The sequence below is a fragment of the Altererythrobacter sp. BO-6 genome, from assembly GCF_011047315.1.
In the GTDB taxonomy this organism is placed as follows: Bacteria; Pseudomonadota; Alphaproteobacteria; order Sphingomonadales; family Sphingomonadaceae; genus Erythrobacter.
The window spans coordinates 1,699,922-1,754,411 of sequence record NZ_CP049259.1 but is presented as its reverse complement, the minus strand read 5'-3'; the positions used below and the strand labels follow the sequence as shown (position 1 = coordinate 1,754,411).

The following is a 54,490-nucleotide window of genomic DNA, read 5'->3' as shown; positions in this document are numbered from 1 at the left end:
GAGCGCGACTATGTTCGCCTGTTCGTCGGCGAGCCGGCCGATGGGGGGCGAAGCTATCTGTTGCTGCAGACGATCGCCGGGCTGGAGCAGCGGCTCGATCCGGCCGAATTCATCCGCATCCATCGTTCGACCATTTTGCGCAGGGACCGTATCCGGGGCCTGAGACATGATGGCTTGGGGGTATGGTCGGCAGAACTCGATTGCGGCGAAGCGCTGCGAATCGGGCGCACCTATCTGCCCAAGGTCAAGGCGATGGCCGGTCGCTAGGGGCGGCGCGCCCGGCGCTGCCATGTAGCTGTGCGGTTTGATTTTTCTCGAAAGAATTGGCGGCCTGAGCCCCGGGACTGGAATGGGCTCAGGCCGCCAGGTTGCACCATGGGTGCAAGCGGGGTGTCGGGTTATCCGCCGAGCTGATTATCCGAAAGGATCCTGGCCATGGCCGCCTTGGTGCTTTTCTTCGCTTCCGCGAGGCAGCGCCGGACCTCGGTTGACATCATGCGGGTGCCGGTGCGCTTTGCATCTGCTTCGCAGACTTCTCGTGCCGCGCGGGCGAAGCGGACTTCAAGTTCCTTCTGTCCCTGCTTCGTCGACAGGTCGAGATCGCTGTAGGTAACGGTCTTCGAATTGCCTTGCGTTTCCTCGGCGGTGGCAGGGCCGGCGGCGATTGCAGCGCTCAAGGCGGCAGCTGCCAGAAAAGGTTTGAACATGATTTCCTCCAATTGCGGCGGGGCTTTAAAGGGGGGTAGGGGCCTCATCCGCAGGACTGGAGATAGGCCATCATGGCGCTCCGATCAGCCGATGGTCGATGATTGCCGAACGCTTTCCGACCGGTGCAGCGCATTCCTGACAGACAGTTGAGCATGCCCGACGAATTGCCGTTTCCAATCGACGGGCGATTACGCAATAATGTAATCATGGCGATCGCGGTCATCTTCCTGCTCGGGATCGGCAATTTCGCGCTTCACAAGGCGGTGCTGGAAAGCCGCCATTCGCTGCTCGGGCAAATGCCGTGGTTCGTGCACATGCTGGGCGGACGGCTGACGTTGCTTACGGAATTCCTCGTGCTGTTGGCGGCATTGCTGCTCGCAGCCAATGGCTGGCCAGGGCTCGCCTGGGCCTATCTCGCCTACACGGCACTGAATGGCCTCGCCGCCTGGCTGATCCTGAGCGGGCGGGTCTGACGGCGCTTCCTTCGGTGCGCGGATGTGCTAGGCGCGGGTCATGCCCGGCGACGCTTCGATCCTGTTCCATGTCAGCGACACGCATTTCGGTGTGGAGGACCGCGCGGCGATGGCGTGGTTCGAGGCTGGCGTTCACGCTGAGCAGCCGGATGCGATCGTCTGCACCGGCGACCTGACCCAGCGGGCAACGCACCGGCAATATGCGGATGCAGCGGACTGGTTCGCCGGCCTTGGCGTACCGATCATGCTGCAACCCGGCAATCACGACATGCCCTATTACAATTTATGGGAACGGTTCCGGCGGCCATACGCCCGCTTTGGCGTGCTGGAGGTAGCTGTCGGCGCAGAGATTGCACTCGAGCATGCGCTGATCGTGCCGTTCGACACCAATGTCCCCGCCCAGTTGCGCTGGCCCTGGTCTGACGGTGTCGTGACCCGGCGCAATCTCGACGCTGCACTGGCGCGGCTTGAGGCGTTGCGGGCCGATCCCCGCCCTAAGCTTGTCGCCTGCCACCATCCGCTGCTGGCCGAGCAGGATGGACACAAGAATCCGACCATTCGCGGGGATCAGGCCTTTGCCGAGCTCGCGGCGGCGGGCGCTAGCGCCGTCCTGTCAGGCCATGTCCATTTTCCGTTCGACCAGGTCCGGTCGCGCGACAATCGTGCGATGCGGATGGTCGGGGCGGGAACGCTGTCGACGCGGCTGCGCAAGGGTGCGCCACCATCCTACAATGTTATCCGGATCGATCGCGGTGGGTTGATCGAAGTCGAGCATCGCAACTTTCGCCGCGAGAATTGAGCGCAACGAAAAAGGGCGGCCCCGCGGGACCGCCCTTTCGCTGTTCCAAGAAGGAAACCGGTTAGCGCTTCGAGAACTGGAAGCTGCGGCGTGCCTTGGCCCGGCCGTACTTCTTGCGCTCAACCACGCGGCTGTCGCGGGTGAGGAAGCCAGCGGCCTTCACCGTCGAACGCAGCGCCGGTTCGTACTTGGTCAGCGCCTGGCTGATGCCGTGCTTCACCGCACCGGCCTGGCCCGAAAGGCCGCCGCCCTTGACGGTGGCGATGACGTCGTACTGGCCCTGGCGATCGGTGATCGAGAAGGGCTGGTCGATGATCAGGCGCAGCGTTGGACGTGCGAAATAGACTTCCTGGTCCTTGCCATTGACAGTGACCTTGCCGGTGCCGGGCTTCAGCCACACGCGAGCGGTGGCGTCTTTGCGGCGACCGGTAGCATAGGCGCGGCCCTGCGCATCGAGTTCCTGCTCGCGCAGCGGAACGTCAGCCTTGGCAGCGATCTCGACAGCATCGCCCTGAGGCGCGTTACCGGCGATTTCCTTCAGGTCAGCCAGGTCCGACACGGTTTCGTTGTTCTGTTCGTCAGCCATTATGCGGTGACCTTGTTCTTGCGATTCATGGAAGCAATATCGAGCACGGCGGGCTGCTGCCCGTCATGGGGGTGCTCGGTGCCGGCATAAAGGTGCAGCGCCTTCATCTGCGCCCGACCCAGCGGGCCACGCGGGATCATACGCTCAACCGCCTTTTCCAGCACGCGCTCGGGGAAGCGACCTTCCAGCACCTTGGCCGGAGTCGTTTCCTTGATGCCGCCAGGGTGGCCGGTGTGCTTGTAATAGACCTTGTCGCCCATCTTCTTGCCGGTGAATTTCACCTTGTCGGCATTGATGACGATGACATGGTCGCCGCAATCGACATGCGGGGTGTAGCTCGGCTTGTGCTTGCCGCGCAGGATATTGGCGATGATCGCTGCCACGCGGCCTACAACCAGGCCATCGGCATCGATCAGGTGCCATTTCTTTTCGACCTCTGCCGGCTTTACCGACCGGGTCTGCTTGCTAAGCGCCTTCATGGGTTCACATTCCTAAATTGACTAAGCCGCAGCCATATGCCGCGGCTTCGAATCACGCCGACGGGCTTGCCGCCATTGCGAGAACGACGCGCAAATGTCGCGTGAGGCCGCGCAAGTCAAGCAAAACCGCGGTTTGCGGCGGAGGTAAAATAATACCGTGCTGCCGTCAAAGGTCAGGCTTGGCGCATTGTCCAGCTCTCTGCAGAGTGCCGCTCGCTACCGGCCAGCCGGGTGATCACCGTCCGGTCGAGGGCTTCAAGCCAGCCCCCGGTCGAGTCTGCCGACGCACGATAAAGCAGCTCGAACTCGCCTTGCGAACCATCAGGCAGAGCGACCGGTTGGACTTCACGGAAATCGGCCGGCACGGGGAAAAACAGGTCTGGCGGCAAGCGGTCCAACATTGAGCCGCCGACCGACTGGATCTGGCCAAGCTGCCGCAAGGCCTGCTCACGTTCTGCGCCGGCATGCGTTGCACCCGCGATCAGCTTTTCTGCCGCACGCACAGCTTGCGCGACGTCAGACTGGGGTTCGGCGGGACCAATGCCGGCAATTCGGCCGTTGCCGGTAAGCCCTATCGGGAACATACCGCTAGTGTCGCGCGCCCGTTCCACTTCGGCAATCGCGGCGATCTCAGGCGGCGCATCGACCGTAGCGCTCAGCTGTCTGCCAGTGACGAGCACGCCGCCCGCTTGCTCGAGAAAGCTGACCGTCCACTCGCGTTGAACGACAATATCAACGCCATCGCGCAGACCGCGCCTTAGCGTACGCTTCAGGATCATGGGCGCGCCGGGGAGCGACAATTGCCCATTCGCTGCCTTAGCCCAGCCGGCACCGGCCAGGCCTGCCAGCGTCACTATCGATATCGAACCCAGAACGGAGCGGCGCGACCACGTCCCCATTACCTATCCCCCTGCCCCAAAAGGCCGAGCCATGCGCGCGTAGCATCGGGAACCGCATCGCAGCGCCAACCCATAATCGCAGGAGTATCATAGGGATGCAGCACCGCCAAGCGCGCGACCGCGCGATCGAGCAAAGCCGCGTCGGTCTTGAACAGCACGCCAATTTCGTGCGCGCTCTCGCGATTTCCCTGCCACTGAAAAACGGATTCGATCGCGCCCAGCAAATTTGCGCAAGCGACCAGCTCTTCGTCGAGCAGGCTGTTGGCGATCCGGCGCGCGCTATCCCGATCCGGGAAGGGGCACCAGATCAGCGCGCTCATGTCGCCGAACCCTTGCGCATTCCGTCGGCATGCATACCCCAGGCAAGGCTCGCTACGAGCAGCGCCCCGGTCAACTGGTGCGCCACCGCCACCCACAGCGAGACTTCGGTCAGGACAGTGGCGATGCCGAGCAGGACCATCACGCCAAACGCGCTATGGATCGCAACCGATGCGGCCCGGTCAAACTTGCGCACGCGCCGCGCCAGCCAGACCAGCGCCGCCACCACCACCCACGCCCACCACCGGTGCAGGAACTGCAGCAGGAAAGGATCATGTGTCAGCGCCCACAGCCAGCCACGCGAGAGATCGGGCTGGGGCAGGAAGCGCCCGTTCATCAGCGGCCAGTCATAGGCGGCGTGGCCCGCGTTAAGACCTGCCACCCAGGCACCGAGCAGTAATTGCACGAACAGCACTACCGCAACGACCAACGCTGGCCCGGTAAGTCTCGCTGGTTGTGCTGCAGGATCTTGTGCCAGCGCCCGGAGGTCGCGCGCGGTCCACACCAGTCCTCCCAACAGGAACAGCGCGGTTAGCAAATGTGCGGAGAGGCGGAAGTGGCTGACATCGGTCAAGTCCGTGCCCACTCCCGACGACACCATATACCAGCCCAGGGCACCCTGCCCGCCGATCAGCGCCAGCATGGCGAACAGGCGCAACTTATAGCCCCGCGGGATCGCGCCCTTGACCCAGAACCACGCGAGCGGAAGCGCATAGGCAAGCCCGATCAGTCGCCCCAAGTTGCGGTGGAACCACTCCCAGAAGAAAATGAACTTGAACGCGGCCAGGTCCATCCCGGCGGGCCCGCTTTCGAACCGGTATTCGGCGGTCTGCCGGTAGAGATCGAATTCCGCCTGCCATGCAGATTCCGTCAATGGCGGCAGGATTCCCGTAACCAGGTCCCACTGGGTGATCGACAGCCCGCTCTCGGTCAGCCGCGTAATGCCGCCGACCATCACGATCACCACCACCATCGCCGCGACTACATAAAGCCAGTTGGCGAGCGCCTGCGGTCGAGCCAGCGCTGCTTGCGGCGCCTTGTCGCGAGTCATTTTTCCAGCCATCGAAGCCATGCCGCGCATCTGCGCAGCGCCGGCAAAAAAGCGCAAGTCGTTTTGCCGCACCAGCGCTTGCAGCCCTTGCAAGATGATACACCATAACATACATGGCGTGCATACCATGACCGGCACAACCAACTCGATTCGCCAGCGGCTCGACCGCGCGGGCATCTGGCTCTCCAGCCTGTGCCTGCTGCATTGCCTGGCGACCATTATCCTGGTTTCAGGCCTTGGCCTGGGCAGCCAGCTGTTGCTCTCGCCCGAAATCCACCGTTACGGACTGGCCCTGGCCCTGCTCATTGCCGCCGTCGCGATCGGTTGGGGCGCGCTGCGCCATCGCCGCCCGGCGCCCTTTGTTACCGCCATGATGGGACTGACTTTCATGGGCGGCGGATTGGCTGTCCCGCACGGCTGGCACGAGGCGGTCCTGACCATCATTGGCGTCACGCTGGTTTCGATCGGTCATTTCCTCAACATGCGATCGCACTTGCCTGCCGCGCATTGAGCCTTATGTGGCGCATGTATGAGCGCCTCAAAGACCATTCTTCTCAACGGCGAAAGTCGCAAGACATCCGCTGACACTATCGCTGCCCTGGTCCGCGAGCTCGAGCTTGAGCCGACGAAAGTGGCTGTCGAACGCAACCGCGAAATCGTGCCGCGTTCGACGCTGGAGCAGGCTGCGCTCGCCGATGGCGATGTGCTGGAAATCGTCCATTTCGTTGGCGGCGGGGCGGGCGATGACACATGGACCGTCGCCGGTCGGACCTTCCGTTCGCGGCTGATCGTCGGCACCGGCAAGTACAAAGACTTTGCGCAGAACGCGGCTGCGGTCGAAGCGTCGGGTGCGGAAATCGTCACGGTCGCGGTGCGCCGGGTCAATGTCAGCGACCCCAAGGCGCCGATGTTGACGGATTATATCGACCCCAAGAAGATCACCTATCTGCCTAACACTGCTGGCTGTTTCACGGCCGACGATGCAATCCGCACTTTACGGCTGGCGCGCGAAGCGGGCGGCTGGGACTTGGTCAAGCTGGAGGTGTTGGGCGAAGCACGCACGCTTTATCCCGACATGCGGGAAACCTTGAAGGCAACGGAAACGCTGGCGAAGGAAGGTTTCCTGCCGATGGTCTATTGCGTGGATGATCCGATCGCCGCGAAGCAGCTGGAGGAGGCTGGCGCCGTTGCCGTCATGCCGCTGGGTGCGCCGATCGGCTCGGGGCTCGGCATCCAGAACCGCGTCACCATCCGCCTGATCGTCGAGGGTGCCAAGGTCCCGGTGCTGGTCGATGCCGGCGTGGGCACAGCATCGGATGCTGCGGTGGGCATGGAGCTTGGCTGCGACGGCATACTGATGAACACCGCCATTGCCGAGGCCAAGGACCCGATCCGGATGGCGCGGGCGATGAAGCTGGCGGTCGAGGCTGGGCGGGAGGCCTATCTTGCCGGGCGGATGGGACGGCGCATGTATGCCGATCCCAGCTCGCCACTGGCAGGACTGATCTGAGGCTTAGCTAACGGTAAATTAACCACATTGCGCGAACTTGCTCCTTGCAACAGGGAGCAAAGGCCATGGCAGTAGCTGGCACGGCATCGATGACGATCAACGAGATGCGCGAATTCGCGAGCTTCTCGGCTGCGGAGCAACGCTATATCAAACGCAGCCTCGATATCGGGCTGGGGCGGCAGGACGCCTTCAAGCTGTGGGCGCGCAGCGAAGGCGAAAATGCGGCAATCCGCAGCCAATATGTCGCCTACCAGGAATTGAAGGCATTGCGCGCGATGATCCCGCACAATGCTACCATCGCACAAATCGAAAGCTTCATCGGCAAGCTGGTGCGGGTGGCCGCATTCGATCTGTCGCAGGAACGGATCGGCAGCTTTTCGGCCTTCCGGTTCCTCTATGAACGCCTTCTGGGCGCCGATGTGCGCCCCTGGTTGCCTAGCGCATTCTGCGCCGCAGCAGCGCTGCCGCAGATCCGCCCCGAATGCCGCAAGGAATTGCTGCAATCGCTAAGCGAAGCTGCTGCGACCGCGCCCGGCTGGTCAGACCGCGAACCGGCTTTCTATCCGGAATATATCGAGGCAGCCGAAGCAGCCTGACTTGCCGCGCAGTTACTTCGCCGGATTGTGCCGCTCGACGAAGCCAACCGCCGCTTCTAGCATGGTCTTGCGGGTCTCTCCCAAGGACAGCCAGTGGTCCTCGCCCTTGAGTTCGAGGAATTCATAAGGCTTGCCGGCATCCTTGAGCGCATCGGCCATTTTCGCGCTTTGGTCATAGGCGACAACGGTGTCGTCGCGCCCGTGGATCAGCAGGATCGGCGCATCGGCCATTGCGGCATGTCGGCGCGGCGAAATGTCACCGTAGCGTGACTTCGGGCCAAGCTGGCGCTCAAGCGAGCGGGCCTGTACCTTGCTGCCGCCCCCCTCGCGCTTTTCAATTCGTGACATCAGGCTGACATCAGAGACGCCATTGACCGATACAGCACAGCGGTAAATGCCTTGCTGCAGGGTCACTCCGGCCAGCGCTGCATAGCCGCCATAGCTGGCCCCGACGATGCAGGCGCGCGATGGATCGACAATACCCTTGTCGGCCAGCGCCATCAGGCCGTCGGAAATATCGCTCTGCATCTTGCCGCCCCACTCGCCATATCCGGCCTGAATGAAGGCCTCATCGCGATTGGTGGAGCCCCTGAAGTTGGGCTGGAAGACGGCATAGCCGCGCGACGCAAATGCCTGCGCCCACCAGTCGAAAGTCTCGATATCGTGGCTGTGCGGCCCGCCATGGGGCAGCATCACGACCGGCAGGTTCTTGGCTTCACGCCCTGGCGGCAGCGTCAGGATCCCGTCCATTTCGAGGCCGTCTGCCGCCGTGTAGGCCACCGTCGAGACCGGCCCGACGTGTTTTGGCCCGATCAGTTCGCGCTCCCACCCGATCGGGTCAGCTTTCAACCGAGCCATATCGACACGGAAATAAGAGCCGCTATCCCCGTCACCATCGGTGCGGACGATCACGTGGCTGAAGCTTGGGGTCCAGTCGATCATGCGGTTGTTGAAAGCGGCAAAAGCAGTGCGGATCCCTTTGGCCGTCTTGGTCTTGTCCGCATCGAAGAAGATCGGCTCTCGTTCGTCGCTGTCCTTTACATAGCCAATCAGTTGACCATTCCGATCATCAACGAAGATTCGCTCAATCTCGACATCGCCATACACTTCGACTGGCGTTCCGCTGCCGTCGAGGGGAACCTCGTACCACCTGGTCTTTCCTTCCGTCTCGTCGCGGGCGCTATAGATCACTGTTGTGCCATCGCGGCCCAGGCAGACGAGATAAATGCCGCCGGTCGGGTTGTTGCCACTGGCGACCACGGCTCCGCGCCCCATTATCTCCCATTTGCCGGTCGTGAGCGAATAGTCGAGCTTCGCAGCTATTTCGCCCTGGCCGTCGATCAGCCAGTCGCGATCGAAATTCGGGCTTGGCGAATTGTCGATTTTGCGCGCCTTGTTGGTTGCGAGATCCACTGCATAGAGCGCCGGCCGGCCATGGTCGAACTCGTAATCCATCCCTCCCGGCCCGCTGCGCTTGAGTTCGATTGCTCCGAAATAGGCGTTTGGCTGTCCGTCGATCAGCCGGGTTCCGTGATAGCCGAATGTAGCCTTCACCAACCCCGACTTGTTCCCGAAAACAAGGTCCGGATCCTTGCCGTCGAGGGGGATAATGAGTGCCTGATAAAATTCGAACTTGTCCTGCGCGAAGTCATAACTGAGCTTTTCAGTCGTACTCCGCCGCAGAAGAAGCAGATTGTCGGAGACAAGTTCGAACTGACGGACCTTGATATCGTCGATCGGGATAGTCTTGAGCGGTTTGCGGTTCTGGTCAGCCACCACCAGCAGCCGCCTGCCATTGAAGCGACCCAACACGGCAATGCGCTCACCGCTGGGTGAGATTGCCATGTCCTCGATGTCCGGCAATTCGCCATAAGCGGACAGTGGAGGCGGTTCGTCCTGTGCATCAGCTGGCATGGCCAATGCAAAGATAGCCAGAAACAACGTCAGAAAATGACGGCGTGCGACCCCGATCATCTTGTAAACCCCTCTCAGATGGAAGGGATACTATCTATTGAAAAGTAGTGAGCAAGATTTTTCGAAGTCTGAAGCGAATTAACTTCTATAAAGTCCGTCGATCCGTTCGGCATAGCGCTCCTTGATCTTGTGCCGCCGAATCGACTGCTTTGGCGTCAGCTCTTCATTGTCGATCGAGAAAGGCTCGTCAGCAAAGGCGAACTGGCGGACTTTCTCGATCACCGAAAGGTCCTGGTTGACCCGGTCGATCGCCGCGCGCACGGCAGCCCTGAATGCGGGCAGGTCTTGCAGCGCCTTCATGTCGAATTTCTCGTCATTGGCACGCGCCCATTCCAGTGCCCATTCGGCATCGGGGACGACCAGCCCCACGACATAGGGCCGCTTGTCACCGCTCACCATCGCCTGCGCGATTTCAGGTTGCAGCGTCAGCATGCCTTCCAGCTTCTGCGGGGCGACATTGTCACCCTTGTCGTTGACGATCATGTCCTTCTTGCGGTCGGTGATGACGATCCGACCCGCCTCGTCGAGGTGGCCGATATCGCCGGTGTGGAGCCAACCATCGACGATCGTGCGCGCGGTCTCGGCCTCGTTGCGCCAATAGCCATGCATCACCAGCTCGCCGCGAACCAGGATTTCGCCATCCTCGGCGATCTTAACCTCGACCCCGCGCAGCGGCGGGCCGACTGTGTCCATCTTGAGGCCCGAGGCGGGCCGGTTGCAGCTGATCACCGGGCCGGCTTCGGTCTGGCCATAGCCTTGCAGCATGGTCAGCCCCATCGCTTCGAAGAAATTGCCGACTTCGGGGTTGAGCGGGGCGCCGCCCGAAACCATGGCCTTGATCCTTCCCCCAAAGCGCGCGCGGATTTTCGGTCGCAGCGTCTTTTCGAGGATGAAATCCATCGGCTTGTCGCGCTTGCGTTTGCGCCCCGTGCTGGCCTGGTCGGCGATGCCGAGCGCCCGGTCCATCAGGAAATTGGCGACTTTACCTTGCTTCTCGACCTGCTTCATGATCCGGCTGCGCAGCACTTCGAACAGGCGCGGCACCACCACCATGATGGTCGGGCGGGTTTCCTCGATATTGCTGGCGAGCTTTTCCAGGCCCTCGGAATAGAAGATTTCTGCGCCCACGCCGATCGGCAGGAACTGCCCGCCGGTGTGTTCATAGGCGTGGCTGAGCGGCAGGAACGAGAGGAAGCGCTCGTCCTTGATGCCGAAATCCTCGATCAGGATCTCCGCTGCACCGGCGGCATTGCACAGGATTGCGCCATGATGTTGCAGCACGCCGCGCGGCGCCCCGCCGGTGCCGCTGGTGTAGATGATGCAGGCGGTCCGGTCGCGCCCGATCCCGGCGATCCGCGCATCGACCGCTGCGCGTGCAGCGGCTGCATCTCCGGCCAGCATGTCGGACCAGTTGTGGAATTCGAAACCGCTCGCCTGGTGACGGTGAAGATCGTCGATGCCGATCACGTGTTCGGCAATGCCGGACGCCTGCAACGCGGCATGGAGCGGTTTCAGCAGCTTTTCATTCGACACGATCACCGCGCGGGCGCCCGAATTGTCGAGGATATGCAAGTGGTCGCGGGTGGTGTTGGTGATGTAGGCCGGCACGGTGACGCAGCCTGCCGCCATGATCGCAAGGTCGGCGATGCACCATTCCGGGCGGTTTTCGCTGACCAGGCAGACCCGGTCACCATCCTTCAGCCCCAGCTTGCGCAGGCTTTCAGCCAGCAGGCAGACCTGCTGCGCCACTTCGCCCCAGCTCTGGGTTACCCACTTGCCCCCTTCCTTCCGGCCCAGGAAAGGCGCATCGCCCTTCGCATCGGCGCGGGTCAGGAAAAGTTCGACGAGATTGTTGGCATTATCGATTTCGGCCAGCTGCACTGACATGCTCCTGCTCCCCGGGGAGTTTTCCTTCCCCCAATTTGGGTCGATGCTCTAAGGGGCCAATGCCCTAGCGGCAAGTGGGCTGCTGCTCAGGGAACGTCGAGCCCGGTCTCGATCCGCGGATCGCGCGCACTCTGCCAGGCCCCGCCTTTGTGCAGGATGGCATTGCCTTTGATCGGTGCCTCGCGGATCACGATATTGGCATGCCCGAGCGCCTTGAAAGCGTCCTGCGCCTGCTCCAGCCAGGTGCCCTGTTCCAGCAGCACGGCATCGCCAAAGGCCATCAGGAAGGGCAGGGCCAGCGCCTCGTCTGCGGAAAGTCCGAAATCGATCGCGCCGATGATTGCCCGCGTGGTGGTGACCGGGATGGTCGGGCCGCCTGCTGCACCGACCGCCATGAACGGTTTGCCGCCAGGATCCCAAACGACTGTCGGCGACATCGAGCTGCGCGGACGCTTGCCGCCTTCGACGCGATTGGCGACCAGCCTGCCGTCGACCCGCGGGGCCCGGCTGAAATCGGTCAGCTCGTTGTTGAGATAGAACCCGCCCGCCATCAGGCCGGAACCGAACGATCCTTCGATGGTGGAGGTGTAGCTCACAATGGTGCCGTCCGCATCGGCGGCTGCGAAATGCGACGTGCCATGTTCGGCAGGCTCATCGCCGTCAGCCAAGGCAAGATCGGCCCCTGCAGGCGCGCCGGCGGCGACCGTCGCGGCGCGACGGGCGGGGTCGATCAGCGCACTGCGCTGCGCGAGATAGTCTGGTGCAAGAAGGCCCGCGACAGGGACCGTCACGAAGTCCGGATCGGCCATGTAAAGCTCGCGATCGGCATAGGCCAGCCGCTGCGATTCGACGAACAGGTGCCAGGTGACGGGGTTGTCCTTGCCCAATGCCGTGAGATCGAACCGCTCCAGCTGGCCAAGCATCTGCAGCACTGCCACGCCGCCAGAGCTGGGCGGCCCCATGCTGCAGATCCGGTATCTGCGATAAGAGCCGCAGGCCGCCGGGCGCGGCTTGGCGTCATAATCCGCCAGGTCCTGTTCGGTCATCGCACCGTCCCGCGGCGTGGCCTCTGCGACAGTGTCGGCGATTTCGTCGCCGAGATCGGACAAATAGAAGGCATCCGGCCCATCCGCTGCAATCCGCTCAAACGTCCGTGCCAGCTGCTCGTTTCGCACCAGTGAACCGGCTGGCAGGACCTTGCCATCGGCATCGAAATAGAGCTGGCGTGCCGCCTCGCTGAACCCGGCATGGTCCGGCCGCGAGGAAATCGAGCCGTAGAGACGGTTGTTGATCTGGAAACCCTCGCGGGCGAGCGCAATCGCCGGTTCGAACAGCTCGGCCCAGGGCAGCTTGCCGTGATCGCGGTGCGCCAGTGCAGCCATGCGGATATTGCCGGGCACGCCCACGCTGAGGCCGCTTTGCACCGATTCGCGGAAGCCAGGCAGCGTGCCGTCTTCGCGCAGGAACCATTCAGGGCTGGCGCCAGCCGGGGCCTTTTCCCGTCCGTCATAGGTCGACACCTTGCCGTCTGCCGTGCCGCGCACCAGGAAGCCGCCGCCGCCGATGCCTGAACTCTGCGGCTCGACCACGGTCAGCGCCAGCATTACCGCGATCGCAGCGTCAGTGGCGTTGCCGCCTGCTGCCAGCATCGCTTCACCCGCCGCTTGCGCGCGCGGATCGGCAGCGCTCACAGCCCCAGCGGACGCAGTGGCTTGTGCGGTAGGGGATGAGACCGATTCAATCCGGTCGGGCGAATAGCTGCAGCCAGCCAGCAATGTGGCGACCAGCGCAGGCGTGAGGAATGTCCTGTACATCACAGCCAGAGCTATTCGGTTCCGACCGCTTCGGCAACGCTGGAATAGCCTTCGCGGCGCATCAACCGTTCCAGCCTGCGCACGATGCGTGCGCCAAGGCCTGGCCCTGCGTAGACCATGGCGCTGTAAAGCTGGACCAGGCTCGCCCCGGCCTTGATCCGCTCCCACGCATCCTCGGCACTGGCGATCCCGCCCACCCCGACCAGCGGAATCGCGCCGCCAGTGGCCTTGCGGAAGTCGCGCACCCGCTGCAGCGCTAGCGGCTTTAGCGGCGCGCCAGACAGCCCCCCGGTCTCGCCCGCATGCCGCGAGCGCAGCCCCGGCCGCGAAATCGTGGTGTTGGATACGATCAGCGCTCCCAACCGCTTGTCGAGCGCGATTCGGGCGATTGCATCAATATCGGCCGGTTCGAGGTCCGGCGCGACCTTGAGGAAGATCGGCGGGGGAGAAGATGGCATTGCTTCGGCGCATGCGGCGTTGACCGCATCGAGCAGCTCAACCAACGCACCTTCATCCTGCAAGGCGCGCAGGCCCGGCGTGTTGGGGCTGGAGATATTGACCGCAAGATAGGTTGCATGCGGCGCCATCAGGCGGGTCATGGTCGCATAATCTTCGATCCGGTCCGCCGAATCCTTGTTAGCGCCGATATTGATGCCCAGCACGCCGGGTCGATCGGCGCGTCGCTCCAGCCGCTCCAGCGCCGCCTCGGCGCCGCCGTTGTTGAAGCCCATCCGATTGATGACGGCATTGTCTTCGACCAGCCGGAACAGCCGCGGCCTGGGATTGCCCGCTTGCGGGCGCGGCGTGATCGACCCCACTTCCGCGAAACCGAAGCCCAGCCCAAGCAGCGCATCGGGCACTTCGGCGTCCTTGTCGAACCCCGCCGCAACGCCGACCGGGTTAGGGAAGGCGATGCCCGCCACAGTGGTGGCCAGTTGACCGGGCCTGGCAGGGTTGCGGCGCGGTGCGAGCTTCAATCCCTCGATCGCGAGTCGGTGAGCCATTTCCGAATCAAGCGCGAACAGGGCGGGGCGAAATAGCTGGAAAATCATCCTCGCAGCCTATGACAAGCCCGGCCCCCGCTGTCGAGCCGGGCCAAAGCTTTACCGATTTAGTTAATTATTTCAGTCCGATGACGGGGTTTTTTGTGATTCAAATCAACTCTTGTCGTTTGCATACAATTACGCTCTGATCGAATCGGCTAATTGGGGACCGCGACCCGAAGGGCTCGGAGCAGCGATGCGAAGAGTTCCTCAACTTCTAAGGCGGTTCCTGATACAGGGGCCGCCTTTTTTCGTTGAACGGGACGAATGGACATAGAAAACGGGTTGCTTGGGGTAGAAGCTGGCGCCGCAGGCGGAGCAAGCCTGACGCCCCAGACGCTGTTCAAGCTCGATTATATCGCCCCGCCGACTGCCCTGAGCGATTACATCACCACCTTGTATCACTTTCGCTGTGACGAAGCGGTGATTCGCGACATCCAGCCGGCCGCGATCGGGCAACTCGCGATCTTTCCCTATGGCCAGGGCGAGATGCAGTTCCGCGATGGGCGGAGCGATCCCAGCCACGAAACCAACCTGCTGACGCCGTTTTCCGTCGCCGCCCCCTTTTTCGTCAACGGACCATTCCATGCGATTGGCGCGGTCATGTCGACCCTGGGCTGGGCGGCGTTGACCGGGCTTGACGCCTCGCGCCATGGCAACCGGCTCGTCCGCGCTGGCGACTGGCTGGGGCAAGAGGTCGAACAGCTCGGTGCCCGACTGTGCGTGGCCTATCGCGCCGGCGACATGACCGGCCATGACTGCGTTATGGCCCTGTGCGATCATATCGGACGGAACCTCAAGCCGGTGAACCCGCGCCATGCCGAATTGATTCGGCAGGCCGGCAAATGGCTCGGGTCTTCGCTCAATCCGCGGCTGTCCGATTTGATGGAGCAGGCCGCCTATTCGGAGCGCCAGGTGCAGCGCCTGGTCGAGCGTTATTTCGGACTGGCGCCGCAAGCGCTTGCCCGCAAGTATCGAGCGCTCAGGACGGCGGCCTTGCTATCCTTTCCGACGCTGACGCCCGAATGGGAAGCCGAAGTATCCGAAGCCTTCTTCGACCAGTCACACATGATCCGCGAATTGCGCCTGTTCGTCGGCCGTACGCCCGCGCGGCTGGGCGATGACGAAAGCCCCTATCTCAGCGAGATGCTGGACCCGAGAAACCTGCGCGAAATCAGGATGCCGGATTCGCCGCAATGACGCCGTGCCGTGGTGCTGCAGCCATTGGGTGCCGAACGCGATGGGACATGCTAGATGGCGCTGTCCGAATGTCGCTGAGTTACAATGGATGGTTCGATCACCGAATTATACCGCCCGGAACACCCGAAGGATGAGTTCCTCACACGATCATGCTTCGGTGCCCGTGGGGCGGCCTCTTTCATGGTCGGGTCGCAGATGACAGGCTATGCCGCCCCACTTCTTTCTTGAGTATTATGATCCCCCGCCGGGGCTTGAGCGCCATGTGCTGGCGCTGTTCCATTTCATCTGGGACGAACCCGTCATTCGCGATCGCCATCCGGGCGCATTGCCGCAGCTGGTCCTGATTCCGCATGGCAAAGGCAGCGCCGAATTTGCGGCCGGGCCGGACGAGGTACCCGGAGAAGCCTTGATGCTGGGCGGTTTCTCCACCTCGGTCCCGTTCCGGATCGAAGGGCCCTGGCATGCGGTGGGCGCATCGCTTTCGCCGCTGGGGTGGGCTGCGCTGACCGGGCAGCCGGCACACCTTTACCGCGATCGATTTATTCCGGCGGGCGAACTGCTCGGGGCAGAGGTTGATCGCTTTGCCGGACAGGCGAACGGCGCCTATCGGAAGGGCGAAATCAGCGGCAAGCAATTGTGCGACATGCTGGCCGAATGGATTGCCGAGCGGCTCCAGCCGGTTCCGCCAGCGCATGAGCGGGCCATCGGCCAGACGATTGCCTGGCTCGGCTCCTCGCTCAATCCGGATGTCGAGCGGCTGTTCGCCGAGATCGGCTATTCGCGCCGCCAAGCCGAACGGCTGGTCGAGCGATATTTCGGCTTCACCCCGGCTGCGCTGGCGCGCAAGTTCCGTGCAGTGCGTGCCGCATCGCTGCTGGCTGACGAAAATCTCAGTGACGAAGCGCAGGCGGAAATCGCCGAAGCCTTTCATGACCAGCCGCACATGATCCGCGAGATCCGCCGGTTCTGTGGCTACACCCCATCGCGGCTGGGCGGTAGTGAAGAACCGCTGTTCCAGACCATGCTTCGTCTCAAGAACCTCGACCGGTTGGAACGTTTCAGGACGATCCGCTGACGCCTTTGGCTGCGAACGACTCGCAACAGTGCGTTTCGCATTGAAACCCTGGAATGTGACGCCTACTTCCAAATCGGAACGAATCAATCCGATTTGAATTGGAGCCGCATGCGCCTGTCCAATCTTGCCGATTATGCCGTCGTGACGATGAGCGCGGCTGCCCGCCACTGCGGCGGAGGGCGGACGAGTGCGGCTGAACTGGCAGCAGAGACGGGCCTTCCCGTGCCGACCGTCCAGAAACTGGTCAGCATGCTGAGCAAGGCCGGTCTGTTGCGCTCGGTGCGCGGCGCGGGCGGCGGCTTGCAGCTGGCGCGACCGGCAGCGGCAATCAGCGTGGCCGATATCGTCGAAGCGGTCGAAGGGCCGATTGCGCTGACGGCATGTGTCGAGGGGCAGGATTGCGCGGTCGACCACAATTGCAGCGTGAAGCCGCATTGGCCGATGATCAACCAGGCGCTGCGCGGGGCGCTAGCGGGAATTCCGCTGACGCAGCTAGCGCAAGCGAGAGAAATGGCATGAGCGAAGAACTGGACATCAAGGACCGCGAAGCGAAGGAAGCCGCTGCCAAGGCGGCCGAATACGAGCACGGCTGGTCGGCGAATATCGAGACCGAATTCGCCGAAAAGGGCCTTACCGAAGACACCGTCCGTTTCATTTCGGCCAAGAAGGGCGAGCCTGAATGGATGCTCGAATGGCGGCTCAAGGCTTTCCGCCTGTGGCAGACCATGGAAGAGCCGGACTGGGCCAAGGTCGGCTATCCCAAAATCGATTACCAGGACGCGTTCTACTACGCCGCGCCGAAAAAGAAGCCGACGCTCGCCTCGCTCGACGAGCTCGATCCGGAGATCAAGGCGGTTTACGACAAGCTCGGCATTCCGATTGCCGAGCAGGAATTGCTCGCCGGGGTCGAAGGCGCTGCGCCCACAAGACCGCCGGTCGCGGTCGATGCCGTGTTCGACAGCGTCAGCGTCGCCACCACCTTCCGCGAAGAGCTGAAGAAAGCAGGCGTGATCTTCCTATCGATCAGCGAGGCGATCAAGGAACACCCCGATCTGGTGAAAAAGTGGCTCGGCAAGGTGGTGCCGCAGCATGACAATTTCTTCGCGACGCTCAATTGCGCGGTCTTTTCGGACGGCACCTTCGTCTACGTGCCCGAAGGCGTGCGCTGCCCGATGGAACTCAGCACCTATTTCCGGATCAATGCCGAGAATACCGGCCAGTTCGAGCGCACGCTGATCATCGCCGAAAAAGGCAGCTATGTCAGTTACCTGGAAGGCTGCACCGCGCCGATGCGTGACGAAAACCAGCTCCATGCCGCGGTGGTCGAGCTGGTCGCGCTGGAAGATGCCGAGATCAAATATTCGACCGTGCAGAACTGGTACCCGGGCAATGCCGAGGGCAAGGGCGGCATCTACAATTTCGTCACCAAGCGCGGGCTGTGCCAGGGTGCGCGATCCAAGATCAGCTGGACCCAGGTAGAGACGGGTAGCGCGGTGACGTGGAAATACCCCAGTTGCGTTCTCAACGGCGAGGATAGCGTCGGCGAGTTCTACTCGGTCGCGGTGACCAACAATTTCCAGCAGGCCGATACCGGCACCAAGATGATCCACAACGGACGCGGCAGTCGCTCGACGATCATTTCCAAGGGCATTTCGGCGGGCAAGTCGAACAACACCTATCGCGGCTTGGTGCGGGTCGGGCCGAACGCTGCCGGGGTGCGCAACTTCACCCAGTGCGACAGCCTGCTTTTGGGCGACAAGTGCGGGGCGCACACTGTGCCCTATATCGAGGTCAAGAACCCAACGGCACAAATCGAGCACGAGGCGACCACCAGCAAGATCAGCGACGACCAGCTGTTCTACGCCATGCAGCGCGGATTGCCGCAGGAAGAGGCGGTTGCATTAATTGTGAATGGTTTCGCCAAGGACGTGCTGAAAGAATTGCCGATGGAATTCGCGGTCGAAGCGCAGAAGCTGCTGGCGATTTCGCTCGAGGGGAGCGTGGGGTGACCGACCGCAAAACCCTCAAGCTGTCCGATGCTCCGGAAACCGAAGCCCCCGCGCTCAAGAAGAAGGGCCGCGGGTGGGAAATATCGGAGAAGCGGCTCGATGCGCTGCATGAGCAGGCACGCGAATTGCGGCGCTTCTCGTCGCCCGCGCACAAGGCGCTTGCTGCGCGCTTCGCCAAGGCGGACATGGGCCGTTACAAGTTTACCCGCCACATGGTGATCGGCAGCGCGATCGTCGATTTCGGCTGCCACGCGCTCGGCATGGCGATCGATATCGACGAGGAAGGCGAGAACGAAGCGCTCGCCAAGCGCCGTGACAAGAGCCTGGAAAGCGTCGGCATCCGGGTGATGCGGATCAAGGCGCAGGACATCCTCGAGAACATGGACGACGTGCTGGCGCGCATAACTGCCGGCATGCGCATGCGGATCGCCGACAAGCGCGAGGGCCAGCGCGCCCACCGCACCAGCTCAGCGCCGCGCCAGACGACACAACGCAGAACAGCATCGGGCCGCTCCACCACCAACAGGGGAGATGACTGACAATGCCAGGACTGAACGATCTGATGTCACCCGACATGCAGAAAATCCTGCTGTTCGTGCTGCCCGCGCTGGCGGCGATCAGTTCGCTGACTATGAACATCAGCCGCGGCTTCACGATTCCGGGCACAGTTTTCATGATCGTATGCGGGCTCGTCGCGCTTTATTTCTTGCCCGGCATGATCTCGCTGTTCTGAACCGCCGGACACGACAAAGGATGAATGACTGACATGCTGACAATCGAAAATCTCCACGCCGAAATCGACGGCAAAGAGATCCTCAAAGGGCTGACGCTGGAGGTCGCCGCGGGCGAAGTGCATGCGATCATGGGCCCCAATGGCGCAGGCAAGTCGACGCTGGCATATGTGCTGGGCGGGCGCCCCGGCTATGAAGTCACGCAGGGTTCGGTCACTTTCATGGGGCAGGATTTGCTCGATCTGGAGCCGCATGAGCGCGCCGCAGCGGGCATGTTCCTGGGCTTCCAGTACCCGGTCGAGATTCCGGGCGTCTCCAACGTCCAGTTCCTGCGCGAAGCCTTGAATGCGCAGCGCAAGGCGCGCGATGAAGAACCGCTGTCGGGCGGCGAGTTCCTAAAGCTGGCGAAGGAAAAGGCCGCGCTCCTGCGGATGGACATGGAAATGCTCAAGCGCAATGTGAACGTCGGCTTTTCGGGCGGCGAGAAGAAGCGCGCCGAAATGGTCCAGATGGGCATCCTTGATCCGAAGTTCGCCGTGCTCGACGAGACCGACTCGGGCCTCGACATCGACGCGCTGCGGATCGTGGGCGAGGGGATCAACGCGATCATGCGTGATCCGGCCAAGGGCGTGTTGCTGATCACCCATTACCAGCGCCTGCTCGACGTGGTGAAGCCTGACAAGGTGAGCGTGCTGGCTGCCGGCCGGATCGTTCAGACCGGCGGGCCGGACCTTGCTCTGCGGCTGGAAGAAGAAGGCTATGACGCACTGATCGCGGAGAATCTGGCCGATGCCTGAGGCAACCGCCCTTCAGCGGCCCACCACGCGCGATGAAGCCTGGCGTTACGCAGATGGCGCGTGGCTGGCACAGGCGCCGGTGGACTGGCTCAACCACTGGGGCACCGTTGAAGTGCCGCCGGGGGAAACGAAGCACTTCAACGCATTTCACCATTCCGGCCCGCAGGCCTCGGGCGGATCGGTCCACCGCACGCGCGTCCATGTCGGCGCGGGCGGGCGCTACGAACACTTCGAGATCAACGCCAGCCACATCGAATACTCGCGGATCGAGCTGGAGGTGACGCTGGAAGAAGGCGCGCATTTCGAATTCGGAGCGGTGACCATCGGGCGCGCCAATGCCCGGCAGGAATTCGTCACCCGCGTGATCCACAAGGCGCCCAATGCCACCTCCAACCAGGTGGTGCGTGCGGTGCAGGCAGGGCAATCCACCGGCAACTACCTTGGCCGGATCGAAGTCGTCCGCGACGCACAGAAAACCGACGCGGCGCAGAATTTCCGAGCGATCCTGCTGGAAAAGGGCGCTTCGGCCAATGCCAAGCCCGAGCTGGAAATCTTCGCCGATGACGTGAAGTGTGCCCACGGCGCAGCGATCGGCCAGCTCGACCAGGCCGCAGCCTACTACATGGCCGCGCGCGGTATCCCGCCCGAAGCAGCGCGAAAGCTGCTGGTGCAGGCCTTCATTGCCGACGCACTGACTGCCATCGAGGACCGGCGGATTGCCGACCGGATGCTTGAACGCGCGCTGGAACAATTGGATGAGGCGGCGCTGTGACCGAGGCCGCCACCCTTGCACGCATCGATGATGCGCGGGCACAGTTCCCCGGCATGCTGACCGGGGAAGGCAAGCCGTGGCATTATCTCGACACTGCCGCGACCGCGCAAAAGCCGCGCGCGGTGATCGATGCGACTGCGCGCGCGCTGGGCGAGGATTATGCGACCGTCCATCGCGGGGTCTATTCCCGCTCGGCCGAAATGACCTTGCGTTACGAGGCTGCGCGGCGGCGCGTGGCGCAATTCCTGGGCGGGCGTGAGGAAGAAGTGATGTTCGCCCGCGGCGCAACCGAGGCGATCAATTTGGTCGCGGCGACCTGGGGCGTCGAGAATATTCGCGCGGGCGACCGTATCCTGCTTTCGACGCTGGAGCATCATTCCAACATTGTGCCGTGGCAGATGCTGGCCGAACGGGTCGGTGCCGAGATCGACGTCTGCCCGCTGACCGATGACGGACGGATCGATCTCGACGCGGCTGAAGCGATGCTGACCGAGCGGCACAAGCTCGTAGCGCTGGCGCATGTCTCCAACGTGCTGGGTTCGGTGCTCGATGCCCGCCGGGCGGCCGACCTCGCCCATGGCGTCGGCGCGAAGCTGCTGCTCGACGGATGCCAGGCGGCGCCGCGGCTCACGCTTGATGTCGCAGCGCTCGATTGCGATTTCTACGTCTTCAGCGCGCACAAGCTCTATGGCCCGACCGGGATAGGTGCGCTGTGGGCCCGGTATGAAATTCTCGACGATATGCCGCCCTATCAGGGCGGCGGCGCGATGATCGATCGTGGTGACCTTCGCAAAGACCACCTACGCCCCGCCGCCGCAGCGGTTCGAGGCGGGCACTCCGGCGATTGCCGAAGCGGTGGCGCTGCATGCGGCGATCGACTTCGTGGAGTCGGTCGGCCTCGATGCGATCCATGCACGGGAGACGGCGCTGGTGGCGCAATTGCGCTATGAACTCGGCGCTATGAACGATGTCACACTGTTCGGCCCGGCCGACAGCGCCGGGATCGTCAGCTTCATGCTCGACGGGGTTCATCCGCACGATCTCGGCACCATATTGGATGAAGCGAATGTGGCGATCCGCGCCGGGCATCATTGCGCGCAGCCCTTGATGGACCATCTCGGCGTTCCCGCAACCGCGCGGGCTAGTTTCGGGCTCTATTCGGACGAAAGCGACATTACCGCGTTGCTCGAAGGCATCGCGCGAACCAGGAGGATATTCGGATGAACAAGCCATCCGAGGAAAAGGAATTCGTGGCTGCTCCCTCGCCTGCGGAGACGGCTACCAAGCCGCCGCGTGCGCGGGTGGAAGATGCCGTTGATACGGATGAGACCCCGGCGCAGAAGCTCGAGCGCAAGCGCGATTACCTTGAGGGATTCCTTGCCAAGCAGCCTGAGAATGTCGCCTCGGGCGAGCCGGGCGGCGAACTCTATGAAGCGGTGATCGCCGCGCTCAAGGAAATCTACGACCCCGAAATCCCGGTAAATATCTACGATCTCGGCCTGATCTACGGCGTCGAGATCACCGACGAGGCCGATGCGCTGATCACCATGACGCTCACCACGCCGCACTGCCCGGTGGCGGAAAGCATGCCGGGCGAAGTCGAACTGCGCGCCGCCAGCGTGCCGGGCGTGCGCGATGCGGAAGTCGTGCTGGTGTGGGATCCGCCATGGGGCCCGGACAAGATGAGCGACGAAGCCCGCCTCGAACTGGGGATGCTGTGATGAGTGACGTGAAAACCCGCCAATTGCCCGCCGCGGTCAAGCTGACGCCTGCCGCCGAGGCACGTATTGCCGAACTGATGGAGAAAGCGCCCGAAGGTGCGATCGGGGTCAAGCTGTCGACCCCGCGCCGCGGCTGTTCCGGCCTTGCCTATTCGGTCGACTACGTCACCGAGGAAGCGAAATTCGACGAGAAGATCGAAACGCCGGGCGGCATCTTCTATATCGACGGCGCAAGCGTCCTCTACCTTGTCGGTTCGACCATGGACTGGGTCGAAGACGATTTCACCGCCGGCTTCGTGTTCGAAAACCCCAATGCCAAGGGCGCCTGTGGCTGCGGCGAGAGCTTTATCGTCTGAATCGCGCAGGGCTCGGCTGCAAGTGCTGCTTTCAGCCCTCGTCGATAATCCGCGCCAATAGTGCCCGTTCAAGGTCGTCGACCTCGCCGTCGGCAGCGATCATCTTCTCGAGCCATTCCTGCTCGAAGTCCTCGACCAGATTGCCGGCTGCCGCCGCTTCGACATAGCTCCGGCCATCGGCATTCTTGCCGAACACCTTGCCGAAATGGTTGCGCACCTGCGGCACTTCGCGGGCCATCGCGCCGATAAAGCGCCCGACCCGCGCCTGGTTGTCGGCAATGAAGCTCTCCAGCTCCTTCACGCGTTCATGGCTGAGCTGCGCCTTGGTCAGCTGGAAGCCCTTGAGATAATTCGACACGCCATCGACGAACAGATCGTCCCAGGCAGGTGAGTTTTCTTCCTGCAAGGTCGCGTCCTTCAGGCGGAACAGCAATTCTGCATCCTTGCGGCTCACGGCTGCGGGGCCGTGCCCGCCGCTGGCGAAGATCACGCGGCGCAGGATGCGGCATTCGGCGGTAGAGATATGGGTTGCGGACAAATCGCCGCCATGGCGGGTGGGTCCGGTGCCCGCCATTACCGCCTGTTCGATATGGCGCAGGACATAATCCTTGAAGAAGTCGGGGACGTTTTGGGCCTTCTCGATCACGAGGACGAGCAGTTCGAGCTCCGCCATGGAATCGATCTTGCCGTCATGGTCGAGCGCGCCGATCAGCCAGCGCGCCTCGGCATCGTCGCACATTCCGCGCGGCTCGCTGCCGTTGAGCACGAATTCGCTGATCGCCTCGACGAAGAAGTCGACCCATTCCGGGTCGGCCTGGCGGATCGCGCGGTTGATCTCGAAGATGGCCTCGGCCTCTTCACGGTAGATCCGGCCATCGCCCCAACCAAGCTGGCGCAGCGAGAAAAGCTCTTCCGGGCTGACCTGGCCGTCTTCGGCGACGCGCCGTGCAAGATCGGCAAACTGGATGCTCATATTCCGATGACCCCCTGTTATCTCGGGGAATCGTGTCGCAGATCAGGCTTAAGACCAGGTTACCGCTGCATTCCCGCGAGTCAGCCGCCCAGCGCCCGGACACAGGCGGCGCGATCAACATCGCGCCCATCGCTGGCGCGGCGCGCTTCGACATGGGTGGCGACTGGTGCGCCGCGCGGTTCCAGAGGATAGAGGTAGATGTCGAGCACACAGGCTTCGCCCGAATACTGCAGCTTGCGCGTATCGCCCTCGATCACATCGAGCCGCGGTTTGCCCAAACGGCGTTCGAGCTGTGCTGCGCTGGCGCCGATCACGTTCTCCAGCCCCGGTGCGCGCATGACTTGTGGCGGGATGAAGCCGGACGAAGGCGGTGCCGGATTGCTTGGTGGCACGCGCACGGCTTGCGGCGGCGGCGCCGGGCGAGCGACAGTGCGATCGGGGACCACTGCCGGGGGACTGCCGGCAGAGACGCAGGCGCCCAGCAGCACGATCGGGGCCAGTGCGGCGATCTTGTAGCGAATTAGTGGCATCATCTACGCTTTCGGTGTTTTATGGCGATTCAATTGTACCAGATGGGTTCCCGCTGCTGCCCCTATAACCGGCACGACAAGATTGACGAAGGGCACAGCCATCAGGGCGGCAATCGCACCGCCCAACAGCAAGCGTTCCCATCCGCCCACGGGCAAGGGCGCTTGCGGCGCAGGCCGGTGCCGCAGCCAGCCCATATCCGTCAGTTCGCGACCCAGTAGCACGGCGTTGACAGCCAGGAACACCACCGCCGGTCCAACCGCGGTAAACAGCAGCACCAATGCGACCGGCGCTGCCAGCGCGTTGAACAGCAAGGCGCGGCCGACACCCCTGAGGCTGTTGGCAAGGTCCTCGTGAAACGGCAAATTGCGCGCGCTGGTGGCGGCAGCGGGATAATGCCTGCGCTCGACCGCCAGCACCACTTCGTCAGCGAAGAACTGCAGCACCGCCAGCGCAACAATGCGGAACAGGAACCAGCCGAGAGCCAGCACAATCAAGAGTGACAGCACCACATAAGCGTCTCCCGCAATGTCGAGATATCCGCCCAGCAGCACGGGCAGCGCCTTTATCAACGCAAACCCCAGTGCGGCGAACAGACCCAGCGTGATGGCGAGGCTCTTGGCAAGGACCCGCAGGATCGCAGGATCACCTAGTTGGCCTGCTGCCAGCGCCAAGGATTTGAGAACATGACCCATCCGAATGTGGCGCTTTCCCACGAACCGCGGCCAAGTCAACACCCGTCGCGACGATCTGCCCTTGGCGTGAGCGCCGCAGCGCGCTAGGCGGCGCAATCCTTGCTGTTTCAGCCCAATAATCCAGGAATTCGCGTGACCCAGCCCCGTTATGACGTGATCGCCATTGGCAATGCCGTGGTCGATATCATCGCCTCTTGCGAAGAAGAACTGATCGAGGAACTGCAGCTCAATCGCGGCGGGATGACGCTGATCGACGAAGCACGTGCTGACGAGCTTTACGCCGCCATGCCTCCCGCACGGGAAATCTCGGGCGGCTCGGCCGCCAACACCTTGGCAGGCCTTTCGACGCTGGGGCTGCAATGCGCCTTCATCGGGCAGGTCGCGGATGACCAGCTGGGCAAGGTCTTCGCGCATGACATGCGGGCCACGGGGATCGATTTCGACACGCCGGCGCGTGCGGGCGAACCTGCGACGGGCCGCGTGCTCATTTTCGTGACGCCCGATGGCGAGCGCACGATGAACACCTTCCTTGGCGCGGGCCAGTTCCTGCCTGCCGAAGCACTCGATGAAGAGCTGATCGCATCAGGTGCAATCCTCTACCTTGAAGGCTATCTGTGGGATCCGGAAGAGCCCCGCCGCGCGATGCGCCGCGCGATTGAGGTCGCGCGCAATGCTGGGCGCAAGATCGCCTTCACCGCCAGCGAGAGCTTCGTGATCGAGCGCCATGGTGACGATTTCCGCCAGATGCTGGAAGATGGCGTGATCGACATCTTGTTCGTCAATGAGCATGAGCTGGCGACGCTGACCGGCGAAGCTGACTTCGAAGCCGGGGTGGCGATGGTTGCGGCGAAGGTACCTGTGCTGGTGGCGACCCGCAGCGAAAAGGGTGCAATTGCCATCGCCCATGGCGAACGGGCCGAGGTCTCGGCAGAGCCGGTTGCCAAGGTGGTCGACACGACCGGCGCCGGCGACCAGTTCGCTGCAGGCTTCCTGTCGGGCTATGTCCGCGGCGAACCACTTGAAACCTGCCTGCGCAAGGGCGCGATTACCGCCGCCGAAGTGATCAGCCATTACGGCCCGCGCCCGGAGACCGATCTCAAGGCGCTGGTGGCAGAAAAACTCGGCTGAATTCGGTCAGGCGGTGGCGGGCGCGCGCTTTTTGGCGGCGCCGCCCGCTTGCCATCCGAACCAGCCCGCAGCCGCGCCTGCGGCAATGCCGAGCGCTGCGGTTACCGCCAGCGGGATCTGGCCATAGGCGGTGAACAGTGGCCCCAGCGCAGGAACGAACGGCGCATTCCACATCACCACGGCCTGCAGCGCCATGAAGAAGGACGCGACCAGCCATGGCGCCCCGTTCTTGCGATCCATGACATAGAGCGTCATCGCAAAGACGATCGCCATACCATCGCTGATCGCGATCGTGTCGAGCACGGCATGTGGCCCCTCGCTGCCGATCACATTCATCCATGGGAACAGATTGCCCATCACCCGGCTGAAGGGCGATTCGAACAGGATCAGCGGCGTGGCTAGCATATAGCCCGCATGCAGTTTCACGTTCCGCCGATGCTTGAGCGCCTGATAGAACAGCGTGAGATAGGCCGCGATCGCTATCGCCATCCCGACGCCGAATGACGGCCCATTGTAGATGATGAACGGGTTCTCCGCCGCCGCATAGCGCCGGGCGGACACGTCGATAATCATGATGAAACCGAGGATCAGGAACGGGAACAGCGCGAAGCTGGCAAGGCCCATCTGCTTGTGAAACGCATTCGAGCGCCGGTGAATTGCCACGCTCTGGACAATCAGCAGCAACAGCCAGACGGTCGAACTGATCGCGTGGATATGGAAGGCGAGCGGTACATTGGCGATTGGCGACCAGTAACTCGCCCAGAAACCCACCAGGATGACCAGCAGGACGAAGCCGACGAAATAATGCGCATGCTTGTATGGCATCGAGTAATCCCCCTCGATGCGACCCCGCGCGCCTCATATCATGCAGACAGCGATCGGTGCAAATGCAGCCTCGAATCAATCGGGCAGCTTGCGATAATCCTCGCCCCGCAGCGTCAGGATATAGTCGGCGATGTCCTCCACCTGGGGCGGGTCGAGATCGAAATCCATCACTTCGGGATAATTGTGCGCGTCCGTCAGCCAGGTCACCAGCGTCGCCCGGGTCAGGCCTTGGCGATTGGCGATATCGGCAAACGGCGGCGAGAGCGGATTGGGCGAAAGGCCGGTCGCCTCGACCGAATGGCACCCCCCGCAGGCTGCCTGGACAAAGGCGAGCCGGTGGTGTTCGGCTTCGGTCCGCGGGGCGGCGCTCTCAGTGAGGCCGGTTCCAGGAGCCGAATAGGCGCAGCCGCTGGCCGCGAGCGCTACAGCCAGAATGAAAGCGGTGTTCTTCATGTTTCGTCCTCCCCGGCGACTGGAGCAGGATTAGCGTGCGCAGGCCGATCCAGTCTGTGATCCAGATCAATTTTGCCGTTCGCGCTCCACCTCGCGCCAGCCAATATCACGGCGGCAGAAGCCGCTCGGAAAGCTGATGGCATCGACAGCCGCGTAGGCCGCCACCTGCGCGTCGGTCACGTTGCGACCCAGCGCGGTGACGTTGAGCACGCGGCCGCCATTTGCCACCAGTTGGCCGTCCTTCAGCGAGGTGCCGGCGTGGAACACCTTGGCGCCTTGTGCCTCGGAGTCACCGAGTTCGATCGCACCGCCCTTTTCAGGGGTGCCAGGATAGCCCTTGGCGGCCATGACCACTGTCAGCGCGGCTTGCGGCGAAAAATGCGCCTCCACTCCGCTGAGCCGACCTTCCGCGCAGGCTAGCATGATCTCGACCAGATCGCCTTCGAGCCGGCTCATCAGCACCTGGCATTCGGGATCTCCGAAACGGCAATTGTATTCGATCAGCTTCGGCCCATCGCCAGTCAGCATCAGCCCGGCATAGAGCACGCCTGAATAGGGATTGCCCTCTGCCGCCATGGTGCGCACGGTCGGCTCGATGATCTCGCGCATCACTTGCGCCTGAAGCTCGTCGGTCAGGATCGGGGCTGGCGAATAGGCGCCCATACCGCCGGTGTTTGGGCCGGTGTCGCCATCGCCCACGCGCTTGTGATCCTGCGCGCTGCCGAAGGGGATGATCGAAGTGCCGTCGGTGAGCGCGAAGAAGCTCGCTTCCTCGCCCGCCATGAATTCCTCGATCACCACTTCGGCGCCGGCCTCTCCGAACGCGCCGCCGAACATGTCGGCCAGCGCTGCCTCGGCCTCTGCGCGGGTTTCCGCTATCACCACACCCTTGCCCGCAGCCAGCCCGTCAGCCTTAAGCACGAAAGGCGCGGCGAAGCGATCGAGCGCGGCAGTGGCCTCGCCGAGCGATGCGGTGCGGACGTATCCTGCCGTGGGGATCCCGGCTCGCTCGCACAAATCCTTGGTGAAACCCTTGCTGCCTTCGAGCTGCGCGGCGGCCTGCGAAGGGCCGAACACCGGCACCCCGGCTGCGCGAAGCGAGTCCGACAGCCCGTCGACCAGCGGAGCCTCCGGCCCGATCACCACCAGGCCGATGTCGTTGGCCCGGCCGCAAGCGATCACCGCGCCGTGATCGGTCGCATCGAGCGGCACCAGCTCTGCCTCCTCGGCTATCCCGGGATTGCCGGGGGCAGCGTAAAGCTTCGTGCAGCTGGGGGATTGCGCCAGCTTCCACGCCAGCGCATGTTCGCGCCCGCCCGAGCCGAGAAGAAGGATATTCATGACCGCTCCCGATGATCGCGACACTGACAATGCAGGGCTGGTAGCGCGCACGCCGCCGGGCGACAACGCCGCGCCGCTTACGATCACCGAGATTTCGAACCAGCTCAAGCGGGTGGTGGAGGATCGCTTCGGCTTTGTGCGGCTACGCGGCGAGCTGTCAGGTGTGAAGCGCGCGGCATCGGGGCACCTCTACCTGGCGCTGAAGGATGAAGGCGCGGTGCTCGACGGGGTGATGTGGCGCGGTAATGCCCAGCGGCTGGCATTCGCGCCCGAAGACGGGATCGAAGTGATCGCCACCGGCAAGCTGACGACCTATCCGGGTCGCTCGAAATACCAGATCGTGATAGATAGCCTGGAGATTGCGGGCGAGGGCGCGCTACTGGCGCTGCTGGAAAAGACGCGGCGCAAGCTTGAGGCGGAGGGGCTGTTTGCCAGTTCGCGCAAGCAGGCATTGCCCTATCTTCCGCGCGTGATCGGTGTGGTCACTTCGCCCACCGGCTCGGTGATCCGCGACATCCTCCACCGGCTGGCCGATCGCTTTCCTTCGCACGTGCTGGTGTGGCCGGTGCTGGTGCAGGGGCAAGGCGCGACCGAGCAAGTCGCCGCCGCAGTGCGCAGCTTCGCGGCGCTGGACGGGTCTGGCCCAGTGCCGCGCCCCGATGTCGTGATCGTTGCGCGTGGGGGTGGCTCGATCGAGGACCTGTGGGCCTTCAACGAGGAAATTGTTGTCCGCGCGATCGCCGATTGCCCGATCCCTGTGATCTCTGCGGTGGGGCATGAGACCGATACCACGCTGGCAGACTATGCAGCCGATCGCCGGGCACCCACGCCCACAGCAGCGGCGGAAATGGCGGTGCCTGTACGCGCGGACCTGGTTGCGACGGTGGCGGACCTCGCCAACCGGCAGCGCCGGGCGGTGCTGCGCCCGGTCGAGCTGGGGCGCGAGCGGCTTGAGGCGCGGGTGCGGCGGATGCCGAAGCTTGAAGCATTGCTTCAGCCGCACACACAGTGGCTCGACGATCTCAGCGAGCGGCTCCGGCGCGCGCTCATGGATCGGGCGGGGCGTGGCCGTGAACAGTTGGCAGGCGCATCGGCGCGGCTCTCACCCGTATTGCTCCGCCGCGGGCTCGGCGATGCCCGGCGCCAGCTTGAGCGGGTGCGGCTTGTGCCCGAACTCGTCATGCGCCCGCTTGATCGCAAACGCGAAGCGCTCGCCGCGCTCGCCCGGCTGGCGCAGCAGTTCCACCCGGAGGAGCCGCTGCGGCGCGGTTATGCCATCGTGCGCGACGCGAACGACAAGGCCCTGACGAGCCGGTCAGCGGCGGCGCAGGAAGCCGCGCTGGTGCTTCAATTCGCCGATGGGCGGCTCGCCGTCACGCCTGCCGATGGCCCAGCCCTCAAACCTGCCAAACCACGCCCCAAAGCGCCGTCGAACGTTCCTAAACAAGACGATCTGTTCGGTTAATTGCCCGTTCGGCACGCGCTTGCTAAAGACCCGCCATGTTGATGAATTCAGGCGATGGCGAAGCCAAGCTCTATTACGGACCAAGCACCTTCCGCGTGCTGCGCGCGGGCAAATTCGTTCGCTGTGCGGTCAGCGGCGAAGCGATTGCGCTGGAAGAGCTGCGCTATTGGAGCGCGGAGCACCAGGAAGCCTATGCCAGCTGCGAGATCGCGACCCAGCGATTGCTGGGGCATTTGTAATGCTGCGGCGAGCGATCCCGCTGGCCTTGCTACTGCCTGGACTGGCGGCACTGACCGCATGCGGAGAGCGGACCACGCCTGAGTCCGCGCCAGAGCTGGTTCCGGCGCTGGCGGTTATGCTCGCTGCAGCGGATGATGCTGCAGCGCTGCCCGCTTCCGCGGCTCGCAAGCAGCTGACCTATTCCGGTGCGCTGACCCAGGGCGGCTGGATCAACGGCATTGCTCCTGTTGGCACGCGCTCGCTGCGGCTGGGCGAAACCGAGGTGCCGCTGGCTGCCGACGGGCGCTTCTTTGCTGCGTTCGATCGCGATGCGGGCGGCAGCGCCGAACTGGTGGCAGAGCTGGCCGATGGCTCACAGCACAGCGAGGCGCTGACGATCGCGCCGCGGGCCTGGAATATCGAGCATATCAATGTCGCGCGGCGGCCCGGCGGGGCAAGCGAAGCATTCCTCGAACGTCGCCGTCCGGAACTTGCGGCGATCTATGCCGCGCGCGAAAAGGACAGCGGCGCGCAAGGCTGGCGGCAAAGCTTCATCTGGCCGGTCAAGGGGCGCATCTCGGGCCGGTTCGGCTCCCAGCGGATCTATCGCGGCGAGCCGGGCAGCTATCATTCGGGACTGGATATCGCACCCGGAGCAGGCACGCCCTTTGTCGCCCCCGCAGACGGCGTCGTGGTGCTCGCGGCGGAGCAGGAATTTTCGCTCGAAGGCAAGCTGCTGATCATCGATCACGGGCAGGGGCTCAACAGCGCCTTCCTCCATGCGTCGGCGCTGGCGGTGAAAGAGGGCGACCGGGTCCGGCAAGGCCAGCATATCGGCAATGTCGGCGCATCGGGCCGCGCCACCGGCCCGCATTTGCACTGGAGCCTCAAGTGGCGCGATGCGCGGCTCGATCCGCTGCTGTTCCTGGACCCGCAGGCCTAAGCCACACACACGCAAAAAGGCGCGCGAGTCGCCTCGCACGCCCTTTGCCAAAGCGCTGCCCTTGCGGGCGCGGCTTATGCGGCTTCCTTCGAAGCCTTCTTGAGTTCGCGCTTCACTTTCAGCGCATTGGCCGAAAGCTTGTCGTCATTGGTCTTGAGCAGCCAGTTGTCGAGCCCGCCATTGTGCTCGACCGAGCGCAGGCCAGCGGTCGACACGCGGAACTTGAAGCTGCGACCCAGCTTTTCGCTCAGCAGCGTGACGTTCTGCAGGTTCGGCAGGAACACCCGCTTGGTCTTGTTGTTGGCGTGGCTCACATTGTGGCCAACCTGGCGGCCCTTGCCGGTCAGTTCGCAAATACGCGACATGATATCTCTCGTTCGTTCAAAGTGGGGGGGCAGCCGATTCGACGGCCCGCAAATCGCCGGGATTTCCCGAAAGGCCGGGCGCATAGCGGCGACCTGCCGAATCGTCAAGCGAAGTTGCGGCTTCGCCCGAGTGCGGCTAGCGCGGCCATATGACCAGGTGGCCGATCCCGCAACCGATGCAACTGGCGCTTGATGCGGCGCGTAAAGCTGCGGGCGAGGGCGAAGTGCCGATCGGCGCGTTGGTGGTCAAGGATGGCCAAGTCCTGGCCGTGGCGGCCAACCGAACCCGCAACCCGCCCGATCCCAGCGGCCATGCCGAAATCGTTGCGTTGCGTGAAGCGGCGGCGAAGCTCGGCAGCGAGCGGCTGATCGGTTGCGATCTCTATGTCACGCTTGAGCCGTGTGCGATGTGCGCGGGCGCGATCAGCCATGCGCGGATTGCCCGGCTCTATTACGCAGCGCCTGACCCCAAGGGCGGGGCGGTGGAACATGGCGCAAGGGTGTTCGAACATCCGCAATGCCTGCATCGGCCCGAAGTCTACACCGGCATGGGCGAAAGCGAAGCGGCCGAGCTGCTGCGCGATTTCTTCAAGGCGCGGCGGTAGCTTTCAACCTGCCAGCCACTCGATCGCCTTGTCCTGCTCCTCTAGAGGGAAAGACTTGATCTCCGCTTTGACAAAGACGCTGGTGAATTCAGCGTAACGTCGCAGCCACTCCGGGCCACCTACGATCGCGTAGCGATCAAGCTTGCGAGCAATCTCCAGCTTTCCCGAAAGCACCTCGCGGCTCAGCAATCGATCAAGGTCGAAACCGTGCCAATTGCGGATGACCAGCAGCAGCCGCACGGAGTCCGAATCTTCCAGCAGCTTGCGCACCAATGCCACGCCACGCTCGGATTCCTCACGGTCAAGTCGACCTGAAAGTTCGAACGCAGTGATACCCGGCCGCCCAACATCGAGTTGTTTGATGGCACCTGTGTGCGGGCCTTTGCTCTGTTCCAGAACCCAAACCCTTGCCACATCGGCCTCGTCTTCGGCATAGACCTCGTAAACGACGCCTGGCAGCAAAGCGCTCTCGAGCCGTGCGCCGGTGCGCACCCAGTCATTGTCAGAGACAATGGCGATGCGATCCAGGCCATAGACCCATTTGACCAGGCTGGGCATGTGGGCCAATTCGATGGCGACTGCGGAAAAAGTGAAGTCCGTCACCGCCGTCACATCGATCAGCACATTGCCGCCGCCGCCAGCGGCATTGCGCTCTTTCGCGAATGCGACGAGCGCTTCAGCATCCTCTTGCCGGAATTCGGCGATCACCACCATGCGATGGGCGTTCTCGGAAAGTCGGTCGATTTCGATCATGCACAGAAGATTAGGCGAGTCGCCTGCCTGGTGCATTGATCGATATCAATCGCGCCTTACAAACCCCGCCAGATGTTCGCAGGCGCGCTGTCTTTCGCGCCCAGCCTGCCTGGAGTGCAACGGACCGGCATGAAATCCTTGCTATAGCAGAGCCTCAATTCTTCCAGCCAGCCGCGCGCATTGAGCTTCACGCCAACCATTTCCGGCTGCCAATGCCGTCCGTTGGCGTCGGAGAAGGCCCGGCGGATATCGCCTGCGGTCAGGCCCTCTTGCCGTGAGAGTCGGTCATAGTCAGGCAGTTTGAGGCTTTGCCACAATACGCGGGTCGCCTTGAAATAGGCCTCCGGGCGCGGCGCCATGCAGCTGCCGTGCTTCGCCCATTGCCGCGCCATCAGGCCGGGAGAGGGCATCATGCAAAGGTTGCGCCGTGCCTCGGCGGGGCTGACGGGGAGCGCGGTGCGGCACCACTGCGGCCACGCGCCGCGCCCGTCCGGCCACAGGCCATGCACCACCAGCCCGAACCGCCCGTTGCGGCCCGAGCATTGCAGGCGCTGGCGCGCATCCATCTCGCGGGTCTTGCAGAACTCCGGCGCCCAGCTCAGTGCTAGAGTGTATCCGCTGACGGGAACGGTGCGGGTAGGGCTGTCGGCGCGCACCTGAGGTACGCTGACCACTTGCGGCATGCGGCACTGATAGGCCTGAGCGAGGGTCTGTGACGGAACGAGCATGGCGAGCGACAGCAACGGGCCGCTTGCGGACCGCAAGCGCGACCGCGCGCCGGCCGATAGGCCGCCCCCTCGGAGGCCATCGCGAAAGCGATTGGCCGCGAGAGAATTCATAGTGGCGTGAAATCCAGTCCGATATCGGCGGCGGGTGCGCTCTGGGTCAGCCGTCCGACCGAGACGTAATCTACGCCGGTCGCTGCCTTGGCCTTGATCGTGTCGAGATTGATCCCGCCCGATGCTTCGGTCGGCACGCGGCCTGCAACGATGGCCACAGCTTGGCGCAACGTTTCGGGCGCCATGTTGTCGAGCAGCAGGCGGGTAGCGCCCGCTACCAAGGCAGGCTCGATCTGGTCGAGCCGGTCGACCTCGCAGATGATCTCCTGCACCCCGGCATCGACCGCGCGGCGCACCGCTTCACCGACATTGCCTGCCACTAGCACGTGGTTGTCCTTGATCATCGCCGCGTCCCACAATCCCATGCGGTGGTTGCTGCCCCCGCCCATCCGCACGGCGTATTTCTCGAGGTGCCTCAAGCCCGGGATGGTCTTGCGGGTGTCGAGCAGGGTGCAGTCGGGATTGTCCATCGCATCGACATATGCCCACACCATGGTCGCGATGCCGGACAGGTGCTGCACGGTGTTGAGCGCGCTGCGCTCGGCCGTCAGCATGGCGCGGGCGTTGCCGCTGAGGCGCATCAGGTCTGTGCCTGCTGCCACCGCGTCACCATCGCTGACGAGGTGCTCGATCTCCATCTCCGGGTCGAGCGCACGAAAGAATGCCTCGGCAATCGGCAGGCCTGCCACCACGATCGCATCGCGGCTGTCCATTACGCCGGAAAAGCGCGCATCGGCAGGAATCACGCTCTCGGACGTGACATCGTGACCGCCACCCGGAAGCCCCTCGCCCAAGTCTTCCGCCAGCGTATCGCGCACGAAAGCGGCGAGGTCGAACCCTTCGAGAAAGAAACCCATCAGTGAACGAATCGAGCTACAACATCGCGGTAACTGCGGCTCACCTTCACCTCGGCGCCACTTTCCAGCACCAGGAAGCATTCGCCATTCGTATGCGGGCGCACCTGGCGCACCTGGTTGAGGTTGACGATGGTCGAACGGTGCACGCGCTGGAACGTGCGCGGATCAAGCCGCCGCTCAAGATCCTTCATCGTTTCGCGCAGGATTAGCGAATTGTCGCCGGTGTAGATGCACATGTAATCGCCGGCGGCCTCGATATGTTCGATGGAGTCGACCTCGACGCGGAAGATCTGGCCACGGTCCTTGATGTTGATGAGCTTTTCGAAGCGGTCGCTTGCTTCGGTTTCGCCGCTGGTGAATTCCTCCGCCTTGTCGGGCGCGACTTCGGCGAGCACGTTCATCAGCTTGTCGGCTTCCTCGGCCGATTTCTTCTCGGCCAGCCGCTGGCGCACACGCTTCGATCGTGTCGGCCAGCTTGTCGGGATCGACCGGTTTCATCAGGTAGTTGACCGCATTGGCTTCGAACGCGCGGATCGCGTGCTCCTCGAAGGCGGTGACGAAGACGAACAGTGGCGGTTCGATTTCCATCACGCCCTTGACCACGCCGAAGCCATCGAAGCCGGGCATCTGGATGTCGAGAAACACCAGGTCGGGCTTTTCGGTCTTGATCGTGCGGATCGCCTCGCGCCCGTTAGAGCAGGTGGCGATCACTTCGATGTCTTCAAACGGCTCAAGCCGCAGTTGCAGGCCCTGGATGGCCAATTTCTCGTCGTCGACCAGGATTGTTCGGATAGTCATGCCTTGGATTCCATATTTTGTCCCGGCGCCAGCGCCAGAGCGGGGGCCTGTGCGGCGGGTTGGATCGGAGAATTCGGATCTGCGGCGGCCGTATTGTCCGCGGCGGTCTCGAAGGGGATTTCGATCAGCACGGTAAAGCCGCCGCCTGCGCCCGAGCGGGTTTCGAAACGATGGTCCGCGCCATAGGCCTGGTTCAACCGGTTGCGAATATTGGCGAGGCCAACGCCGGTTGAAACCGGCTTGCCCGAATTGCTGGCGAGACGCAGCAAATCGCCTTGTCGTGGCCCTTTGCGGCCTGGCCCGGTATCTTCCACGGTCAGTCGCAAGCGGTTGCCGCGCACCCGTGCCGTCAGCGAGATGCGCGCGCCTTCCTCTTGCGGGGAAACCGCGTATTTCACCGCATTCTCGACCAGCGGCTGCAGCAGCATGGAGGGCAGCAGGGCCTCTTTCGCTGCGTCGTCGATGTCGAATTCGGTGCGCAAGCGCTCTTCGAAACGCATGCGTTCGATATCGAGATAGAGCTGCAGGGTTTCAACCTCCTCCGCCAATGTCACCTGCCCGCCCGGCTCCATGATCAGCGTGTGGCGCAGGAAGGCGGACAGGCGCGAGAGCATGGCATTGGCCGGTTCGGTCTGCTTCAGCAGCACCAGCGTACTGATCGAATTGAGCGTGTTGAACAGGAAATGCGGATTGAGCTGGTAGCGCAGCATGGCCAGCTGCGCGCTGGTCGCCTGAGCCTCCAGCCGTTCCAGCCGGTCAGCCTGCTCTTCCACGGTCAGGAAGTAATTGATCGCGTAATAGAGCGCGCTCCAGCCGCCGAGCAGGGTCAGGGGGATATAGCTGAGACCGATGAAGCGCTGGGCGAAAGTGGTTTCACGGATGCCCGAGTAATAGATGCCCTGCACCCAGGCGTCGATCGACGCATAGACGATCACCGCCACCACCAGCGCCAGCACGGTGGTGCCCCAGGCAACCAGCGGCTGCTTGTCGATCAGCTTGCGATAGATCACCGCCAGGACCAGGCTGATCGAAAAGCCGGTGATGGTAGTCACCAGGATCACCGCCAAGAGGTCCCACGGCTGGCCATTGGCGATTGCGGCGCTCGCGCGCAGCAGGAACGCCCCTCCCCAGCCGGCCAGCTGGAGGTTCCAGAACGCCCGATTCTTGTTTGCGAAGAACGGCGTAGGGCGGAATGGCAAAACGGCCATCCAACCCCCTTAGCGGATTTGTGAGGCAGGGTGCAGTTTGTTTTGCCGCCAGTCGTCGCGCGCGCTACACTGGTGGACAGCAAGGAGAGGACAGATGGCCACGATCGAGCATCCGCACGAGCATGCAAAGTTCACCGCGATGACAGAAGGAACCGCGGAAGACTGGGCGATTATCGGCAAGGAATATCGCGCTTTTGCCAAGGGCGTGGCGGACCGCGTGCTCGACCATCTGAAGCTGCTTGAAGGCGATTTCGGCGGCTTTCCCGTGTGCCGGCTGGAGCATTCGCTGCAAACTGCGACCCGCGCCCACCGCGACGGGCGCGACGAGCGTTATGTCGTGATGGCGCTGCTGCACGATATTGGCGACACGTTGGGCACCTATAACCACCCCGATGTCGCAGCGGCGATCGTCAAGCCTTTCGTGCCGGAGGAATACCACTGGATCTGCGAGCAGCACGGCGCATTCCAGGGCTATTTCTACTTCCACCATGTAGGCATGGACCGCAACATTCGCGAACGCTGGCGCGGCCACCCGCATTTCGAGGCCTGCGCGCATTTCTGCGAGAAATATGACCAGGCTGCGTTCGATCCCAATTACGACAGCGCGCCGTTGAGCTTTTTCGAGCCGATGGTGCGGCGCGTAATGGAGCGGCCGATGAACTCGATGTACGCCAAGGTCATCGACGACTGACCCGGCCCTCTATTCGGATCCAACCTCGCGCGCGAAATGGGTGCGCCAGTCGGCGGCGCCCCATTGATCTCGGGAATTGTTGACCTTGGCGACTTCGGTGGCGATCACTTCGACCCGCTCGTCCCATCCGTCATGGGTGCGTTTGCGGAAGATACCCCCCGAATGGCGCGGCCCCCAGCGCTCCATGAAGCGCATCGCCGCATCGGGCTGATAACCGGCATTGGCCAGCAGCCACGGCATCAGCCGGTCGGCCTCGCGCTCGGTCAGGCGGATGTTGCGCTGGCCCCGTCCCTCGCGCTCAAGCCATTCCCGATGCCGCAGCAAATTGTGGGCCAATTCGTGCGCCAGCGCAGCGGCGAGCTCGTCGTCGGCATAGCCGAGCCCGGGGAAGCCGCGCTCCAGGATCACGCGTGAGCCGTCAGCCAGCGCGCGCTTGCCATTGCCACCCAGCTCGAACCGCGTGGGGCAGGCATAGTTGGCGATAAACCTGATTTTCTCGCCATTTGACAGCGTCAGTTCCACGACGCCGTTCTCTGCCAGCTGCGCATCGATCAGGTCGTGTGCGCGCACCACCCGGCGCCAGTCTCCGTTCGGTTTTGCCGGCCAGGCGTTCGGGTCCTGCCCGTCGATTGCGGCGATTTCGGTATTGGGCGGCAGGTCGGCTTCCCCGGCCGGTGACCCGTGTGCGCTGGTCAGTACGGCAAAATCGCCGCTCAGGCCGAACAGCCGGCGCACGGCGGCGGGATTGCTGTAGCTCGCCATGTCGTGCAGCTGCAGGCCGATTGCGGGGCGGGCGCCCTCACAGAAGCGAGCGTTGCCTGACACCAGGCGCCATCCGATATCTTGCAGCCGCTGCTCCACAGCGAGCCGCGCGGAAAACTGTTCGCGCGCCGCGTCGGCAGCATCTTCTGCATGTACCGGCGTCGCGCCCGCCATCAGGATAGCGGCGCAAACTGCCGACCGAAGTCGATGCATCAGCCGCCCGGCTCCAGCGCCTTTTGCAGCGCGCTCAGGCCCACGGCACCTTCGAAGGCGCGGGTTTTCGTCACCCAACTGGGCGTACCGGTAAAGCCAAGTTGGTTAGCCAGCTCGTTGTTCCGGGCCAGTTCCTGCGCCACCTCAGGCGAAGCAGCGTCTGCGCGCGCACGTTCAAGGTCCAGCCCTGCTTCGCGTGCGGCAGCCTCGACGCTTTCGGGCGAGACCGGGCCGAGCCGGAACATGGCGTCGTGAAAGGCTTCGTATTTGCCCTGCTTGGCCGCCGCCAGCGCCATCTGTGAGGCGATCTCGCTGCCCTGGAAGATCGACCATTCGCGGATGACGATCTTCACTTCGGGATCGGATTCGATCAGCTTGAGCACATCGGCCTGGCTCATCGCGCAATAGGGGCAGTTGTAGTCGGTGAATTCGACCAGCACTTTCGAGCCGTTGGGATTGCCCAGCACCGCGCCGGGGAAGGGCGTCATGACCTGGTCCGATACGCCAGCCAGCTGCGCCTGTTCCTGCCTGGCCTGGAATGCCTCGGCCATTTGCGAGAGGATTTCGGGATTTTCGACCAGATAGCCGCGGGTGCGTTCGTCCCCCAGGCCGGAATAGGACCAGATCGCCGCCCCGGCGAAACCCGCGACAAGCGCGATGATCGCGGTCACAAGCCAGTTCTTCAGCTGTTCGGTCATTCCCGACTTCCCCCTTCTTGACGCCTATTTGCGGTCGCGGATGTCTTCAAGCGCAGCACGTGCCTGCAATGAGATATCCTGTGCCCGGATCCAGTCGGGCGTGCCCGGCTCCAGCCCGGCTTCGGCCGCCTGCGCGCTGCGCAGCGCCTCGGGATAATTGCGCCGCATCACCTGCTGCTCTGCGCTGGCAAGGCGGGCGCGAGCCATGTCGCCGCGTGCGGCATAGACGACGCCCAACTGGTACCATGCGAAGGGATTGAGCCGGTCACGCGCGACCGCCGCCTTGAGCACGCGCTCGGCCTCGTCGAACTGCTCCTTGTCCTCGGTTGCGATCAGCGCATGGCCGAACATCGAAGCAATCAGCGGCTGGTGGCCGGAAAGCTCCGTGGCGTTCCTGAGAAAAGGCAAAGCGTCATAGGGGCGGCCGGATTCGAGCAGGACCTGCCCCTTGAGCTCGAGGAAATACGGGTCATCAGGGTTCATCGCGAGCAGCGCGTCAGCCTCGCCCAGCGCTTTGTCGATCAGCGCACTCTTGTGATAGGCATAGGCGCGGGCATAGCGCGCAGGCAGGCTGGTGTCGCTCGCCGGATAAGTCGAAAGTACCCGCTCGGGCGGGGAGATATAGCCGAACAGCTTGGCCTTGACCCGTTCGAACCGGGCCTGCAGCGCCGGATCGTCGGGCGCATTCCAGGCCGGATCGGCGGTATACACCTCGGTCAGCCGGGCAATGCGATCGCCGGACAGCGGGTGGGTGCGGGTGAAGGCCTGGTCATCGTCCTGGCTGCGGCCATAACGGAATTCGAGGTTCTGCAACTTGCCGAAGAAGCTCAGGCTGCCGCGTCCGGAAATGCCCGCGAGCGAGAGATATTCCGCGCCCGCTGCGTCGGCCGACGCTTCCTGCACACGACTGAAGGCGAGAAACTTGCCAAGCGCGGCGCGCTGGCCGGCCTGCATCACGCCGATCGCGGCTTCGCCTGCGCCCGCAAGTGCTGCGCCGACACCCAGCAGCAGGCTGAGGATCGAGATATTCGAGGCGGCGCTCATGCCTTCGTCGAACCGCACGATGTGCCCGCCGGTGATGTGGCCCAGCTCGTGCGCGATCACGCCTTGCACTTCGTTGGCGGTGTCGGCGGCGTTGATCAGCCCGCTATGGATATAGACCGCTTGCCCGCCGGCCACGAAGGCATTGATCGAAGGATCGTTGATCAGCACGATATCGACATTGCCCGGCGCCAGCCCGGCGGCTTCGACCAGCGGAGCGGCCATTTCATTGAGCAGCGCTTCGGTTTCCGCATCGCGCAGGATCGATTGCGCCGCAGCCGGCTGGACCGTGAGCACCAGGGCCGCGACGAAAGCGGTGAACTGCCAGAGGAAGCGCGTCATCCTGCCGTGCTAGCCCAATTCGTCCTGAACCGGAACTGAAGCCTGGGGAGAGCGGGCAAATTCGATCATCGCATCGATCACCTTGCGGTCGCGCCGCCACGGGCTGGCCAGTGCCAGCAGCGGGTCATTATGCGTCATTTCCGGCAGTAGCAGAGTCCTGACCGCCGCGCCTTCAGCTTTCAGGCGTTTTGCCAGCTCGCGACTATTGCGCGGGCGAACCAGCGTATCGGCCTCGCCATGGATTAGCAGCTTGGGCGGTGCGTCGCGCCGCACATGCGCGACCGGTTGGGTGGCCTCGGGCTGATCTGCATGGCTGAACGATGCGCGGGTCGAATCGCTGTCGAAGGGATAGAAATCATAGGGGCCGGCCAAGCCGATCACTCCGGCGACATGCCGGGCGCTATGCCCGCGGCTGCCAAGCCAGCGTTCCTCGAGCGCCGCCATCACCACATTGTAGGCACCCGCCGAATGCCCGGCGAGCACGATATGGCCCGGATCGCCGCCGTATTGCCCGATATTGGCGTGAGTCCAGGCGATCGCGTCGGCAGTGTCCTCCAGCATGGCAGGATAGATGGCCTCTGGATGCAGGCGATAGCCGGCCAGCACCACGATGAACCCCTCTGGTACAAAAGCGCGGCCAATAAAGCCATAATCGTCAGGATTTCCCTTGTTCCAGCTGCCGCCGTGCACGAACAGCAGCACCGGCCGGGGCGTGCCAGCCACGCCATTGGCGGGACCATGGACAATTACCTTGCGCGCGGGCGATCCACCCAGCTGCACCTTCGCTAGTTGCGCTGTGCCGCGCTCGCCGCCGGTCAGGCGGTCCACCGTATCGAGCACGGCCGGCCCGTTGTGCCAGATGGCGAACTGGAGCGCCGCCGCGCAGAGCACGAGCAGCGCCACTATGCCGCCGATAGCCCATATCATCCTGCGCGACCTCCACCTGATCATGCGCGCGCTCTATCGCGCTGGTCCACTACAGGCCAGCGCGAACTTGCCAGGCAAGGCGAGGTGTTAGCCGAGCAGCTTTCTTGCCGCGCGCTCGATCAGCGGGATATCCTGCGCAATCTCCCCAAGCATGACGACATCGCCATCCTCGGTGCGGCGGATCATGACCAGCGCGAACTCGCCGCCTTCGCCGGAAATGTCGCTGAAATCCTGCGCTTCAAGCTGGCGCAGCTTCTTGGCCAGGGCTTGGCGCACTTCGCCTTCGGGATCGACATCCTTGCCGGCCTGTTCCTTGCGCCAGCGGCGCTCGGCGGCGACCACGCCCTTGAGCCCGCCACTGGCCTGGTCGAGATATTCGGACAGTCCGCCCCGCGCAATGCCGACCCGGTGCGCATAGCTCAGCACAGCCGCATATTCGGTCAGGCGGGTCTTGTCGTAATCGGCACCGAAAACCAGTTTCACCACCGGTGTCATCGGCGCACGATCCTGCGCCTCCAGCCCGCATTCATCGAGCAGTTCGGCATAATCCTCGGGGGCTTCCTGCGCCGCTACCGAGAAATCATAGGCCTGGCCAACTGCCTGGTAGAGCGCCTTGCGGCTGCGGTCGTCGCAATCGCGCGCGAGTTGGGCCGCATCGCGGGCACTCGCGAGGTAATCATACAGGCCGGGATCCTCGGGAAATTCGCTCACGAAATCGAGCGGCTCGTCATCCTCTTCCTCGGCGGAGAGCACCTCGAACGGAGAGTCCTCCTGCTCGGCCAGGGCGAACTCGTCCTCGATCTCCATTTCAGGCTCGATATCGGACACATCTTCGGCATCGGGCGCAACCGGCGCAAGCGCATCGAGATCGAGCGCCAGCGCCTTCTTGGCCGGTGCGGCGATATGATCGCTGAGCGAGGCGAAGTCGTAATTGACCTCGTCCTCTTCCTCGTCGTCGAGCTCTTCGAGGTCATAGCTGTAACCGCCGAAAGCCGGAGCCGGGATATCGCCATCCTCGCTGTCTTCAACGGCGCAATCGAACCTAGCGGCGAAATCGCGAAGGTCGCGGATATTGGCGGCATCGTCAGCCGAAATCGGATCGGCATCGATATCCGCACTCGGGCCATCGGCCCAATCGGTCACCGGATCGCCGTCACGCTTGACCGGTTCATCTTCTTCGGTCTCCAGCGCCTGGTCGATCTCGAGCAGCAGCTCGTCGGCGGCGTTCGAATCCGCCATTTCCTTCCAGTTGATCACGCCATAGATGAAATCGATCGTGTCGTTGTCGCTGGAATAGGGCAGCAGGATGCCGCGATATAGGATCGTCGCGCCGCGCTGGTTGACGAATTCGGCCTCGAACCCGATTGGCGCCTGGTTGGCGAGGATCTGCAGGTAATGGTCGGTGATCCGGCTCAGCAGCGAACGGCTGGGCACGTCGGACAGGCGCGAGATATGGCCCTGCGTGCCGCATTCCTGCGCCAGCTCATCACCGAGAAACTGGATCGCCGGATCTTCGATCCCGGTCGAGAAATCGAGCAACACGCTGTAAGGCGCGAAGTCTGGCAGATTGTGCGGATCAAGTTCTTCGATCGAGGGGAAATTGCGTTCCCCCAGCATGCTGGCCCAATGATTATAGGCGCGCACTTGCATGCGGCGTTCGTCCTGGCCGATCGCTGCCGGTGGCAGGTCGCGTGCATGGTCTTCATCACCGATGTCGAAATCATTCGAAACATCGGTGAAGTCAGTTGCATCGAAATGGCCGCGCAGGCTGTCCATGGTGCAATCGTTCCCCTGAAACATTCGGTCAGGGAAGGGTTTTGCCGCACTATGGTAAACTTACCGTTAAGCCAGCGGGAAAAGCGTGAAACGATGACGTCACGGCGTTTTTGCCGCGTGACGTCGCGGCAGCGCTCGGATCACAACATATAGCGCATGCGGATTGTCAGCACTGCGGCATCGCCCTTGTAATCGAACACCGCGTCGCTGAACTTCGGTGGGCCCATCTGCACCTTGGCATCGCGCGAGAAGCCGAAACCTTCCTTGGGCATCATGCCCAGCGCCCGGTCGGCCTTGCCATTGTTGTTCTCGTCATGCAGCAGCGCGATCGCATAGCGGCCCGGCTTTACATTGGTGAACATAAGTTCGACCCGCGTGCCCGCCGGCACCACCAGCCGGTGCGAGGCCGGGTCTTCGCGGCAGCGCGGGAAAATCTTGGGATTGGTGGTCATGCATGCGCGCACGACCCCTTTCGCAGAGCGAAGATCGGTGATTGTCACCGCAATTTCGCCCGGCTTGGGCGGCGTTGCTCCACCCAGCAGCGCGGCACTTGCAGCAAGCGCCAGGGCACCGGCGCGCTTCATCCGAACTTGCGCGTCAAGCCGCGGTCGGTGCCGCACAGGCGATCCCAGAAGCGGAAATAAAGGCCATAATTGCATCGGTACTCTTCATGGTGACGTTCGTGGTGGCTCGCCGTTATCAGCCATTCACCCAACCGCGAATGAACGAGGCTGCGCGGGAAAAGCTCCCAGCCCATGTGGTTGGTGACACCCATGACCGTCATGATCGCCAGCACCAGCGCGAGCACGCCGGCATGGATCGGCACCACAAATACCAGCAGGGGGATGATGACCGCACCAACTATGGCTTCGAGCGGATGGAAACTCATCGCGGTCCAGGCGGTGGGGGGCTTGCTGGCGTGGTGCACCGCATGGGCGAGGCGAAACAGGCGCGGCCGATGCATCCAGCGGTGTGTCCAGTAGAACCAGGTGTCGTGCGCGAACAGGTATAGTAGCAGCGACAGCGGTGCGTACCACAGCGGGTAGTCGGTGATGTCGCTATATATCTGCGTCCAGCCCTGGTTGCGCCAGCCCCAGGCGATGATCCCGGCGGGCACGCCATAAATCGCCGCCGAAGCCAGCGACCAACCGATTTCGCGCCGGATCTGCGCATCCAGCCCACGATACTGGCCCGGCCGCAACCTGCCGGTCAGCCAGGCGAAGATCCCGCTGCTGGCAAGATAACGCACAGCGACAATGACGGTCATGGCGACAGCGGAGAAGATAACGGCGGCAAGCATTGCTGTGGCTTCTAACTTGCGGAGTCAGGCTTGGCGATGGCGAGGCTTCCTGCTTTCCCGATTATTGCGCCCCGGCGAGTTCGGCGCAGAGCGGGTCAATCAGCCCGGCATATCGGCGCAGCGCCGCCCGCGCCAGCCGCTCCACCTCCACCTTGCGCCGCGCGGCGTTGAGCGGCTGCAGCGGGGCAGGGCGAAGGATCTCTGCATCATAGCCGTCCGCAACGATCACCCCGCAACAATCGGGGTGGTAAAGCGCGCTTTCGAGCGGGCTGCGATCGAGCCCGGGCGGCAGCGCCCAATAGAAGCGGTCGCAGTAATCGAGATAATCTGGCCACTTGGCATCGCCCAGCAGGTCGCCGCGCGCCACCTTGATCTCGACGATGACGATCTGGCCCTTCGCATCGACCCCCATCAGATCGGCGCGGCGCCCGTTGCGCAGCGGCATTTCCGGCAGGCACCAGATATCGTTGCGTGCGAACAACCGGCTTACCCCGCGCGCGACCGCTTGTGCGGTTGGCGAATCGGATGTGACAAGGCCATCTTCCAGCATGGTACCATGCTGGAACAGACGGCGAACAACGTCAAGCGTCAGGCAGCGACAACAGGCTCTTCGAGTTTGGCTTCGCGCGCCAGTGCCAGCAGCGCGCCGCGTGACGCGTGAAATTCGCGCCACAGCGCCAGCGCCGGCGCAGTTGTATCCTGCCCGCGGGCGTGGAGCGTGCGCAATGCGACAAGGCCCGGCTGCAAAATGGCATCGAGATCGCCCAAATATTCGCGTGCCAGGGTCAGCTGCGCGCCGCCGCTTGACGCGATTTGGTCTGGGAATGCGGCAAGGCGATCGTCGAACGGTTCGGGAGCAAGGGCAGCCAGCGCACCGATCTCCTGCCCGGCGTCGTGCAGTGCGCGCCAGCGCGCCGCGAAGGCATGGCCTTGGGCCCGATCGGGTGATTCGATGACGTCCACGTCCCGCATGGCAACAGGATTTACCTGCGGACACTTGCCAAATTCCTAATCGCGCTCGCGCAGCCGCGGTCAGGGATGCGCAGTGATTTTCGGCTGGCAGGCGGGCCAGTGCTTTGCTAAGCGCGCCGCTCGCATGTCGCTGACAGCGCCACGCACCCGTAGCTCAGCTGGATAGAGTGCTGCCCTCCGAAGGCAGAGGTCACAGGTTCGAATCCTGTCGGGTGCGCCAAAAATATCCCGGAGACCGGCTTCAAGCCAAGGCCGGTGCCGGGCAATACCGCTTAAGATAGTCGATGTGCGCCGGCATATGCTGCACGGCGAAGCGGATCGATTTCTCCATCTCGTCGAGCTCTTGCCGGGTTGCGGCGAGATCCAGTGTATCGGCCATCGCATTGTGGCCGTGCATCGGGATACCTTGCCCCATCATCACCGCCGCCCAGCTGGTTTCCGTGAACAGCTCGTCTTCCTCGCGGAAAATCTGGCCGTTTAGTTTGAAGAGCTCGATCTTCTCGGTCAGCGTGTCTGGCACACTCATCGTGCGGCAATAGTTCCAGAACTCCGAATCATCGCGGCTGGTGGCGTTGTAATGCAGGATAAGGAAGTCGCGGATGCGCGCATACTCCTTCACTGTCAGGCGATTAAAGGCCTCTTCTTGTGCCGGAGTGATCCCGTCGAGCGACAGCAGCGAAATAAGCTTGTTCACGCCGGTGTTGATGAGATGGATCGAGGTGGATTCGAGCGGCTCCATGAAGCCGGCCGCAAGACCGATCGCGACGACGTTCTTGTTCCAGAACTTCTTGCGCCGCCCGGTGACGAAGCGGAGATGGTTGGGATCTGCAGTTGGCTTGCCCGCGATATTGGCAACCAGGATGTCATGGGCCTCGTCTGCCGTCATGAACGCGTCGCAATAGACGTGGCCATTGCCGTTGCGGTGCTGCAGCGGCACCTGCCACTGCCATCCGGCGCTGTGCGCAGCGGCACGGGTGAACGGAGGCGGCGGGCTGCCATCGTCGCGGTTGCAGGGCAGGGCGACCGCGCGGTTGCAGGGCAGCCAATGGGTCCAGTCTTCGTATCCGGTTTCCAGCGCCTGTTCGATCAGCAGGCCGCGAAAACCCGAGCAATCGATGAACAGGTCGCCGGATATGACTTCGCCATCCGAAACCTGGACCGACGTGACAAACCCTGTCTCGGGATCGAGCCTTACATCGTCGATCCGTCCCTCGCGCCGCACCACGCCGCGCTGTTCGGCGTATTTACGCAAGAAGGCGGCATAGCGGCCCGCGTCGAGATGGTAGGCGTAATTGACCGGCGGCAGATCGTCGCGGCCGAAATCCTGTGAACGCGCGAACTTCCCGAAATAGGCCGCCATGGTTTCGACATTGAAGGCCTGGATCGGGCGCTTGTCACCGGCCTGGCGGAATCGGTGCCACACGTGGTGGAAGGTTACGCCGCCCATATTGTAGCCATAGGCGCCGAAGGGGTGGATATAGCTGTCGCCCAGTTTGCCCCAGTTCGAAAACTGGATGCCCAGCTTGAAGCTGCCTTGCGACGCAGCCAGCATCTCGCGCTCGTCGATCCCCAGCAACTCGTTGAATTCGACAAAGGGAGGGATGGTTGCCTCGCCCACGCCGACGGTGCCGATCTGTTCGGATTCGATCAGGGTGATCGACACGGGTCGGCCGGCCTTGAGGCGCGAAAGAGCCGCGGCGGCCATCCACCCAGCGGTGCCTCCGCCTACGATGATGATATTCTCGATCGCCATAACCGCATCCTTCTCGCACTTCCGCCGCGCAATTGCCAGTTTCGCGGGCATAATGTGAACGTTCATTTTTTGCTTGTGAACGCTCACATTATGCGGTATTGGCCCTGCCCACAAGGTAAAAACCAGGCATAACGCCTGTCTCTGGGGAGGGTAACTTGGCTTACACGAACTCGATTCGAGTCGCGCCTTCGCGTCGCATTCTCGCACTCAGCACGGCTTCAGGCCTAGCGCTTACCGCCATGATGGCCGCACCCGCCATGGCGCAGGACACTGCGCCTGCGGATGAAGAGGTTGCTGCTGAAGACGACAATGCCATCATCGTCACCGGCTTCCGCGCCTCGCTGGAAAGCGCCCAGAACATCAAGCGCGATGCCGACACTTTTGTCGACGCGATCACCGCTGAAGACATCGGCGCGTTGCCTGACCGTTCGGTTGCTGAAGCGCTGCAGCGTGTCCCGGGCGTCAACATCGGTCGCTTCGAAAAGACGACCGACCCGGACCGTTTCTCGGTCGAGGGCACCGGCGTTATCATCCGCGGCCTTCCCTTCGTTCGCTCCGAACTGAACGGTCGTGACATCTTCTCGGCCACGGGTGGCACAGTGCTGTCGTTCAACGATGTATCGCCCGAATTGCTGGGCCGGGTCGAAGTCTTCAAGAACGTTACCGCCGACATGGTCGAAGGCGGGATCGCCGGTACGGTCAACCTCGTCACGCGCAAGCCGCTCGACAATCCCGGCGTGCACCTCTCGGGCACGGTCGGCGCAAACTATGGCGACATGGCCGAAGAATGGTCACCGGAATTCTCGCTGCTCGGCTCGGCCACGGTCGATACCGAAGGCGGTTCGCTGGGCTTCCAGCTCGGCTATGCGAAGTCGGAACTGGTCAGCCGGACCGATGCCTCGCAGCTGACTGACCCGTGTTATCGCGCCGACACGCTCGATGGCCCCTGCCTTCGCGTGCGTTCGGTCGGTTCGGGCGGCTTCGGCGACCCGACCGGCTTCGATGAAACCAACTTCCCGCCGGCAGGCACTGTCATCTCGCCCAAGGGTGCGGGTGCCCGCACGACCCGGCTTGAGCGCGATCGTGAAGCCTGGTCGTCGGTCATCCAGTACGAAAGCCCCAATGGCGACTTCCAGGCGACCTTTGAGTGGCTGCGTTCGGATACATCGTTCGAGACCGACGAATATGCCATTCTGGCGCTCGTCAATAACGACGCGTGGTATGCGGTGCCCGCAGCCGGCAGCAACTGGACCTTCGATGAAAACGGCGTTTTCCAGACTGGCACGCTGACCCAGACCCTCGGCGATTCGGGCTTCTCGCCGTGGTTCGGCTTGAACACCGAGCTGTTGCGTTTTGGCCGCCTGACAGAGTCGAAGACCGAAGACTTCTCGTTTGACGTCGATTGGAATGTCACCGATCGCCTGAAGGTCAATTTCGAAGCGCAGCGGATCCAGTCGGACCTCAAGCAGGACGGCGCGATCGGCGTGATGGCGACCTTCTCGGACATTCGCATCGATGCCACCGGAAAGACGCCGCAGGTCGAATTCATCGCCCCTGCTGGTGCGCCAAGCGATCTGTTCAGCAATCCCGATTACACCTATTTCTGGTTCCTGCTTGACTCGCGGGCACGCAACGAAGGGCAGCTCGACAGCCTGCGCTTCGATGCTGAATATGACATCAGCGACGATGGCTTCTTCAAGCGTGCCCGCTTTGGTGCGCGCTGGTCGGATCGTGAACGCGTCACGCGCGACACGAACTTCACCAACTGGGGCTCGCTCGGTGCGCCATGGACCGGCCGCAATGGGCAATGGGGCGCTGCTGGTGGCTTCTTCGGTGGCGGTACTCCCGGTACGTTTACCGGTGGCGGCGCCTATCCGACCGATTTCCCGGATGCTGCGGGCTTGCGTAATCCGTTTGCCGACGGCTTCCAGCGCGGCAAGGCGCCCACGCCGAACGGCATCGGGGGCGGCTGGTTCTTCGGCGGCGATGATCTCATCGGCGAATATCTGGCAGGCACGACAACCCAACAGGGCCAGCAAATCGCAACCTTCAGCTTCCCCAATTTCATCCCGGGACAAACCTGGTCACCGCTGGCAACGGAATTCACCGACGGCCAGATTTCGGATGTGGCGGAAAAGACCAAGGCAGCTTACGCCCGCGTCGATTTCGGCCAGGACTTCGGCAATGGCTGGACGCTCGAAGGCAACTTTGGGGTGCGCTACGTCGAAACCAAGGTGTTCAGCAATGGCGACATCACCTTCCCCGCTCCGAACAACTTCTTCGACGGGGTTGTTCCGGGTCAGGCGGCAGACGGTGTAGTCCAGGTCAACGAACTGAGGTTCTCCTGCGCCAACAATCCCAACCCCGGATCGACGATCGCTTATTGCGGCCTGTCCGATGCACGTCTGGCAGAATTCGCGGCGGCGATAACTGGCAACCGGATTATCGATGATCGCGCGATCAAGTTCGATCACTGGTTGCCTAGCTTCAACGCGAAGCTCGACATCGGCAACGGCATCCTGATCCGCGCGGCTGTGTCCAAGGGCATCTCGCGCCCAGACCTCGCGCTCTTCCGTGCCGGTGGCCAGATCGTTGACAACACCGGCAACCTCCTTGCCGAGGGCACTCTGGCAGACGGGCCGCTGTTCCAGATTTCCACCGGCAACCGCAACATTCAGGCGACCTCATCCTGGAATTACGACCTGTCGGCAGAATGGTACTTCGACGATGTCGGCTCGCTGACGGTTTCCGGCTTCGTCAAGGACATCAAGGGCATCGTTTCCAGCGGCGTCAATGTGGTCGAATATTCGAGCGGCAACGCCGAAGTTCCGATCCGCGTGAATGGTCCGAGCAATGAAATCAGCGGTACGCTGAAGGGTGTCGAAATCGCCTATCAGCAAACCTATGACTTCCTGCCCGGCCTGCTCAGCGGCCTAGGTTCGCAACTCACCTATACCTATGTCGATGCGGGCGACTTCACCAACCCTGACCTGATCGGCAACCGTGGCACCTTCGCCTCGATCCAGCCGCTTCAGGGCGTCTCCAAGCACACCGTCAATGCGACTGTGTTCTACGAGAAGGGCCCGCTGGCAATGCGCGCCGCCTATAATTGGCGCTCGGCCTTCCTGGTCACTCCGCGCGATGACATCTTCCCGTTCTCGCCGATCTGGCTGGAAGCAACCGGTCAGCTTGACGCGTCGATCTTCTATGCGGTGACTGACAACATCAAGCTGGGTGTGCAGGGCGTGAACCTCCTCGACGAGGTGACTCGCACCACCCAGGTCGTCGACTTTGACGGAACGCGGATCACCCGCTCGGCCTTCCGCAACGACCGTCGTTACAGCTTCATCGCCCGCTTCGACTTCTGAGCGATGCGATAGATGGAACAACGCAGGCCCCTGCCATTGGCGGGGGCCTACTGCGTTTTGCGCGGTGTTTCGGCACTTTCCAAAAGTTGACAGCAAGTATCTTAACGTTGCAGTGCACAATTCCGTATGGGCTGGTGGCGCTGGCGGGATCACAGACGGGGTAGATAAATGGCAAGGCGGCGCCAGGCTGTCACAATCAGGCATGTAGCGGACGATGCGGGGGTTTCCCTGCAAACCGTCAGCCGTGTCATCAACAATGAACCGAACGTGCGCCCGGCGATGAAGGACAGGGTCCAGGCTTCGATCGACAAGCTGGGGTATGTCCCGTCGATTGCCGCGCAACGGATGAGTGGATCGCGCTCATACCTGATCCTCGCGCTCAACGACCGGGAGCGCACCATCGCCGACTGGCAGTCGCGCCAGGGCACCGACTGGGTCGACCAGATGTTGCTGGGCGGCATGCTCAAATGCGCCGAACATGGCTATCGCATGATCTTCGAACTGGTCGATACGCATAACGACCATGTCGAGCGCGAAGTTAAGGCCGCCATTGCCGCATTGCAGCCGGATGGCGTGATCCTGACCCCGCCGCATTCGGACAATCCGCTGATCACCGAACTGCTGGAAGAAGCGAATATACCCTTCGCCCGGATCGGATCGCGCGAGCCCGGCGCAGGTGTACCGATCGTCATGGGCGATGAAGGGGCCGCCCGTGCGGCTACCGAGCGGCTGATTGCAATGGGGCATCGGCGGATCGGCTTTATCGCCGGGCCAAGCGAGTACCAGGTTGCGCAATGGCGGATCGATGGCTGGCGCAAGGCCATGGAGGCTGCCAGATTGCCAACATCCGGGCTGTGCGAGCGCGGCGACTTCGGCTTCGAAAGCGGCCTGGCCGCCGCCGCCAAGCTGCTAGATCTTGAAGCGCGCCCGACCGCGATCATTGCCTCGAGCGACCAGATGGCCACCGCCGCACTCGAGGTGGCTCGCGAGCGCGGCTTGCGCATTCCGGAACAGCTTTCGCTGATCAGCTTCGACAATACGCCGATCGTGCGGTTCACCGAGCCGCCGCTGGCGGCGATCGACCAGCCGATTGCAGCTACCATCTCGCGCGCAGTCGAACTGCTGATCGGTGCCGCCGGCGGCGAGAGCCTGCCAACCGGACCGATCGATGTGCCAGCCGGCTTTGTCGAGCGCGGCTCGATTGGCCCGGCCGGCGGCGCGAATGACGACTGACGCGGCGCCAGCCCCGCGCCAGCCCTTGTGGCTCCTGTTGTTGCTGGCGCTCGGTGTCGCGGGTGGCGCAGTTGCCTATGTCCCCTTCCTCACTGTCCTGCTGCCGACGCGCATCGCGGAACTGACCGGCAGCGATGACGTTGCCGCACTATCCTATGCCACTTTTGCCGGCGCGATTGTCGCCAGCCTGGCAAACATCGGCTTCGGATGGTTGAGCGACCGCCGAGGCGGGAGACCGGTGTGGATCGCGCTGGGCCTCGTCCTTTCCTGCTGCTTGCTGGTTGCCATTCGCTTCACCGCGACGGTTACTGAACTCATCATTGTCATCATGGCCTGGCAGCTCTGCCTCAACATGATGCTCGGCCCGCTTGCCGCTTGGGCCGGTGACTGTGTTCCGGACGAGCAAAAGGGGTTGCTGGGCGGCTTGTTCGCCTTCGCCCCGGCGCTTGGCGCGCTTGCGTCGGCCTTCGTAACGGCGCCGGGCCTTGCCGGACGCGATACCCAGCTGACATTGGTTGCGCTGCTGGTGCTGGCCATGGTTGCGCCGGTGTTGATCTTCGGACGGGGGCGAGAGCTGCCGCACCTGATCAAGCCAACGGCGACCTCCGCGACGCCTAACCGCCTGCCCTGGATGTCGGACCCGGCAGTGACCCGGATGTGGTTCGCCCGCCTGTTGGTGCAGATTGCCGAAGCGGCGCTGTTTGCCTTCCTGCTGTTCTGGCTGCGTTCGCTTTCGCCCGGTTATGGCGAGAACGATGCGGCACGGATATTCAGCCTGGTGTTGACGATTGCCGTGCCGCTGGCGCTGGTCGCCGGGCGCTGGTCGGACCGGGTTCAGCGACCGATCCTGCCGCTGGCGATTTGCGCCGGCCTCTCCGCGGCCGGGCTGGTGCTGATGGCTGCAGCTGCGGAAATCGCGGCGGCGATCGGGGGCTATCTCCTTTTCGGGATCGCTTCGGTGATCTTCCTTTCGCTCCATTCCAGCCAGACCCTGCGCGTACTGCCGCGCCCGCAAGACCGCGGTCGCGATCTTGGCCTGTTCAACCTGACCAATACCGTGCCATCGATGATCATTCCCTGGCTGACCCTGTCGCTGGTCCCGAGTTTCGGATTCGGCGGCCTTTTCTGGCTCCTCGCGGCGCTTTGTGCAGCCGCTTGCGCACTGGTCGCGACCCTGGTGCGCCCGATCGCCCAAAAAGCGTGATTTTCATCGGCTTGCATGACACCCCTTGCCATTGAGAACGTTCTCATTTAGCGTCGCCAATCGAAGCGTCGCCTCGGGAAGGGCGGGCTAAAGGCCTAAAGGGGGCTTGGGAGAGGGGATCGTCCAGATGAGTTTTCGTGCAGCAATCCTGGCCGGTGCAATCGCCCTCGGGGGATGCGCCACACTGCCGCAAACACCGGAAGTGCGCTCAGCCACGACAAGCGCGGCCGATGCGGATGAGCAGTATATCGCAGAGCTGGTCTCGCGCATGAGCCTGGAGCGCAAGGTCGCCCAGCTGATCCAGCCGCAAATCAATTCATTCACCGCTGAAGACATGGAGCGCTATCGCTTCGGCAGCTATCTCAACGGCGGCAATGGTGGCCCCTATGGCGACGAGTTTGCCCCGGCCTCGGAAATGGCTGCGCCTGGCAGACGAAATGTACCTCGCTTCGGTCAAGCCGCTGCCCAATGGCGAGCCCGCGATCCCGACCATGTGGGGGACCGACGCGGTCCATGGCCACACCAATGTGATCGGCGCGACCATCTTCCCGCACAACATCGGGTTGGGCGCAACACATGACGCCGACCTGGTCCGCCGGATCGGCCATGCAACCGCGATCGAGATCGAAGCGACCGGCATCGACTGGAACTTCTCCCCCACTGTCGCGGTGGCTCAGGATGATCGCTGGGGCCGGACCTACGAGAGCTATTCGGAAGACCCGCAGCTGGTGGCCGAACTCGGCGCTGCGCTGGTCGAAGGCCTGCAGGGCGCCAAGGGTGATGCAGACCATCTCGGCAACGGGCGGGTGATTGCCACGGCCAAGCATTTCTTCGGCGATGGCGGCACCACGCTTGGCATCGACACGGGCGATGTCCACGGCGACATCGAAGAACTGAAGAAGATTCATGCCGTGCCCTATCCCGTTGCGATTGCCGCCGGGGCGCAGGTGGTGATGGCCAGCTTCAACTCGATCAATGGCGAGAAGATGCACGGCTACGAAGCCATGCTGACCGGCTATTTGCGCGATGAAATGGGCTTCGACGGGCTGGTCGTGGGCGACTGGAACGGTCACGGCCAGGTGCGTGGCTGCACGGTTTCCAACTGCCCCCAGTCGCTCAAGGCCGGGCTCGACATCTACATGGTCCCCGACGACTGGAAAGCGCTGCTGGAAAATCTCGTCGCGCAGGTCGAGGACGGCACCATTCCGATGGCGACTCTGGACCGCGCGGTTACCCGCGTGCTGCGGGTGAAGCAGCGCGCCGGCCTGCTCGATGCGGATGTGCGCAAACCGTCCGAACGCGGTGTCGGCGGCAACCTTGCCTTGCTCGGTTCGCCCGAACATCGCGCGCTGGCACGCGAAGCGGTGGCAAAGTCGCAGGTGATCCTGAAGAACAGCGGCGTCCTGCCGGTCAAGGC

The 54,490-nt window shown here is 63.1% G+C and carries 58 protein-coding genes, 1 tRNA gene and 2 pseudogenes (2 of these 61 cut by a window edge); 29 read left to right on the top strand and 32 right to left on the bottom strand.

What is annotated here, in order from left to right:
* Positions 1-267, top strand: the 3' portion of a protein-coding gene (locus G6N82_RS08550) for a LytTR family DNA-binding domain-containing protein (RefSeq protein WP_241255044.1). The gene continues 468 nt to the left of window position 1, outside the view; the window shows 267 of its 735 coding nt (coding positions 469-735); the start codon falls outside the window, past its left edge; its stop codon occupies positions 265-267.
* Positions 268-398: 131 nt separating this feature from the next.
* On the opposite strand, the gene G6N82_RS08545 is transcribed toward G6N82_RS08550, so the two are convergent.
* Positions 399-719, bottom strand: a complete 321-nt coding sequence (locus tag G6N82_RS08545; RefSeq protein WP_165195592.1) for a UrcA family protein — start codon at positions 717-719, stop codon at positions 399-401.
* 141 nt (positions 720-860) lie between these two features.
* Here G6N82_RS08545 and G6N82_RS08540 point away from each other — a divergent pair, with 141 nt between their 5' ends.
* Both G6N82_RS08540 and G6N82_RS08535 read left to right on the top strand, forming a co-directional pair.
* Positions 861-1,181 carry a hypothetical protein gene (locus G6N82_RS08540; RefSeq protein ID WP_241255043.1) on the top strand — a complete coding sequence of 107 codons (321 nt, stop codon included), beginning with the start codon at positions 861-863 and terminating at the stop codon, positions 1,179-1,181.
* Between the two features lie 40 nt (positions 1,182-1,221).
* Complete coding sequence (locus tag G6N82_RS08535) at positions 1,222-1,980, top strand: metallophosphoesterase (protein WP_165195588.1); 759 nt, start codon at positions 1,222-1,224, stop codon at positions 1,978-1,980.
* Between the two features lie 61 nt (positions 1,981-2,041).
* Here the strand turns inward: G6N82_RS08535 and rpsI are convergent, their stop codons facing one another.
* From rpsI to G6N82_RS08510, 5 genes are all read right to left on the bottom strand, one after another.
* On the bottom strand, positions 2,042-2,566 hold the full coding sequence (gene rpsI, locus G6N82_RS08530) for a 30S ribosomal protein S9 (protein ID WP_165195586.1): 525 nt from the start codon (positions 2,564-2,566) through the stop codon (positions 2,042-2,044).
* The gene (gene rplM, locus G6N82_RS08525) at positions 2,566-3,045 is read right to left on the bottom strand and encodes a 50S ribosomal protein L13 (RefSeq protein ID WP_165195584.1); all 480 of its coding nucleotides are present in this window, start codon (positions 3,043-3,045) and stop codon (positions 2,566-2,568) included. Before rplM ends, rpsI begins: the two co-directional genes overlap by 1 nt.
* Positions 3,046-3,218: 173 nt before the next feature.
* Positions 3,219-3,944 carry a hypothetical protein gene (locus G6N82_RS08520; protein WP_165195582.1) on the bottom strand — a complete coding sequence of 242 codons (726 nt, stop codon included), beginning with the start codon at positions 3,942-3,944 and terminating at the stop codon, positions 3,219-3,221.
* A complete protein-coding gene (cutA, locus tag G6N82_RS08515; RefSeq protein WP_165195580.1) occupies positions 3,944-4,264 on the bottom strand; it encodes a divalent-cation tolerance protein CutA in 321 nt (106 codons plus the stop codon). Before cutA ends, G6N82_RS08520 begins: the two co-directional genes overlap by 1 nt.
* Positions 4,261-5,313 (bottom strand): COX15/CtaA family protein, encoded by a 1,053-nt coding sequence (locus G6N82_RS08510; protein WP_165198085.1) that lies wholly within the window; start codon positions 5,311-5,313, stop codon positions 4,261-4,263. The genes cutA and G6N82_RS08510 overlap by 4 nt, the downstream gene beginning before the upstream one ends.
* Before the next feature lie 127 nt (positions 5,314-5,440).
* On the opposite strand from G6N82_RS08510, the gene G6N82_RS08505 reads away from it, so the two are divergent.
* The 3 genes from G6N82_RS08505 to G6N82_RS08495 all read left to right on the top strand — a co-directional run bounded on the left by G6N82_RS08505 (position 5,441) and on the right by G6N82_RS08495 (position 7,419).
* Positions 5,441-5,824, top strand: coding sequence for a MerC domain-containing protein (locus tag G6N82_RS08505; protein ID WP_165195578.1), 384 nt, complete (start codon positions 5,441-5,443; stop codon positions 5,822-5,824).
* An 18-nt stretch (positions 5,825-5,842) separates the two neighbouring features.
* Complete coding sequence (gene thiS / locus G6N82_RS08500; RefSeq protein WP_165195576.1) at positions 5,843-6,823, top strand: sulfur carrier protein ThiS; 981 nt, start codon at positions 5,843-5,845, stop codon at positions 6,821-6,823.
* Positions 6,824-6,888: 65 nt separating this feature from the next.
* A complete protein-coding gene (locus tag G6N82_RS08495; protein WP_165195574.1) occupies positions 6,889-7,419 on the top strand; it encodes a hypothetical protein in 531 nt (176 codons plus the stop codon).
* Between the two features lie 12 nt (positions 7,420-7,431).
* Here the strand turns inward: G6N82_RS08495 and G6N82_RS08490 are convergent, their stop codons facing one another.
* The 4 genes from G6N82_RS08490 to G6N82_RS08475 all read right to left on the bottom strand — a co-directional run bounded on the left by G6N82_RS08490 (position 7,432) and on the right by G6N82_RS08475 (position 14,146).
* Positions 7,432-9,333, bottom strand: a complete 1,902-nt coding sequence (locus G6N82_RS08490; RefSeq protein ID WP_165195572.1) for a prolyl oligopeptidase family serine peptidase — start codon at positions 9,331-9,333, stop codon at positions 7,432-7,434.
* A gap of 138 nt (positions 9,334-9,471) precedes the next feature.
* Entirely contained in the window at positions 9,472-11,280 is a 1,809-nt protein-coding gene (locus tag G6N82_RS08485; RefSeq protein ID WP_206520138.1) for a long-chain fatty acid--CoA ligase, read from the bottom strand.
* Between the two features lie 86 nt (positions 11,281-11,366).
* Positions 11,367-13,094: a gamma-glutamyltransferase gene (gene ggt, locus G6N82_RS08480; RefSeq protein ID WP_165195570.1), complete on the bottom strand. Its 1,728-nt coding sequence runs from the start codon at positions 13,092-13,094 to the stop codon at positions 11,367-11,369.
* A gap of 11 nt (positions 13,095-13,105) precedes the next feature.
* On the bottom strand, positions 13,106-14,146 hold the full coding sequence (locus G6N82_RS08475; RefSeq protein WP_165195568.1) for a quinone-dependent dihydroorotate dehydrogenase: 1,041 nt from the start codon (positions 14,144-14,146) through the stop codon (positions 13,106-13,108).
* A gap of 258 nt (positions 14,147-14,404) precedes the next feature.
* Between G6N82_RS08475 and G6N82_RS08470 the strand changes: the two genes are divergently transcribed.
* The 11 genes and pseudogenes from G6N82_RS08470 to G6N82_RS08420 all read left to right on the top strand — a co-directional run bounded on the left by G6N82_RS08470 (position 14,405) and on the right by G6N82_RS08420 (position 22,798).
* Positions 14,405-15,337, top strand: a complete 933-nt coding sequence (locus tag G6N82_RS08470) for a helix-turn-helix domain-containing protein (RefSeq protein ID WP_165195566.1) — start codon at positions 14,405-14,407, stop codon at positions 15,335-15,337.
* Positions 15,338-15,542: 205 nt separating this feature from the next.
* The gene (locus tag G6N82_RS08465) at positions 15,543-16,412 is read left to right on the top strand and encodes a helix-turn-helix domain-containing protein (RefSeq protein WP_165195564.1); all 870 of its coding nucleotides are present in this window, start codon (positions 15,543-15,545) and stop codon (positions 16,410-16,412) included.
* Between the two features lie 108 nt (positions 16,413-16,520).
* Complete coding sequence (locus G6N82_RS08460; protein ID WP_165195562.1) at positions 16,521-16,931, top strand: SUF system Fe-S cluster assembly regulator; 411 nt, start codon at positions 16,521-16,523, stop codon at positions 16,929-16,931.
* Positions 16,928-18,421, top strand: coding sequence for a Fe-S cluster assembly protein SufB (gene sufB, locus G6N82_RS08455; RefSeq protein ID WP_165195560.1), 1,494 nt, complete (start codon positions 16,928-16,930; stop codon positions 18,419-18,421). Before G6N82_RS08460 ends, sufB begins: the two co-directional genes overlap by 4 nt.
* Positions 18,418-18,960: a DUF559 domain-containing protein gene (locus G6N82_RS08450; protein WP_165195558.1), complete on the top strand. Its 543-nt coding sequence runs from the start codon at positions 18,418-18,420 to the stop codon at positions 18,958-18,960. The genes sufB and G6N82_RS08450 overlap by 4 nt, the downstream gene beginning before the upstream one ends.
* Positions 18,961-18,962: 2 nt before the next feature.
* The gene (locus tag G6N82_RS08445; RefSeq protein ID WP_165195556.1) at positions 18,963-19,154 is read left to right on the top strand and encodes a hypothetical protein; all 192 of its coding nucleotides are present in this window, start codon (positions 18,963-18,965) and stop codon (positions 19,152-19,154) included.
* Positions 19,155-19,187: 33 nt separating this feature from the next.
* The gene (sufC, locus tag G6N82_RS08440) at positions 19,188-19,949 is read left to right on the top strand and encodes a Fe-S cluster assembly ATPase SufC (RefSeq protein ID WP_165198083.1); all 762 of its coding nucleotides are present in this window, start codon (positions 19,188-19,190) and stop codon (positions 19,947-19,949) included.
* Positions 19,942-20,721 carry a SufD family Fe-S cluster assembly protein gene (locus G6N82_RS08435; protein WP_165195554.1) on the top strand — a complete coding sequence of 260 codons (780 nt, stop codon included), beginning with the start codon at positions 19,942-19,944 and terminating at the stop codon, positions 20,719-20,721. The genes sufC and G6N82_RS08435 overlap by 8 nt, the downstream gene beginning before the upstream one ends.
* Before the next feature lie 53 nt (positions 20,722-20,774).
* Positions 20,775-21,945, top strand: a pseudogene (locus G6N82_RS08430) (cysteine desulfurase).
* Positions 21,942-22,442, top strand: coding sequence for an SUF system Fe-S cluster assembly protein (locus G6N82_RS08425; protein WP_165195552.1), 501 nt, complete (start codon positions 21,942-21,944; stop codon positions 22,440-22,442). Before G6N82_RS08430 ends, G6N82_RS08425 begins: the two are co-directional and overlap by 4 nt.
* Positions 22,442-22,798 (top strand): iron-sulfur cluster assembly accessory protein, encoded by a 357-nt coding sequence (locus G6N82_RS08420; RefSeq protein ID WP_165195550.1) that lies wholly within the window; start codon positions 22,442-22,444, stop codon positions 22,796-22,798. Before G6N82_RS08425 ends, G6N82_RS08420 begins: the two co-directional genes overlap by 1 nt.
* A gap of 31 nt (positions 22,799-22,829) precedes the next feature.
* Here G6N82_RS08420 and G6N82_RS08415 read toward each other — a convergent pair whose 3' ends face one another.
* The 3 genes from G6N82_RS08415 to G6N82_RS08405 form a co-directional block, all read right to left on the bottom strand.
* Positions 22,830-23,771, bottom strand: coding sequence for a hypothetical protein (locus G6N82_RS08415; protein ID WP_165195548.1), 942 nt, complete (start codon positions 23,769-23,771; stop codon positions 22,830-22,832).
* A gap of 80 nt (positions 23,772-23,851) precedes the next feature.
* Positions 23,852-24,304 (bottom strand): hypothetical protein, encoded by a 453-nt coding sequence (locus tag G6N82_RS08410; RefSeq protein ID WP_241255042.1) that lies wholly within the window; start codon positions 24,302-24,304, stop codon positions 23,852-23,854.
* On the bottom strand, positions 24,305-24,994 hold the full coding sequence (locus G6N82_RS08405; protein ID WP_165195546.1) for an EI24 domain-containing protein: 690 nt from the start codon (positions 24,992-24,994) through the stop codon (positions 24,305-24,307).
* Between the two features lie 132 nt (positions 24,995-25,126).
* Here G6N82_RS08405 and G6N82_RS08400 point away from each other — a divergent pair, with 132 nt between their 5' ends.
* On the top strand, positions 25,127-26,122 hold the full coding sequence (locus G6N82_RS08400; RefSeq protein WP_165195544.1) for an adenosine kinase: 996 nt from the start codon (positions 25,127-25,129) through the stop codon (positions 26,120-26,122).
* 6 nt (positions 26,123-26,128) lie between these two features.
* Here the strand turns inward: G6N82_RS08400 and G6N82_RS08395 are convergent, their stop codons facing one another.
* From G6N82_RS08395 to purD, 3 genes are all read right to left on the bottom strand, one after another.
* Positions 26,129-26,947, bottom strand: a complete 819-nt coding sequence (locus G6N82_RS08395; RefSeq protein ID WP_165195542.1) for a hypothetical protein — start codon at positions 26,945-26,947, stop codon at positions 26,129-26,131.
* Positions 26,948-27,022: 75 nt separating this feature from the next.
* Positions 27,023-27,400: a c-type cytochrome gene (locus G6N82_RS08390; RefSeq protein ID WP_165195540.1), complete on the bottom strand. Its 378-nt coding sequence runs from the start codon at positions 27,398-27,400 to the stop codon at positions 27,023-27,025.
* 66 nt (positions 27,401-27,466) lie between these two features.
* A complete protein-coding gene (purD, locus tag G6N82_RS08385; RefSeq protein ID WP_165195538.1) occupies positions 27,467-28,741 on the bottom strand; it encodes a phosphoribosylamine--glycine ligase in 1,275 nt (424 codons plus the stop codon).
* Here purD and xseA point away from each other — a divergent pair.
* Genes xseA through G6N82_RS08370 form a run of 3 tightly spaced genes read left to right on the top strand, consistent with a single transcriptional unit; the run spans position 28,740 to position 31,368 of the window.
* Positions 28,740-30,206, top strand: a complete 1,467-nt coding sequence (gene xseA, locus G6N82_RS08380) for an exodeoxyribonuclease VII large subunit (protein ID WP_165195536.1) — start codon at positions 28,740-28,742, stop codon at positions 30,204-30,206. The two genes, purD and xseA, sit on opposite strands and share 2 nt — an antisense overlap.
* A gap of 35 nt (positions 30,207-30,241) precedes the next feature.
* Positions 30,242-30,445: a DUF2093 domain-containing protein gene (locus tag G6N82_RS08375; RefSeq protein WP_165195534.1), complete on the top strand. Its 204-nt coding sequence runs from the start codon at positions 30,242-30,244 to the stop codon at positions 30,443-30,445.
* Positions 30,445-31,368, top strand: a complete 924-nt coding sequence (locus tag G6N82_RS08370; protein WP_165195532.1) for a M23 family metallopeptidase — start codon at positions 30,445-30,447, stop codon at positions 31,366-31,368. The genes G6N82_RS08375 and G6N82_RS08370 overlap by 1 nt, the downstream gene beginning before the upstream one ends.
* Positions 31,369-31,442: 74 nt before the next feature.
* On the opposite strand, the gene rpmB is transcribed toward G6N82_RS08370, so the two are convergent.
* Positions 31,443-31,733, bottom strand: a complete 291-nt coding sequence (gene rpmB, locus G6N82_RS08365; protein WP_165195530.1) for a 50S ribosomal protein L28 — start codon at positions 31,731-31,733, stop codon at positions 31,443-31,445.
* A gap of 149 nt (positions 31,734-31,882) precedes the next feature.
* Between rpmB and G6N82_RS08360 the strand changes: the two genes are divergently transcribed.
* Positions 31,883-32,338: a nucleoside deaminase gene (locus G6N82_RS08360; protein WP_165195528.1), complete on the top strand. Its 456-nt coding sequence runs from the start codon at positions 31,883-31,885 to the stop codon at positions 32,336-32,338.
* Positions 32,339-32,341: 3 nt separating this feature from the next.
* On the opposite strand, the gene G6N82_RS08355 is transcribed toward G6N82_RS08360, so the two are convergent.
* The 5 genes and pseudogenes from G6N82_RS08355 to G6N82_RS08335 form a co-directional block, all read right to left on the bottom strand.
* Positions 32,342-33,091 carry an STAS/SEC14 domain-containing protein gene (locus G6N82_RS08355; RefSeq protein WP_165195526.1) on the bottom strand — a complete coding sequence of 250 codons (750 nt, stop codon included), beginning with the start codon at positions 33,089-33,091 and terminating at the stop codon, positions 32,342-32,344.
* Between the two features lie 56 nt (positions 33,092-33,147).
* Complete coding sequence (locus G6N82_RS08350) at positions 33,148-33,819, bottom strand: ribonuclease T (RefSeq protein ID WP_165195524.1); 672 nt, start codon at positions 33,817-33,819, stop codon at positions 33,148-33,150.
* Positions 33,820-33,926: 107 nt separating this feature from the next.
* Positions 33,927-34,787: a carboxylating nicotinate-nucleotide diphosphorylase gene (gene nadC, locus G6N82_RS08345; protein ID WP_165195522.1), complete on the bottom strand. Its 861-nt coding sequence runs from the start codon at positions 34,785-34,787 to the stop codon at positions 33,927-33,929.
* Positions 34,787-35,585, bottom strand: a pseudogene (locus G6N82_RS08340) (LytTR family DNA-binding domain-containing protein). The gene nadC and the pseudogene G6N82_RS08340 overlap by 1 nt, the downstream one beginning before the upstream one ends.
* On the bottom strand, positions 35,582-36,793 hold the full coding sequence (locus G6N82_RS08335; protein WP_165195520.1) for a histidine kinase: 1,212 nt from the start codon (positions 36,791-36,793) through the stop codon (positions 35,582-35,584). Before G6N82_RS08335 ends, G6N82_RS08340 begins: the two are co-directional and overlap by 4 nt.
* Positions 36,794-36,887: 94 nt before the next feature.
* Between G6N82_RS08335 and G6N82_RS08330 the strand changes: the two genes are divergently transcribed.
* Entirely contained in the window at positions 36,888-37,484 is a 597-nt protein-coding gene (locus tag G6N82_RS08330) for an HD domain-containing protein (protein WP_165195518.1), read from the top strand.
* A 9-nt stretch (positions 37,485-37,493) separates the two neighbouring features.
* Here the strand turns inward: G6N82_RS08330 and G6N82_RS08325 are convergent, their stop codons facing one another.
* The 9 genes from G6N82_RS08325 to G6N82_RS08285 form a co-directional block, all read right to left on the bottom strand.
* Positions 37,494-38,459, bottom strand: coding sequence for a hypothetical protein (locus tag G6N82_RS08325; RefSeq protein ID WP_206520137.1), 966 nt, complete (start codon positions 38,457-38,459; stop codon positions 37,494-37,496).
* On the bottom strand, positions 38,459-39,157 hold the full coding sequence (locus G6N82_RS08320) for a DsbA family protein (protein WP_165195514.1): 699 nt from the start codon (positions 39,155-39,157) through the stop codon (positions 38,459-38,461). Before G6N82_RS08320 ends, G6N82_RS08325 begins: the two co-directional genes overlap by 1 nt.
* 24 nt (positions 39,158-39,181) lie before the next feature.
* Complete coding sequence (locus G6N82_RS08315) at positions 39,182-40,540, bottom strand: M48 family metalloprotease (protein WP_165195512.1); 1,359 nt, start codon at positions 40,538-40,540, stop codon at positions 39,182-39,184.
* 9 nt (positions 40,541-40,549) lie between these two features.
* Positions 40,550-41,467 carry an alpha/beta hydrolase gene (locus tag G6N82_RS08310; protein ID WP_165195510.1) on the bottom strand — a complete coding sequence of 306 codons (918 nt, stop codon included), beginning with the start codon at positions 41,465-41,467 and terminating at the stop codon, positions 40,550-40,552.
* A gap of 87 nt (positions 41,468-41,554) precedes the next feature.
* Positions 41,555-43,243, bottom strand: a complete 1,689-nt coding sequence (locus G6N82_RS08305) for a hypothetical protein (protein WP_165198081.1) — start codon at positions 43,241-43,243, stop codon at positions 41,555-41,557.
* Between the two features lie 140 nt (positions 43,244-43,383).
* Positions 43,384-43,827, bottom strand: coding sequence for a DUF2141 domain-containing protein (locus tag G6N82_RS08300; protein WP_165195508.1), 444 nt, complete (start codon positions 43,825-43,827; stop codon positions 43,384-43,386).
* Positions 43,824-44,543 carry a sterol desaturase family protein gene (locus G6N82_RS08295; protein WP_165195506.1) on the bottom strand — a complete coding sequence of 240 codons (720 nt, stop codon included), beginning with the start codon at positions 44,541-44,543 and terminating at the stop codon, positions 43,824-43,826. The genes G6N82_RS08300 and G6N82_RS08295 overlap by 4 nt, the downstream gene beginning before the upstream one ends.
* A 61-nt stretch (positions 44,544-44,604) precedes the next feature.
* The gene (locus G6N82_RS08290; protein WP_165195504.1) at positions 44,605-45,093 is read right to left on the bottom strand and encodes an MmcB family DNA repair protein; all 489 of its coding nucleotides are present in this window, start codon (positions 45,091-45,093) and stop codon (positions 44,605-44,607) included.
* 38 nt (positions 45,094-45,131) lie between these two features.
* Positions 45,132-45,506 (bottom strand): hypothetical protein, encoded by a 375-nt coding sequence (locus G6N82_RS08285; protein ID WP_165195502.1) that lies wholly within the window; start codon positions 45,504-45,506, stop codon positions 45,132-45,134.
* Between the two features lie 152 nt (positions 45,507-45,658).
* Between G6N82_RS08285 and G6N82_RS08280 the strand changes: the two genes are divergently transcribed.
* A tRNA-Arg gene (locus G6N82_RS08280) sits at positions 45,659-45,735 on the top strand.
* 21 nt (positions 45,736-45,756) lie between these two features.
* Here G6N82_RS08280 and G6N82_RS08275 read toward each other — a convergent pair.
* Positions 45,757-47,268, bottom strand: a complete 1,512-nt coding sequence (locus tag G6N82_RS08275) for a tryptophan halogenase family protein (protein ID WP_165195500.1) — start codon at positions 47,266-47,268, stop codon at positions 45,757-45,759.
* 239 nt (positions 47,269-47,507) lie between these two features.
* Here G6N82_RS08275 and G6N82_RS08270 point away from each other — a divergent pair, with 239 nt between their 5' ends.
* The 5 genes from G6N82_RS08270 to G6N82_RS08255 form a co-directional block, all read left to right on the top strand.
* The gene (locus G6N82_RS08270) at positions 47,508-50,636 is read left to right on the top strand and encodes a TonB-dependent receptor (RefSeq protein ID WP_165195498.1); all 3,129 of its coding nucleotides are present in this window, start codon (positions 47,508-47,510) and stop codon (positions 50,634-50,636) included.
* 168 nt (positions 50,637-50,804) lie between these two features.
* Positions 50,805-51,869 carry a LacI family DNA-binding transcriptional regulator gene (locus G6N82_RS08265; RefSeq protein WP_165195496.1) on the top strand — a complete coding sequence of 355 codons (1,065 nt, stop codon included), beginning with the start codon at positions 50,805-50,807 and terminating at the stop codon, positions 51,867-51,869.
* Positions 51,859-53,073, top strand: a complete 1,215-nt coding sequence (locus G6N82_RS08260) for an MFS transporter (protein ID WP_165195494.1) — start codon at positions 51,859-51,861, stop codon at positions 53,071-53,073. The genes G6N82_RS08265 and G6N82_RS08260 overlap by 11 nt, the downstream gene beginning before the upstream one ends.
* Positions 53,074-53,200: 127 nt before the next feature.
* Positions 53,201-53,653, top strand: coding sequence for a hypothetical protein (locus G6N82_RS14985; protein ID WP_241255041.1), 453 nt, complete (start codon positions 53,201-53,203; stop codon positions 53,651-53,653).
* Positions 53,565-54,490: the start of a glycoside hydrolase family 3 protein gene (locus G6N82_RS08255; RefSeq protein WP_241255254.1), read on the top strand. Its footprint extends 1,087 nt past the window's final position; only the first 926 of its 2,013 coding nucleotides appear in the window; its start codon is at positions 53,565-53,567; the stop codon falls past the right edge of the window. The genes G6N82_RS14985 and G6N82_RS08255 overlap by 89 nt, the downstream gene beginning before the upstream one ends.

Excerpts from the sequence above, each read along its gene's own strand:
- G6N82_RS08540 (WP_241255043.1), top strand. The coding sequence starts at position 861 with ATGCCCGACGAATTGCCGTTTCCAATCGACGGGCGATTACGCAATAAT.
- G6N82_RS08535 (WP_165195588.1), top strand. The coding sequence starts at position 1,222 with ATGCCCGGCGACGCTTCGATCCTGTTCCATGTCAGCGACACGCATTTC.
- rpsI (WP_165195586.1), bottom strand. The coding sequence starts at position 2,566 with ATGGCTGACGAACAGAACAACGAAACCGTGTCGGACCTGGCTGACCTG.
- rplM (WP_165195584.1), bottom strand. The coding sequence starts at position 3,045 with ATGAAGGCGCTTAGCAAGCAGACCCGGTCGGTAAAGCCGGCAGAGGTC.
- G6N82_RS08520 (WP_165195582.1), bottom strand. The coding sequence starts at position 3,944 with ATGGGGACGTGGTCGCGCCGCTCCGTTCTGGGTTCGATATCGATAGTG.
- cutA (WP_165195580.1), bottom strand. The coding sequence starts at position 4,264 with ATGAGCGCGCTGATCTGGTGCCCCTTCCCGGATCGGGATAGCGCGCGC.
- G6N82_RS08510 (WP_165198085.1), bottom strand. The coding sequence starts at position 5,313 with ATGACTCGCGACAAGGCGCCGCAAGCAGCGCTGGCTCGACCGCAGGCG.
- G6N82_RS08505 (WP_165195578.1), top strand. The coding sequence starts at position 5,441 with ATGACCGGCACAACCAACTCGATTCGCCAGCGGCTCGACCGCGCGGGC.
- thiS (WP_165195576.1), top strand. The coding sequence starts at position 5,843 with ATGAGCGCCTCAAAGACCATTCTTCTCAACGGCGAAAGTCGCAAGACA.
- G6N82_RS08495 (WP_165195574.1), top strand. The coding sequence starts at position 6,889 with ATGGCAGTAGCTGGCACGGCATCGATGACGATCAACGAGATGCGCGAA.
- G6N82_RS08490 (WP_165195572.1), bottom strand. The coding sequence starts at position 9,333 with ATGCCAGCTGATGCACAGGACGAACCGCCTCCACTGTCCGCTTATGGC.
- G6N82_RS08485 (WP_206520138.1), bottom strand. The coding sequence starts at position 11,280 with ATGTCAGTGCAGCTGGCCGAAATCGATAATGCCAACAATCTCGTCGAA.
- ggt (WP_165195570.1), bottom strand. The coding sequence starts at position 13,094 with ATGTACAGGACATTCCTCACGCCTGCGCTGGTCGCCACATTGCTGGCT.
- G6N82_RS08475 (WP_165195568.1), bottom strand. The coding sequence starts at position 14,146 with ATGATTTTCCAGCTATTTCGCCCCGCCCTGTTCGCGCTTGATTCGGAA.
- G6N82_RS08470 (WP_165195566.1), top strand. The coding sequence starts at position 14,405 with ATGGACATAGAAAACGGGTTGCTTGGGGTAGAAGCTGGCGCCGCAGGC.
- G6N82_RS08465 (WP_165195564.1), top strand. The coding sequence starts at position 15,543 with ATGCCGCCCCACTTCTTTCTTGAGTATTATGATCCCCCGCCGGGGCTT.
- G6N82_RS08460 (WP_165195562.1), top strand. The coding sequence starts at position 16,521 with ATGCGCCTGTCCAATCTTGCCGATTATGCCGTCGTGACGATGAGCGCG.
- sufB (WP_165195560.1), top strand. The coding sequence starts at position 16,928 with ATGAGCGAAGAACTGGACATCAAGGACCGCGAAGCGAAGGAAGCCGCT.
- G6N82_RS08445 (WP_165195556.1), top strand. The coding sequence starts at position 18,963 with ATGCCAGGACTGAACGATCTGATGTCACCCGACATGCAGAAAATCCTG.
- sufC (WP_165198083.1), top strand. The coding sequence starts at position 19,188 with ATGCTGACAATCGAAAATCTCCACGCCGAAATCGACGGCAAAGAGATC.
- G6N82_RS08435 (WP_165195554.1), top strand. The coding sequence starts at position 19,942 with ATGCCTGAGGCAACCGCCCTTCAGCGGCCCACCACGCGCGATGAAGCC.
- G6N82_RS08425 (WP_165195552.1), top strand. The coding sequence starts at position 21,942 with ATGAACAAGCCATCCGAGGAAAAGGAATTCGTGGCTGCTCCCTCGCCT.
- G6N82_RS08420 (WP_165195550.1), top strand. The coding sequence starts at position 22,442 with ATGAGTGACGTGAAAACCCGCCAATTGCCCGCCGCGGTCAAGCTGACG.
- G6N82_RS08415 (WP_165195548.1), bottom strand. The coding sequence starts at position 23,771 with ATGAGCATCCAGTTTGCCGATCTTGCACGGCGCGTCGCCGAAGACGGC.
- G6N82_RS08410 (WP_241255042.1), bottom strand. The coding sequence starts at position 24,304 with ATGATGCCACTAATTCGCTACAAGATCGCCGCACTGGCCCCGATCGTG.
- G6N82_RS08405 (WP_165195546.1), bottom strand. The coding sequence starts at position 24,994 with ATGGGTCATGTTCTCAAATCCTTGGCGCTGGCAGCAGGCCAACTAGGT.
- G6N82_RS08395 (WP_165195542.1), bottom strand. The coding sequence starts at position 26,947 with ATGCCATACAAGCATGCGCATTATTTCGTCGGCTTCGTCCTGCTGGTC.
- G6N82_RS08390 (WP_165195540.1), bottom strand. The coding sequence starts at position 27,400 with ATGAAGAACACCGCTTTCATTCTGGCTGTAGCGCTCGCGGCCAGCGGC.
- xseA (WP_165195536.1), top strand. The coding sequence starts at position 28,740 with ATGACCGCTCCCGATGATCGCGACACTGACAATGCAGGGCTGGTAGCG.
- purD (WP_165195538.1), bottom strand. The coding sequence starts at position 28,741 with ATGAATATCCTTCTTCTCGGCTCGGGCGGGCGCGAACATGCGCTGGCG.
- G6N82_RS08375 (WP_165195534.1), top strand. The coding sequence starts at position 30,242 with ATGTTGATGAATTCAGGCGATGGCGAAGCCAAGCTCTATTACGGACCA.
- G6N82_RS08370 (WP_165195532.1), top strand. The coding sequence starts at position 30,445 with ATGCTGCGGCGAGCGATCCCGCTGGCCTTGCTACTGCCTGGACTGGCG.
- rpmB (WP_165195530.1), bottom strand. The coding sequence starts at position 31,733 with ATGTCGCGTATTTGCGAACTGACCGGCAAGGGCCGCCAGGTTGGCCAC.
- G6N82_RS08360 (WP_165195528.1), top strand. The coding sequence starts at position 31,883 with ATGACCAGGTGGCCGATCCCGCAACCGATGCAACTGGCGCTTGATGCG.
- G6N82_RS08355 (WP_165195526.1), bottom strand. The coding sequence starts at position 33,091 with ATGATCGAAATCGACCGACTTTCCGAGAACGCCCATCGCATGGTGGTG.
- G6N82_RS08350 (WP_165195524.1), bottom strand. The coding sequence starts at position 33,819 with ATGCTCGTTCCGTCACAGACCCTCGCTCAGGCCTATCAGTGCCGCATG.
- nadC (WP_165195522.1), bottom strand. The coding sequence starts at position 34,787 with ATGGGTTTCTTTCTCGAAGGGTTCGACCTCGCCGCTTTCGTGCGCGAT.
- G6N82_RS08335 (WP_165195520.1), bottom strand. The coding sequence starts at position 36,793 with ATGGCCGTTTTGCCATTCCGCCCTACGCCGTTCTTCGCAAACAAGAAT.
- G6N82_RS08330 (WP_165195518.1), top strand. The coding sequence starts at position 36,888 with ATGGCCACGATCGAGCATCCGCACGAGCATGCAAAGTTCACCGCGATG.
- G6N82_RS08325 (WP_206520137.1), bottom strand. The coding sequence starts at position 38,459 with ATGCATCGACTTCGGTCGGCAGTTTGCGCCGCTATCCTGATGGCGGGC.
- G6N82_RS08320 (WP_165195514.1), bottom strand. The coding sequence starts at position 39,157 with ATGACCGAACAGCTGAAGAACTGGCTTGTGACCGCGATCATCGCGCTT.
- G6N82_RS08315 (WP_165195512.1), bottom strand. The coding sequence starts at position 40,540 with ATGACGCGCTTCCTCTGGCAGTTCACCGCTTTCGTCGCGGCCCTGGTG.
- G6N82_RS08310 (WP_165195510.1), bottom strand. The coding sequence starts at position 41,467 with ATGATATGGGCTATCGGCGGCATAGTGGCGCTGCTCGTGCTCTGCGCG.
- G6N82_RS08305 (WP_165198081.1), bottom strand. The coding sequence starts at position 43,243 with ATGGACAGCCTGCGCGGCCATTTCGATGCAACTGACTTCACCGATGTT.
- G6N82_RS08300 (WP_165195508.1), bottom strand. The coding sequence starts at position 43,827 with ATGAAGCGCGCCGGTGCCCTGGCGCTTGCTGCAAGTGCCGCGCTGCTG.
- G6N82_RS08295 (WP_165195506.1), bottom strand. The coding sequence starts at position 44,543 with ATGCTTGCCGCCGTTATCTTCTCCGCTGTCGCCATGACCGTCATTGTC.
- G6N82_RS08290 (WP_165195504.1), bottom strand. The coding sequence starts at position 45,093 with ATGCTGGAAGATGGCCTTGTCACATCCGATTCGCCAACCGCACAAGCG.
- G6N82_RS08275 (WP_165195500.1), bottom strand. The coding sequence starts at position 47,268 with ATGGCGATCGAGAATATCATCATCGTAGGCGGAGGCACCGCTGGGTGG.
- G6N82_RS08270 (WP_165195498.1), top strand. The coding sequence starts at position 47,508 with ATGATGGCCGCACCCGCCATGGCGCAGGACACTGCGCCTGCGGATGAA.
- G6N82_RS08265 (WP_165195496.1), top strand. The coding sequence starts at position 50,805 with ATGGCAAGGCGGCGCCAGGCTGTCACAATCAGGCATGTAGCGGACGAT.
- G6N82_RS08260 (WP_165195494.1), top strand. The coding sequence starts at position 51,859 with ATGACGACTGACGCGGCGCCAGCCCCGCGCCAGCCCTTGTGGCTCCTG.
- G6N82_RS14985 (WP_241255041.1), top strand. The coding sequence starts at position 53,201 with ATGAGTTTTCGTGCAGCAATCCTGGCCGGTGCAATCGCCCTCGGGGGA.